The 40,418-nt window shown below is 72.9% G+C and carries 42 protein-coding genes and 1 pseudogene; 22 read left to right on the top strand and 21 right to left on the bottom strand.

Annotation, left to right across the window (positions count from 1 at the left end; translation table 11 throughout):
- Window positions 1-418 (bottom strand): annotated as a pseudogene (locus ACZ4FH_RS35935) (hypothetical protein); the annotation flags it as partial.
- A gap of 394 nt (window positions 419-812) precedes the next feature.
- Between ACZ4FH_RS35935 and ACZ4FH_RS35940 the strand changes: the two are divergent.
- A complete protein-coding gene (locus ACZ4FH_RS35940) occupies window positions 813-2,834 on the top strand; it encodes a GTP-binding protein (RefSeq protein ID WP_467310218.1) in 2,022 nt (673 codons plus the stop codon).
- Between the two features lie 23 nt (window positions 2,835-2,857).
- Here the strand turns inward: ACZ4FH_RS35940 and ACZ4FH_RS35945 are convergent, their stop codons facing one another.
- Together ACZ4FH_RS35945 and ACZ4FH_RS35950 are read right to left on the bottom strand one after the other, a co-directional pair.
- Complete coding sequence (locus tag ACZ4FH_RS35945) at window positions 2,858-3,697, bottom strand: transglutaminase-like and tetratricopeptide repeat-containing protein (RefSeq protein ID WP_467310220.1); 840 nt, start codon at window positions 3,695-3,697, stop codon at window positions 2,858-2,860.
- 2 nt (window positions 3,698-3,699) lie between these two features.
- Window positions 3,700-4,701, bottom strand: a complete 1,002-nt coding sequence (locus ACZ4FH_RS35950) for a GNAT family N-acetyltransferase (protein ID WP_467310222.1) — start codon at window positions 4,699-4,701, stop codon at window positions 3,700-3,702.
- A gap of 117 nt (window positions 4,702-4,818) precedes the next feature.
- Between ACZ4FH_RS35950 and fdxA the strand changes: the two genes are divergently transcribed.
- Both fdxA and ACZ4FH_RS35960 read left to right on the top strand, forming a co-directional pair.
- A complete protein-coding gene (gene fdxA / locus ACZ4FH_RS35955; protein WP_018956287.1) occupies window positions 4,819-5,139 on the top strand; it encodes a ferredoxin in 321 nt (106 codons plus the stop codon).
- Between the two features lie 118 nt (window positions 5,140-5,257).
- Window positions 5,258-6,352, top strand: coding sequence for a bifunctional succinyldiaminopimelate transaminase/glutamate-prephenate aminotransferase (locus ACZ4FH_RS35960; RefSeq protein ID WP_467310224.1), 1,095 nt, complete (start codon window positions 5,258-5,260; stop codon window positions 6,350-6,352).
- A 55-nt stretch (window positions 6,353-6,407) separates the two neighbouring features.
- Here ACZ4FH_RS35960 and ACZ4FH_RS35965 read toward each other — a convergent pair whose 3' ends face one another.
- Together ACZ4FH_RS35965 and ACZ4FH_RS35970 are read right to left on the bottom strand one after the other, a co-directional pair.
- Window positions 6,408-6,794: an ATP-binding protein gene (locus ACZ4FH_RS35965; protein WP_467310227.1), complete on the bottom strand. Its 387-nt coding sequence runs from the start codon at window positions 6,792-6,794 to the stop codon at window positions 6,408-6,410.
- Between the two features lie 445 nt (window positions 6,795-7,239).
- Window positions 7,240-8,196, bottom strand: a complete 957-nt coding sequence (locus ACZ4FH_RS35970) for a VldE C-terminal domain-containing protein (RefSeq protein WP_467310229.1) — start codon at window positions 8,194-8,196, stop codon at window positions 7,240-7,242.
- A gap of 96 nt (window positions 8,197-8,292) precedes the next feature.
- On the opposite strand from ACZ4FH_RS35970, the gene dapE reads away from it, so the two are divergent.
- Window positions 8,293-9,372 (top strand): succinyl-diaminopimelate desuccinylase, encoded by a 1,080-nt coding sequence (gene dapE, locus ACZ4FH_RS35975; RefSeq protein ID WP_467310231.1) that lies wholly within the window; start codon window positions 8,293-8,295, stop codon window positions 9,370-9,372.
- 97 nt (window positions 9,373-9,469) lie between these two features.
- Window positions 9,470-10,255 (top strand): LOG family protein, encoded by a 786-nt coding sequence (locus ACZ4FH_RS35980; RefSeq protein ID WP_383634647.1) that lies wholly within the window; start codon window positions 9,470-9,472, stop codon window positions 10,253-10,255.
- A 64-nt stretch (window positions 10,256-10,319) separates the two neighbouring features.
- On the opposite strand, the gene folP is transcribed toward ACZ4FH_RS35980, so the two are convergent.
- Window positions 10,320-11,192: a dihydropteroate synthase gene (folP, locus tag ACZ4FH_RS35985; RefSeq protein WP_467310233.1), complete on the bottom strand. Its 873-nt coding sequence runs from the start codon at window positions 11,190-11,192 to the stop codon at window positions 10,320-10,322.
- A gap of 119 nt (window positions 11,193-11,311) precedes the next feature.
- On the opposite strand from folP, the gene ACZ4FH_RS35990 reads away from it, so the two are divergent.
- The gene (locus ACZ4FH_RS35990; RefSeq protein ID WP_467310235.1) at window positions 11,312-11,734 is read left to right on the top strand and encodes a hypothetical protein; all 423 of its coding nucleotides are present in this window, start codon (window positions 11,312-11,314) and stop codon (window positions 11,732-11,734) included.
- Window positions 11,731-12,324 carry a DNA-3-methyladenine glycosylase I gene (locus tag ACZ4FH_RS35995; protein ID WP_467310236.1) on the top strand — a complete coding sequence of 198 codons (594 nt, stop codon included), beginning with the start codon at window positions 11,731-11,733 and terminating at the stop codon, window positions 12,322-12,324. The genes ACZ4FH_RS35990 and ACZ4FH_RS35995 overlap by 4 nt, the downstream gene beginning before the upstream one ends.
- On the opposite strand, the gene chcB is transcribed toward ACZ4FH_RS35995, so the two are convergent.
- Window positions 12,321-13,136 (bottom strand): 2-cyclohexenylcarbonyl CoA isomerase, encoded by an 816-nt coding sequence (gene chcB / locus ACZ4FH_RS36000; RefSeq protein WP_467310238.1) that lies wholly within the window; start codon window positions 13,134-13,136, stop codon window positions 12,321-12,323. The genes ACZ4FH_RS35995 and chcB overlap by 4 nt on opposite strands.
- Before the next feature lie 326 nt (window positions 13,137-13,462).
- Between chcB and ACZ4FH_RS36005 the strand changes: the two genes are divergently transcribed.
- Complete coding sequence (locus tag ACZ4FH_RS36005) at window positions 13,463-13,630, top strand: DUF3117 domain-containing protein (protein ID WP_003966491.1); 168 nt, start codon at window positions 13,463-13,465, stop codon at window positions 13,628-13,630.
- 91 nt (window positions 13,631-13,721) lie between these two features.
- Here ACZ4FH_RS36005 and ACZ4FH_RS36010 read toward each other — a convergent pair whose 3' ends face one another.
- Complete coding sequence (locus ACZ4FH_RS36010) at window positions 13,722-14,387, bottom strand: O-methyltransferase (RefSeq protein WP_383634657.1); 666 nt, start codon at window positions 14,385-14,387, stop codon at window positions 13,722-13,724.
- 178 nt (window positions 14,388-14,565) lie between these two features.
- Here ACZ4FH_RS36010 and sigE point away from each other — a divergent pair, with 178 nt between their 5' ends.
- The 5 genes from sigE (at window position 14,566) to ACZ4FH_RS36035 (ending at window position 19,567) form a co-directional block, all read left to right on the top strand.
- Complete coding sequence (gene sigE / locus ACZ4FH_RS36015) at window positions 14,566-15,327, top strand: RNA polymerase sigma factor SigE (protein WP_383634659.1); 762 nt, start codon at window positions 14,566-14,568, stop codon at window positions 15,325-15,327.
- Entirely contained in the window at window positions 15,324-16,283 is a 960-nt protein-coding gene (locus ACZ4FH_RS36020) for a zf-HC2 domain-containing protein (protein WP_467310242.1), read from the top strand. The genes sigE and ACZ4FH_RS36020 overlap by 4 nt, the downstream gene beginning before the upstream one ends.
- Window positions 16,284-16,408: 125 nt before the next feature.
- Window positions 16,409-18,211: a S1C family serine protease gene (locus ACZ4FH_RS36025; RefSeq protein WP_467310244.1), complete on the top strand. Its 1,803-nt coding sequence runs from the start codon at window positions 16,409-16,411 to the stop codon at window positions 18,209-18,211.
- A gap of 99 nt (window positions 18,212-18,310) precedes the next feature.
- A complete protein-coding gene (locus ACZ4FH_RS36030; RefSeq protein WP_467310245.1) occupies window positions 18,311-18,793 on the top strand; it encodes a sec-independent translocase in 483 nt (160 codons plus the stop codon).
- 117 nt (window positions 18,794-18,910) lie between these two features.
- Window positions 18,911-19,567 carry a hypothetical protein gene (locus ACZ4FH_RS36035; RefSeq protein WP_383634667.1) on the top strand — a complete coding sequence of 219 codons (657 nt, stop codon included), beginning with the start codon at window positions 18,911-18,913 and terminating at the stop codon, window positions 19,565-19,567.
- A gap of 79 nt (window positions 19,568-19,646) precedes the next feature.
- Here ACZ4FH_RS36035 and ACZ4FH_RS36040 read toward each other — a convergent pair whose 3' ends face one another.
- From ACZ4FH_RS36040 to ACZ4FH_RS36050, 3 genes are read right to left on the bottom strand one after another with little or no spacing between them, the layout of a single operon-like run.
- Complete coding sequence (locus tag ACZ4FH_RS36040; RefSeq protein WP_467310248.1) at window positions 19,647-20,780, bottom strand: Mrp/NBP35 family ATP-binding protein; 1,134 nt, start codon at window positions 20,778-20,780, stop codon at window positions 19,647-19,649.
- 44 nt (window positions 20,781-20,824) lie between these two features.
- Window positions 20,825-21,379: a DUF1003 domain-containing protein gene (locus ACZ4FH_RS36045; protein WP_467310249.1), complete on the bottom strand. Its 555-nt coding sequence runs from the start codon at window positions 21,377-21,379 to the stop codon at window positions 20,825-20,827.
- Entirely contained in the window at window positions 21,369-22,643 is a 1,275-nt protein-coding gene (locus tag ACZ4FH_RS36050; RefSeq protein WP_383634673.1) for a magnesium transporter MgtE N-terminal domain-containing protein, read from the bottom strand. The genes ACZ4FH_RS36045 and ACZ4FH_RS36050 overlap by 11 nt, the downstream gene beginning before the upstream one ends.
- A gap of 211 nt (window positions 22,644-22,854) precedes the next feature.
- On the opposite strand from ACZ4FH_RS36050, the gene ACZ4FH_RS36055 reads away from it, so the two are divergent.
- Complete coding sequence (locus tag ACZ4FH_RS36055; protein ID WP_467310252.1) at window positions 22,855-23,637, top strand: hypothetical protein; 783 nt, start codon at window positions 22,855-22,857, stop codon at window positions 23,635-23,637.
- A gap of 48 nt (window positions 23,638-23,685) precedes the next feature.
- Here ACZ4FH_RS36055 and ACZ4FH_RS36060 read toward each other — a convergent pair whose 3' ends face one another.
- A complete protein-coding gene (locus ACZ4FH_RS36060) occupies window positions 23,686-24,204 on the bottom strand; it encodes a hypothetical protein (protein ID WP_467310254.1) in 519 nt (172 codons plus the stop codon).
- 84 nt (window positions 24,205-24,288) lie between these two features.
- Complete coding sequence (locus ACZ4FH_RS36065) at window positions 24,289-25,410, bottom strand: magnesium and cobalt transport protein CorA (protein ID WP_467310256.1); 1,122 nt, start codon at window positions 25,408-25,410, stop codon at window positions 24,289-24,291.
- 408 nt (window positions 25,411-25,818) lie between these two features.
- On the opposite strand from ACZ4FH_RS36065, the gene ACZ4FH_RS36070 reads away from it, so the two are divergent.
- Window positions 25,819-26,403: a suppressor of fused domain protein gene (locus tag ACZ4FH_RS36070; RefSeq protein ID WP_467310258.1), complete on the top strand. Its 585-nt coding sequence runs from the start codon at window positions 25,819-25,821 to the stop codon at window positions 26,401-26,403.
- A gap of 126 nt (window positions 26,404-26,529) precedes the next feature.
- On the opposite strand, the gene ACZ4FH_RS36075 is transcribed toward ACZ4FH_RS36070, so the two are convergent.
- Window positions 26,530-27,762 (bottom strand): MFS transporter, encoded by a 1,233-nt coding sequence (locus tag ACZ4FH_RS36075; protein ID WP_467310260.1) that lies wholly within the window; start codon window positions 27,760-27,762, stop codon window positions 26,530-26,532.
- 156 nt (window positions 27,763-27,918) lie between these two features.
- On the opposite strand from ACZ4FH_RS36075, the gene ACZ4FH_RS36080 reads away from it, so the two are divergent.
- From ACZ4FH_RS36080 to ACZ4FH_RS36090, 3 genes are all read left to right on the top strand, one after another.
- Window positions 27,919-28,563: a DUF6758 family protein gene (locus tag ACZ4FH_RS36080; RefSeq protein WP_383634685.1), complete on the top strand. Its 645-nt coding sequence runs from the start codon at window positions 27,919-27,921 to the stop codon at window positions 28,561-28,563.
- A 75-nt stretch (window positions 28,564-28,638) separates the two neighbouring features.
- The gene (locus ACZ4FH_RS36085; protein WP_467310263.1) at window positions 28,639-29,505 is read left to right on the top strand and encodes a PHP domain-containing protein; all 867 of its coding nucleotides are present in this window, start codon (window positions 28,639-28,641) and stop codon (window positions 29,503-29,505) included.
- A gap of 151 nt (window positions 29,506-29,656) precedes the next feature.
- Window positions 29,657-30,262, top strand: a complete 606-nt coding sequence (locus ACZ4FH_RS36090; RefSeq protein ID WP_467310265.1) for a MarC family protein — start codon at window positions 29,657-29,659, stop codon at window positions 30,260-30,262.
- 74 nt (window positions 30,263-30,336) lie between these two features.
- Here the strand turns inward: ACZ4FH_RS36090 and ACZ4FH_RS36095 are convergent, their stop codons facing one another.
- Window positions 30,337-30,489 carry a hypothetical protein gene (locus ACZ4FH_RS36095; RefSeq protein ID WP_383634691.1) on the bottom strand — a complete coding sequence of 51 codons (153 nt, stop codon included), beginning with the start codon at window positions 30,487-30,489 and terminating at the stop codon, window positions 30,337-30,339.
- Window positions 30,490-30,709: 220 nt separating this feature from the next.
- Here ACZ4FH_RS36095 and ACZ4FH_RS36100 point away from each other — a divergent pair, with 220 nt between their 5' ends.
- Window positions 30,710-31,597 (top strand): NYN domain-containing protein, encoded by an 888-nt coding sequence (locus ACZ4FH_RS36100; RefSeq protein ID WP_383634693.1) that lies wholly within the window; start codon window positions 30,710-30,712, stop codon window positions 31,595-31,597.
- 25 nt (window positions 31,598-31,622) lie between these two features.
- Here the strand turns inward: ACZ4FH_RS36100 and ACZ4FH_RS36105 are convergent, their stop codons facing one another.
- A complete protein-coding gene (locus ACZ4FH_RS36105; RefSeq protein ID WP_467310268.1) occupies window positions 31,623-32,465 on the bottom strand; it encodes an alpha/beta fold hydrolase in 843 nt (280 codons plus the stop codon).
- Window positions 32,466-32,631: 166 nt separating this feature from the next.
- Window positions 32,632-34,578 (bottom strand): DEAD/DEAH box helicase, encoded by a 1,947-nt coding sequence (locus ACZ4FH_RS36110; protein ID WP_467310277.1) that lies wholly within the window; start codon window positions 34,576-34,578, stop codon window positions 32,632-32,634.
- A gap of 444 nt (window positions 34,579-35,022) precedes the next feature.
- Between ACZ4FH_RS36110 and ACZ4FH_RS36115 the strand changes: the two genes are divergently transcribed.
- Complete coding sequence (locus ACZ4FH_RS36115) at window positions 35,023-35,757, top strand: ferritin-like fold-containing protein (protein WP_383634696.1); 735 nt, start codon at window positions 35,023-35,025, stop codon at window positions 35,755-35,757.
- Between the two features lie 56 nt (window positions 35,758-35,813).
- Here the strand turns inward: ACZ4FH_RS36115 and ACZ4FH_RS36120 are convergent, their stop codons facing one another.
- The 4 genes from ACZ4FH_RS36120 to ACZ4FH_RS36135 form a co-directional block, all read right to left on the bottom strand.
- On the bottom strand, window positions 35,814-36,083 hold the full coding sequence (locus ACZ4FH_RS36120; RefSeq protein ID WP_383634698.1) for a hypothetical protein: 270 nt from the start codon (window positions 36,081-36,083) through the stop codon (window positions 35,814-35,816).
- Between the two features lie 251 nt (window positions 36,084-36,334).
- Window positions 36,335-36,562 carry a DUF3107 domain-containing protein gene (locus tag ACZ4FH_RS36125; RefSeq protein WP_383634700.1) on the bottom strand — a complete coding sequence of 76 codons (228 nt, stop codon included), beginning with the start codon at window positions 36,560-36,562 and terminating at the stop codon, window positions 36,335-36,337.
- 130 nt (window positions 36,563-36,692) lie between these two features.
- Window positions 36,693-37,334 (bottom strand): TetR/AcrR family transcriptional regulator, encoded by a 642-nt coding sequence (locus ACZ4FH_RS36130; protein WP_383634702.1) that lies wholly within the window; start codon window positions 37,332-37,334, stop codon window positions 36,693-36,695.
- Window positions 37,335-37,502: 168 nt separating this feature from the next.
- Entirely contained in the window at window positions 37,503-37,718 is a 216-nt protein-coding gene (locus ACZ4FH_RS36135; RefSeq protein ID WP_467310271.1) for a hypothetical protein, read from the bottom strand.
- 180 nt (window positions 37,719-37,898) lie between these two features.
- Here ACZ4FH_RS36135 and ACZ4FH_RS36140 point away from each other — a divergent pair, with 180 nt between their 5' ends.
- Window positions 37,899-38,864, top strand: a complete 966-nt coding sequence (locus ACZ4FH_RS36140; RefSeq protein ID WP_467310273.1) for an alpha/beta fold hydrolase — start codon at window positions 37,899-37,901, stop codon at window positions 38,862-38,864.
- A complete protein-coding gene (locus ACZ4FH_RS36145) occupies window positions 38,849-40,204 on the top strand; it encodes a DUF3152 domain-containing protein (protein WP_467310275.1) in 1,356 nt (451 codons plus the stop codon). The genes ACZ4FH_RS36140 and ACZ4FH_RS36145 overlap by 16 nt, the downstream gene beginning before the upstream one ends.
- Window positions 40,205-40,418: the final 214 nt, after the last annotated feature.

The following is a 40,418-nucleotide window of genomic DNA, read 5'->3' on the forward strand; positions in this document are numbered from 1 at the left end:
CGTCGTTCCCGGGCTGCCATTCGGTGACGGTCTTGGCGAGGGCGCCGCCGCCGGTGTGGACGCCGCCGCTGGGCTTGTCCTTGTACTTGCCGCCCTCGTCGTTCCCGGGCTGCCATTCGGTGACGGTCTTGGCGAGGGCGCCGCCGCCGGTGTGGACGCCGCCGCTGGGCTTGTCCTTGTACTTGCCGCCCTCGTCCTTGCCGGGCTGCCACTCCGTGACGGCCTTCGCGAGGGCGCCGCCGCCGGTGTGGACACCGCCGCTCGGCTTGTCCTTCTTCCAGCCGCCGTCCTCGCTGCTGGAGGACGAACCGCTGTCGTGCTCCCAGTCGCCGGCCGCGAGGGCGTAGGCGGAGGGAGCGGAGAGAGTCAGTACGGCCGAGACGGCGGCCGTGGCGAACAGTGTGCGGGCAGAGCGCATCTGAACACGTGTCCTTTCGTGGCGACTGCGGAGCGTGACGGGGTGTCAGCCCAGAGGGACGCAGCGGCTACGTGATCCACCGTCAGCCCGGATCCCGGGGCGCGCCATCGGAGAGCTCCGCATTGGAGCGACGGCATGGGCCCATCGAGTGGCCGGGCCCGGATAATCACCCGTTGGACGGCACGCCGCGCCGGGCGGAGGTTTGGCGGGACCCGTGTCCCCCGTTCGCTGACGGCGCCTCACCGCCGTACCGGGCGCGGAAAAGGGTTTGCACGCCGCTCCGGCCCGCTGCTGTACTCGGCGGACCAGCCACAGAACCGGGAGACGCCCATGCGCCGAGCTCACATGTTCACCACGACGGGAATCCACACCACCGCCGAGAACATGGAGTTCTGTGCACACGCTGAATCTGGGCATCCTGGCGCACGTCGACGCCGGTAAGACCAGCCTGACCGAGCGGCTGCTCCACACCGCCGGAATCATCGACGAGATCGGCCGCGTCGACGACGGGAACACCCGGACCGACTCCCTCGCCCTCGAACGGCGGCGCGGGATCACCATCAAGTCCGCGGTCGTCTCGTTCCCCCTCGACGACGTCACCGTCAACCTGATCGACACCCCCGGTCACCCGGACTTCATCGCCGAGGTGGAACGGGTCCTCGGTGTGCTCGACGGAGCCGTGCTGGTGGTCTCCGCCGTCGAGGGCGTCCAGGCGCAGACCCGCGTCCTGATGCGCACGCTCCAGCGGCTCCGCATCCCCACGCTGATCTTCGTCAACAAGACCGACCGGGCCGGAGCCCGCTACGCGCCCGTCCTGCGCGAGATCGCCGACCGGCTCACGCCCCGCGCGGTCGCCATGGGTCCCGCTCCCACCGGACTCGGCACCCGTGCCGCGCACGGCCCGGCCCACGCCGACGACGACCCCGTCCTCACCGCCCGCCTGACCGACCTGCTCACCCGGCACGACGACGCCCTGCTCGCCGCGTACGTGGAGGGCGACGGGTACCTCGCCCCCGGACGGCTCCGCCGCGCCCTGGCCGAGCAGACCGGACGGGCCCTGGTCCACCCGGTCTACGCCGGTTCGGCGTTCACCGGGGCCGGGACCGACGACCTGGTCCGGGGCATCAGGGAGCTGCTGCCCGGGGCGCAGGGCGATCCCGAAGGGGAGGTCTCCGGCACGGTGTTCAAGGTCGAACGCGGCCGGTCCGGCGAGAAGCTCGCCTGGGTGCGGATGTTCTCCGGCACCGTGCGCACCCGCGACCGGCTGCCCTTCGGGCCGGGCCCCGGCGCCCTCTCGGAGGACCGGGTCACCGGCATCCGGGTCTTCGACGGCGGGACCGACACCCCCGCCGGATCCGTCGGCCCGGGACGGATCGCGAAGCTCACCGGGCTCGGCGCCGTCCGCATCGGCGACACCCTCGGCACCACCGGGACGGCCGGCCCCGCCCACCACTTCGCCCCGCCCACCCTGGAGTCCGTCGTCGTCCCCGCCGCCCCGGCCGGCCGCGGCGATCTGCACGCCGCGCTCGCCCAGCTCGCCGAACAGGACCCGCTGATCGGCCTGCGCCAGGACGACGTCCGCGAGGAGATCTCGGTCTCCCTCTACGGCGAGGTGCAGAAGGAGGTCGTCCAGGCCACGCTCGCCGAGGAGTACGGCATCGGCGTCACCTTCCGCGCGACCACCACCATCTGCCTGGAACGGCCCACCGGCTCCGGAGCCGCGTACGAGATCATCGACACGGGCGACAACCCCTTCCTGGCCACGGTCGGTCTGCGCGTCGACCCCCTCCCGCCCGGCAGCGGGGTGCGCTACGGACGGGAGGTAGAGCTGGGCTCCATGCCGTACTCCCTGATGCGGGCCGTCGAGGACACCGTCGTCGAGACGCTCGCCCAGGGGCTGTACGGCTGGCGCGTCACCGACTGCGCGGTCACGATGACGCACTCCGGCTACTGGCCCCGCCAGAGCCACGCGCACGGCACCTTCGACAAGTCCATGTCGAGCACCGCCGGGGACTTCCGCCTGCTGACCCCGCTGGTCCTGATGGACGCGCTGAGAAGGGCCGGAACCACGGTGTACGAACCGGTGCACCGCTTCCGCGCCGAGATCCCCGCCGACGCCCTCGGGCCGCTGCTGCCCGTCCTCGCCCGGCTGCGGGCCGTCCCCGGCCCGCCGTCCCCCGACGGCACGGTCTGCGTCCTGGAGGGCGAGATCCCCGCCGACCGGGTCCACGACCTGCAGCAGCGGCTGCCCGGACTGACCCGGGGCGAAGGCGTCCTGGAGACCGCCTTCCACACCCACCGCCCCGTCACCGGCACCCCGCCGCACCGCTCCCGCACCGACCACAACCCCCTCGACCGCAAGGAGTACCTGATCCACACCGTCCGCCGCACCGGCACCGGAGGCGGTCCGGGCTGACCCGGACCGGAGCCCGCGCCCCGTCAGTTCAGCAGCGCCCGCGCCGCCCTGGCCTGGTGGCGCACCGACTCCGCGGCGGCCGGATCGACCGCCGCGACCACCTCCGCGTACGCGTCCATCTCCGCCGCCCCGCGCCCGAACTCCCCGGACTGCACCAGCAGCCGGGCGCGTTCCAGGCGCAGGGCGGCGGGATGCGAGGGCAGCAGCAGCGACAGCTCCACCGCCCACAGCCCCACGTCCGTGCGCTCCGGCCGGGCCGCCGCCCAGGCCCGGATGTTGTTCAGGATCCGCAGCACGATCTCCAGCGGCCGGGCCGGCTCCCGCACGGCCGCGTCGAGCCGTTCCCCGGTCGCCCCCGTCACCAGCAGCTCCGCGTCCTGCTCCGACAGCGGCCGGCCCCCGGCGAACGGATCGGCCAGCACCCCCTCGGCCGGATCGCCGAAGCCGACGACGAAATGGCCCGGCAGCGCCACCCCGTACACCGGCGCCCCGGCCCGCCGCGCGACCTCGATCCACACCACCGACAGCAGGATCGGCAGCCCGCGCCGGCGCCGCAGCACCTCGTGCAGCAGCGAGGACTCCAGCCGCCGGTAGTCCGCCGCCGCACCCTCGAAACCATGGCGCTCACCCAGCAGTTCGGCCAGCGCCGACGCCCAGGCGCGCCCGCCGCGCAGCCCGTACGGAAGCTGCCCGGCGAGCGCGTCCAGCTCGATCTGCGCCGCGTCCATGGCGGCCGCGTCCAGTGCGGGATCGGCCTCCGCCGCCAGCAGCAGACAGAGCAGCGCCAGATCCGGCCGCTCCGCCCGCGCCTCCTCGGCGAACCTGCGGCGCCGCGCCTGACGGCCGTCCTCCTCCCCGGCCACGGCTACGCCGCCCGGAAGTGGTGGTACAGGTGGTGCGTCACGAAGCCCATCCCGTCGTACAGCGACCGCGCGCCGTCGTTGTCCGTCTCGACCTGGAGCCAGGCGGCCGAGGCGCCCTCGTCCGCCGCCTGCCGGGCGAGCGCGGTCATCACGGCGGTGGCCAGCCCCTGTCTGCGGTGCTCGGGAGCCACCTCGACGGCCATGAAACCGGCCCACCGCCCGTCCACCACACAGCGCCCGATCGCGGCCGGCGCGGTGTCGCCGCCGGTCCCGGGCACGGTCGCGAACCACACCGAGGGCCCGCTGTCCAGCACGGCGGTCACCTCGGGCCCGGGGGCGGTGGAGCGCTGGTAGCGGGAGAGCCAGGCGTCGTCCACCGCGCGGCTCAGCCGCACCCGGCCCACCTCGGCCGGCAGATCGCCGATCGGGGCGAGCGCCGCGATCCGCACCTGCGCCGACACCTCGCGCCGCCAGCCGTGCTCCTCCAGCCCCGCGCACAGCCGCTCCTGGGTGTCCCCGCCGCCCGTCGCCGCCTGCACATAGGCGGGCAGGCCACGCGCCGCGTACCACTGCCGGACCCGTTCCAGCGCCTCCGGCAGCGGCAGACCCGGATCCCCGAGCGGCAGGGCGGAGTTGGCGCGCCGGGTGAATCCGGCGGCGGCGCGCAGCCGCCACTCGCCCAGCGGCTCGCTCTCCACCGGCTGCCAGGCGCGGGCGTACACGGGGGCGAGTTCGGCGAAGGAGGCGGCGGGGCCGCGACGCCGCGCGGGGGCGGCCGGCACGACCTTCCCCGCGACCAGAGCGGACTCCTCGATGCGGACCGACACGCCGTCCTTGGGTGTGACGGAGAGCACACCGTCGTTCCAGGATGTGAGAACTCCGACCGTATCGGTGAATTTCGCGCCCCCGGGGCCGTCTTCGGTCAGGCGTCGGACCGATACCCGTTTACCCACGTCAGCCGGTGCAATTCGGACCTCCAGCCGTCCGCCCATGGTGAATTCCACAGCTCTGTCCGCCCCTCCTGTTCGGATCGTGCCCGGGAACGGAGATACTAGGTGCGGGCATCGACGACGCCGCGCTCCCGCGCGAGAGCCAACGCCCTACCGAGGAGGAACGACAGCGTGACCTACGTCATCGCGCAGCCTTGTGTCGACGTCAAGGACAAGGCCTGCATCGAAGAGTGCCCCGTCGACTGCATCTACGAGGGCCAGCGGTCCTTGTACATCCACCCGGACGAGTGCGTCGACTGTGGAGCCTGTGAGCCGGTCTGCCCGGTCGAGGCGATCTTCTACGAGGACGACACCCCGGAGGAGTGGAAGGACTACTACAAGGCGAACGTCGAGTTCTTCGACGACCTCGGGTCGCCCGGTGGTGCCTCCAAGCTGGGCCTGATCGAGCGCGACCACGCGTTCATCGCCGCCCTGCCGCCGCAGAACCAGTAGCAGCGTCCCGGCGCGTGCGTCACCCCGGTCCCGTACGGCTCGCTCCGTACGGGACCGCGGTGTTTCCCCGTCGTCCCGTGTCACCCCGTGTGCACCCCGTACGAGAAAGCAGAGATCCGTGTCCGCAGTCTCCTCCCGTCTCCCCGTCTTCCCGTGGGACCGGCTCGCGCCCTACAAGTCGACGGCGGAGAGCCACCCGGACGGCATCGTCGACCTGTCCGTCGGCACGCCCGTCGACCCGGTGCCCGAGCTGATCCGTGAGGCGCTGGTCGCCGCCGCGGACAGCCCCGGCTATCCGACGGTGTGGGGGACGGCCGCGCTGCGGGACGCCCTCACCGGCTGGGTGGAGCGACGCCTGGGCGCCGCGGGCGTCACCCACGAGAACGTGCTGCCGGTCGTCGGCTCCAAGGAACTGGTGGCCTGGCTGCCGACCCAGCTGGGCCTGGGCCCCGGCGACCGGGTCGCCTACCCGCGCCTGGCCTACCCGACGTACGAGGTCGGCGCCCGGCTCTGCGGCGCCGAGCCGGTGGTCTACGACGACCCGACCGAGCTGGACCCGGCCGGCCTCAAGCTGCTCTGGCTCAACTCGCCGTCCAACCCGACCGGCCGGGTCCTCGCCAAGGACGAGCTGATCCGCATCGTCGCCTGGGCGCGCGAGCACGGGGTGCTGGTCTTCAGCGACGAGTGCTACCTGGAGCTGGGCTGGGAGGCCGAGCCGGTCTCCGTGCTCCACCCGGACGTCTGCGGCGGTACGTACGAGGGCCTCGTCGCCGTGCACTCGCTGTCGAAGCGGTCCAACCTGGCCGGCTACCGCGCCGCGTTCGTCGCGGGCGACGCGGCCGTGCTGAGCGAACTGCTGCTGATCCGCAAGCACGGCGGCATGATGACGCCCGCGCCCGTCCAGGCGGCGACCGTCGCGGCGCTCGGCGACGACGCGCACGTGGCCGAGCAGCGCCGCCGCTACGCGGACCGCCGCGCGGCCCTGCGCACCGCCCTGGAGTCCCACGGCTTCCGGATCGAGCACAGCGAGGCGAGCCTCTACCTGTGGGCCACCCGCGACGAGCCCTGCTGGGACACCGTGGCCCATCTGGCCGAGCTGGGCATCCTGGTGGCACCCGGCGACTTCTACGGACCGGCGGGCGACCGCTTCGTCCGCGTGGCCTTCACCGCCACCGACGAGCGCGTCGCCGCCGCCGTCAAGCGGCTGGGCTGACCACGGCGAAGGGCCCCGGGAGCGGATGCTCCCGGGGCCCTTCGCCGTGTGCGGGTCAGCCGCCGATCGGCAGACCGCCCATGAGCTGACCGCCGGCCGGGGCGCCCTTGGCCGCGCCGCCGAGCGCGTCGGTCGCCCCGCCCTGGACGGTCTTGCCGACGCCGGCGGCGGCCGGGGCGGCCTGCTTGCCGGCCTCGCCGAGGGTCTTGCCCGCCACCGGCAGCGCCGTGTCGACGACCTTGGCGCCGGCCGGTCCGGCGACGTCGCCGGCCGCGCCGTCCACCGCCTGGCCGAGCCCGGCACCCTCGACGCTGGTGAGGCCGCCGAGGTCCGGGGCCAGCTCCGCGGCACCCGCGGCTCCGGCCGCACCGACCACGGGTGCCGCACCCGCCGCGAGCAGCAGCGCGGTGCGGGCGATCCGGCGGGTCAGGGGGAGGGACATGATGCTCCTTCGACGGGGAGGGGAAAGTCGTGGTGTCCGTGGACCGGACGCCATGACAACCGCCCCGGGGCAGGGGGAGGTTGCGGTGCCCCCGGGTAAAGACTGGGTAACGCGTCACATAATCCGCAGCGGAGGAACCCGGGCGGACCCGGCATTCCGCAGCCTCGCGCCGAACCGTCACTTCCCATACGCCCCAAGGGAAACAGCCGATACGCGAGAAGCCGCGCGCGCGACCGCCCGGCACACGTCGGCGCACCCACCGGATCCCCCGTGCGGGCGATGTCTCGTACGGGGGTTCACGGGGCGGATCGGGGGACGGGGGGCTGCGCGGTCGCCGCGCGCGCCCGGGAAGGTCTGTGTCCGGGAGGGCGCCGGGACCGTCCGCCGGGCGCCCGGGGACGTCCCGCCGGTCCCCGGCCGGGGCCGCACGGCTGGCCGGCGGGCGCTACCGCAGCAGGCGCATCCGGACCGTCGCGCTGTCGGACGCCTTGCCGTCCTTCGCGCGCTCCGTCCGCCAGCCCGACTCCGACGTCCACCGCCGGCCCGCGTACGCGACCTCGTCGATGCCGAGCGCCTCGGACTGCGCCACCGCCCAGTGCGCCAGCTCCCAGCCGTGCTGCGGGGCGCCGTCCTTCGCGGAGCGGCGGGCCCGGTCCACCGGCACCGAGAGCGCCGCGTCCGCCTTCGCCCCGGCGGCCCCGGACGTCCCGTCCGCCGCGTCCCCCGCCGGGAGGACGTCCTTGCCGAAGGAACGGACGAGCGCGGTCCGCAGCTTCTCCGGGCGGCCCGTGCCGGCCGTGCTCCGCGGCGGCTCGCAGTTCAGCGCGGCGGGCGTGCGGCCGGTCAGCGCGGCGGCCAGCAGCGCGGCGTCCGGCTCGTGCTTCGCGTACGCCTGCGGGAAGCCGCTGCGCTGGACGCGCTGCGCGGCGACGGTGAGCGGCAGCCGCGAATAGCCCGGCACCTCGGCCAGATGCGCGTAGAACTTCCCGGCCGAGTACACCGGGTCCAGGATCTGCGCCTCCGTGCCCCAGCCCTGCGAGGGGCGCTGCTGGAAGAGGCCCAGCGAGTCCCGGTCGCCGTGCTCGATGTTGCGCAGCCCGGACTCCTGCATCGCCGTCGCCAGTGCGATCGTCACGGCCCGCTCCGGCATGCCGCGCGTGGTGCCCACCGCGGAGATCGTCGCGGCGTTCGCCGCCTGCTCGGCCGTCAGCCGGTACGTCCGCGACCCGCCCGCGGAGCCGTCGGCCGACTCCACCGTGCACTGCTCCGAGCCCCGGCTGCCGGTCAGATACTGGGCGGTCAGATAACCGGCCACGGCGACGAGCACGGCGAAGGCCGCCGTGAGGCGCAGACGGCGGCTGCGGGCGGTGTGTCGGCGGGCGGGAGAAACGGTCCGGGGCACGGGGCCACCGTACGCGAGCCGTCTGTGGGTGTCCGGGGCCGCGTTCGCTTATGTACCGCGCGAGGGGGCGTGCGGCAACGTACTAGGGTCATGGCCATGGCCGACAGCACCCTTGACCTCACCCTGGACGGGCCCGCGCTCACCGCGCGGCTCGTCGACTTCCCCTCCGTCAGCGGAGGGGAGAAGGACCTCGCCGACGCCATCGAGGCGGCGCTGCGCCCCCTGGGACACCTGACCGTCGACCGGCACGGCAACAACATCGTCGCCAGGACCGATCTGGGCCGCGCCGAACGCGTCGTCCTGGCCGGCCACATCGACACCGTGCCGATCGCGGACAACGTGCCCTCCCGGCTCGACGAGAACGGGCTGCTCTGGGGCTGCGGCAGCTCCGACATGAAGTCGGGCGTCGCCGTCCAGCTGAGGATCGCCGCGACCGTGCCCGAGCCCAACCGCGACCTCACCTTCGTCTTCTACGACAACGAGGAGGTCGCCGCCCACCTCAACGGACTCGGCCACATCGCCGAGGCCCACCCCGACTGGCTGGCGGCGGACTTCGCCGTCCTCCTGGAGGGCTCCGACGCCGAGGTCGAGGGCGGCTGCCAGGGCACCCTGCGCGTCTTCCTGCGCCTGGAGGGGGAGCGGGCCCACTCCGCGCGCAGCTGGATGGGGTCCAACGCGATCCACGCCGCCACCCCCGTGCTCGCCCGGCTGGCCGCGTACGAACCGCGCCGGCCGGTGATCGACGGCCTCGAATACCACGAGGGCCTCAACGCCGTCCGCATCGAGGGCGGCGTCGCCACCAACGTCATCCCCGACGCCTGCACCGTCGTCGTGAACTACCGCTACGCCCCGGACCTCTCCGAGGAGCAGGCCCTGGCCCACGTCCACGAGGTCTTCGAGGGCTGCGGCGTCGCCGAGTTCGTCGTCGACGACCACTCGGGCGCGGCCATGCCCGGCCTCTCGCACCCGGCGGCCAAGGCGTTCATGGAGGCCGTCGGCGGCACCGCCCGGCCCAAGTTCGGTTGGACGGACGTCGCGCGCTTCGGCTCGCTGGGCGTCCCCGCGGTGAACTACGGCCCCGGCGACCCGATCCTCGCCCACAAGCGCGAGGAGCACGTCCGGACCGACCGGATCGTGCACTGCGAGGAACGCCTCCGCTCCTGGCTCACCGGCTGACCCACGGCATTCCCCTGCCCGTAACCTCCGGCGATCTACGCTGGGCCTGAGACGGGGCGTCGCAGGACGCCCCCGACGTCGGCGGAGGGAGCAGGTCATGGGCAACCCCGAGGATGCGCGGATCCCCGAAGGTGCGGAGATCCCCGAGGGTGCGGTCAGGCCGGAGGAACAGCGACTCGGCCCGGTGCTGCGCCGCAGGGACCAGGTGCAGCCCGGCACCACCGATCAGCGGCTGCTGGACTCCGAGGGCGACTCGGAGTGGGTGCACACCGACCCCTGGCGGGTGATGCGCATCCAGTCGGAGTTCGTCGAGGGCTTCGGCGCGCTCGCCGAGCTGCCGAGCGCGATCAGCGTCTTCGGCTCGGCGCGCACCGCCGCGGGAACCCCGGAGTACGAGGCGGGCGTGCGGATCGGCCGGGCGCTGGTCGACGCGGGCTTCGCGGTGATCACCGGCGGCGGCCCCGGTGCCATGGAGGCGGCGAACCGGGGCGCCCGGGAGGCCAGTGGCATCTCGGTGGGCCTCGGCATCGAGCTGCCGTTCGAGTCGGGGCTCAACCCGCACGTCGACATCGGGGTGAACTTCCGCTACTTCTTCGTCCGGAAGACGATGTTCGTGAAGTACGCCCAGGGCTTCGTCGTGCTCCCCGGCGGCCTCGGCACCCTCGACGAGCTGTTCGAGGCGCTCACCCTCGTCCAGACCGGCAAGGTCACCCGCTTCCCGATCGTGCTGTTCGGTACGGAGTACTGGGGCGGCCTGGTCGACTGGCTCCGGGACACCGTGGTCGCCCAGGGCAAGGCGTCGGACAAGGACCTGCTGCTCTTCCACGTCACGGACGACGTGGACGAGGCGGTCAACCTGGTGACCAAGGAGGTCGGTCGCTAGGCCCCTGGGCCGCGTACACCGCGTACGGCGGGGGCGGGCCTCCCGTCCCCGTCCGTCGTGCCCGTCACGCCAGTCCGCGCCGGGCGACGGCGGGCGGGCGGTGGCCGGCGAGGGACGCCACCATGTCCAGGACGTCGCGGGTCTCGGCCACCTCGTGCACCCGGTAGACCCGCGCCCCCAGCCACGCCGAGACCGCCGTCGTCGCCAGCGTGCCGAGCAGCCGCTCCTTGACCGGGCGGTCCAGCGTCTCGCCGACGAAGTCCTTGTTGGAGAGCGAGACGAGCACCGGCCACCCCGTCTCCGTCATCTCGCCGAGGCGGCGGGTGGCCTCCAGGGAGTGCCGGGTGTTCTTCCCGAAGTCGTGACCGGGGTCGATCATGATCCCGTCGGGCCGGACGCCCAGCGCCACGGCCCGTTCGGCCAGCCCCGTGGTCACCCGCAGGATGTCCTCCATCACGTCCGCGTACCCCGTCCGGTGCGGCCGCGTCCGGGGCTCGGCGCCGCCCGCGTGGGTGCACACCAGCCCCGCCCCGTACCGGGCCGCGACCTCCGCGAGTTTCGGGTCGACCCCGCCCCAGGCGTCGTTCAGCAGGTCCGCGCCCGCCTCGCAGACCGCCGCGCCCACGTCGTGGCGCCAGGTGTCGACGCTGATCACCACGTCCGGGTGGCGCCGGCGCACCTCCGCGACGAAACCGACCGTGCGGCGGGCCTCCTCCTCGGCGGTGACCTCATCGCCGGGACCGGCCTTCACCCCGCCGATGTCGATGATCGCGGCGCCGTCGGACACCGCCCGCCCGACCCGCTCCAGCGCGGGCTCGTCGTCGAAGGTGGCGCCCTGGTCGTAGAAGGAGTCGGGGGTGCGGTTGACGATCGCCATGATCACCGGTTCGTGCGCGCCGAACTCGCGCCGGCCCAGCCTGAGCACACCGCTTCGCATCCCGTGTCTCTCCCTCGAATCCGCCCGGAAGATCGCTCCCGGGACCGACTGCGACCCTAACTGTCGGTGCTGCATGGCACGATCGGACCCGGACGAATTCCGCTCCCGGGGAGATACGCGTGTTCTGGTTCTTGCTGCTCGCGATGGTGGTGGTCGTGGCCGCGGTCACGCTGGCGGTGGTCGGGGGAGGGAGGAGCGCCATTCTTCAGGACGTGGCGCCCGAACTGCTGACGGACCCGCTGCCCGAGAACCGGCCGGTCGGCCGGGCGGACGTGGAGGCGCTCCGGCTGCCCGTCGCCCCGCGCGGTTACCGGATGGCGGACGTGGACGACGCCCTGAGCCGGCTCGGCGCCGAGCTGGCCGAGCGCGACGCCCGGATCGCGGAGCTGGAATCGGCCCTCGCCGGCGCCCAGGCCGTACGGTCCGGCGGACCCGACCTCCTCAAGGAGACGGACGAGCGCCCCAGGGCCCCCTGGGAGGCCCCGGAGCGGCCCCCGATGCCCCCGGCCGTTCCCCCGGCCGACGAGGAGGACGGCCGATGAGCGGCGGGACCGAACCGGCGGCCGACGGCCGTCCGCGCTGCCCGTGGGGCCTGTCCACCGAGGACTACCTCACGTACCACGACACCGAATGGGGCCGCCCGGTCCACGGCGACGACGCCCTGTTCGAGCGGCTCTGCCTGGAGGCCTTCCAGTCCGGCCTCTCCTGGCTGACGATCCTGCGCCGCCGCGAGGGCTTCCGCTCCGCCTTCGCCGGGTTCAGCATCCCGAAGGTCGCCGAGTTCACCGACACCGACCGGGAACGGCTCCTGGCCGACGAGGGCATCATCCGCAACCGGGCCAAGGTCGACGCCACCCTCGCCAACGCCCGTGAGCTGGCCGGCTGGGCCGAGGGCGAGCTGGACGAGCTGATCTGGTCCTACGCCCCCGACGCCGCGGACCGCCCCGCCCCGCGCACCCTCGCCGACGTGCCGGCCGTCACCCCGGAGTCCACGGCACTGGCGAAGGACCTCAAGAAGCGCGGACTGCGCTTCATCGGCCCGACCACGGCCTACGCCCTGATGCAGGCCTGCGGCCTGGTCGACGACCACCTCGCCGACTGCGTGGCCCGGGGCGGGGGCGTCACGCCCTAGCGGCCGACGTACTTCGGGTTCCGGTCCTTGTCGAGGAAGGCCTGGACCGCGATCGCGTGGTCCTCCGAGACACCGGCCGCGGTCTGGAGCTCGTCCTCCTTCTCCAGGGCCTCGTCCAGGCTGTGGGAGGCCCCGTAGGCCAGGGACTCCTTGAGCGCGGCGTACGCCACCGTGGGCCCGGCGGCCAGGGCGCGGGCCACGGCGGTCGCCTCGGCGAGGAGGTCGGCGGCGGGCACCAGACGGTTGACGACGCCCAGGTCGTAGGCGTCCTGGGCGGAGATCGAGCGCGGGAAGAGCAGCAGGTCGGCGGCGCGGCTGTGGCCTATCAGCCGGGGAAGCGTCCAGGAGACGCCCGAGTCCGCCGTGAGGGCGACTCCGGCGAACGAGGTGTTGAACGAGGCGGTGTCGGCGGCGATCCGGTAGTCGCAGGCGAGCGCGAAACCGAAGCCCGCGCCGGCCGCTGCCCCGTTGATTCCGGCCACGACGGGCTTCCGCATCCCGGTCAGCGCCCGCACGATCGGGTTGTAGTGCTCCTGGACGGTGCTGAGCGCGTTGCCGCCCTCCGTCTCCCGGGCCTCGGCCAGCTTGCCCAGGTGCTCCTTGAGGTCCTGGCCGACGCAGAAGGCGCGTCCGCCGGCCGCCGTGAGCAGCACCGCCCGTACGGCGGTGTCGGCCTCGGCCGTCCGCAGCGCGTCACGCAGGGCGACCTTGGCCGCCGTGTTCATGGCGTTCATCGCGTCGGGGCGGTTGATCGTGATCGTCGCCAGCCCGTCGCTGACCTCGTAGAGCACGGCGTCCTCGTGATCGGCCATCTGCGGCCCCCTTCGCGTCTCGTTCACCAAGCGTGTCCAGGCAAGCATGGCCGACTTCCGCGAAGGCCGACATGTGAGCTGCGTCTAACAATTCCGCTCCGATGGTGGGCGGAAGGTGGGCGGAAGAGGGCGGAGTATCGCAGCCGGATCGCCGAATTGGGTGGTTTTGACTGAGCGCGTTGCTCAAGCGATGCAGAGCGATGTTGGTCATTGGGGCCGGTGATGCGGGATAATGGCCTGGAAGCAATGTGTTCGATGCCGGTGAGGCAGCGCCTGTCATGGGGCCGCCGGTTGCGATTGAGCTGGTTTCAGGAAGGGGAACGAGCATGGCGGCCATGAAGCCGCGGACGGGCGACGGCCCGCTCGAGGTGACAAAGGAGGGGCGGGGCATCGTCATGCGCGTTCCGCTCGAAGGCGGCGGTCGGCTTGTTGTGGAGCTGACGCCGGACGAGGCCGATGCACTCGGCGATGCCCTCAAGAAGGTCGTCGGCTAGCACCGCGTCCACACTTCACCGCTGCCCGGCACGGCATCCGTGCCGGGCAGCGGTGCGTCCGGGGACGGGAAGGGTCTCCTGGGGCGGCGGATCAGCCGCGGCGGACCGCGCAGAGCAGGCCGTCGCCGACCGGCAGCAGCGTCGCCAGCAGCTCCTGGCTCTCGCGGACCGTGCGCAGCAGCTCGCGCAGGCGCAGCACCTCGGCCGGCTGGGCGGCCGAATCGATCGTGCGGCCGTCCGCGAAGACACCCTCGAAGCAGACCAGACCGCCAGGTCGCAGCAGGCGCAACGATTCAGCGAGACAGTCCAGGCACTCCAGCCGGTCGCCGTCGCAGAACACCAGGTCGTAGCCGCCGTCCGCCAGCCGGGGAAGGACGTCCAGGGCGCGGCCGGGGATGAACCGGGCCCGGTTGGCCGCGAAGCCCGCGGCCCGGAAGGCCTCCCGGGCGAACTGCTGGCGCTCGGGTTCGGGATCGACCGTCGTCAGCACCCCGTCCGGCCGCATCCCGTGCAGCAGATAGATGCCGGACACGCCCGTCCCGGTGCCGATCTCGGCCACCGCCTTGGCGTCCGTGGAGGCAGCGAGAAGGCGCAACGCGGCGCCGGTGCCCGGTGACACCGAGCGGAGCCCTGCCTCCCGTGCCCGGTCCCGGGCCCAGCGCAGTGCTTCGTCCTCGGCGACAAAGGCGTCGGCGAACGCCCAGCTCGTCTGCCGGTTGGCGGTAATGACCCTCTCCTGTCCCCATAGTTGGCGCAACGGTGACTGTATCCGCTGCGCCCGGGAACCCGCAGATGGGACCGGGCGTTATGGGGAGAGCGGGGGAAAGCGTGTGGACCGGGCCCGCGGATCGGGCCCGGGACCGGCGGCGAGGCCCGGGGAGATCCCCGGCCCCAGCAGGAAAAAGGCTTATCCGGAGCTAACGGGCGAGGTGGCTATGGTAGGGGCTCCACTGGACACCACCAGAGCCGATAGGGGAGGTGCGGCTGCGCCTGTGGATCGGGGAGGAGTGCTGCGGCGCTTTCTCAGGTCGGCCGGCGAGCCGAAATCCGTGACCAACATTGCTGACCGTTCTTCCAACGACTCCGCAACGACCGCGACCTTCGCCTCGGATGCGGAATCCCAGGCGTGGACGCCGCCCACATGGGAAGAGATCGTCAGCACGCACAGCGGTCGGGTCTACCGCCTCGCCTACCGTCTGACGGGCAACCAGCACGACGCCGAGGACCTCACCCAGGAGGTCTTCGTCCGGGTGTTCCGCTCGCTGTCGACGTACACCCCCGGCACCTTCGAGGGCTGGCTGCACCGCATCACGACCAACCTCTTCCTGGACATGGTGCGCCGCAAGCAGCGCATCCGCTTCGACTCCCTCGGCGACGACGCCGCCGAGCGGCTGCCGAGCCGCGAGCCCTCCCCGCAGCAGGTCTTCAACGACACCCATTTCGACGCCGACGTCCAGCAGGCGCTGGACACCCTCGCGCCCGAGTTCCGTGCCGCCGTCGTGCTCTGCGACATCGAGGGACTCTCGTACGAGGAGATCGCCGCGACCCTCGGCGTGAAGCTCGGCACCGTGCGCAGCCGTATCCACCGCGGGCGCTCGCACCTGCGCAAGGCGCTGCGCCACCGTTCGCCCGAGGCCCGTGCCGAGCAGCGCTCGCTGGCCGGCGCCGTCGTGACAGGGGAGGTCGGAACGGCGTGAGTGGCACAGGTCCGACCCCCGCGGAACACCACCTGGGGGACCGCCTCGCCGCGCTGGTCGACGGGGAGCTGAAGCACGACGCCCGCGAGCGGGTGCTCGCCCATCTCGCGACCTGCGGCAAGTGCAAGGCCGAGGCGGCCGCCCAGCGGCGCCTGAAGAGTGTCTTCGCACAGTCCGCCCCGCCCTCGCCCTCCGAGGGCTTCCTCGCCCGCCTCCAGGGCCTTCCCGGCGGACCGGGGGGTGACGCCGACGGTCCGGGAAGAGCCCTGGGCGACCCCGGGCGCTTCGGCCGCGGCGTCTTCCCCGTCGCACGGCCCCCGGCCGGCCCCGGCGAGGGCCCCGGCCCCGTTGACGGTTTCGGCTACCTCCCCACGCTGCACGGCTCGACCGCCGTGCTGCCCGAGGCCGGGACGGGCTTCCGGATCCACGAGGTCGGCCGCGAGGCCGACCGCTCGCCGTGGCGCGGACGCCGGTTCGCCTTCGCCGCGGCCAGTGCCGTGTCCCTGGCCGCCATCGCGCTCGGCGGGGCCCTGCCCACCGGCTCGTCCGGCTCGGACACCACCGCGCGCGGCGGGGCGGGCCGCAGCGTGGCCCCGCTCAACGCGGACGCCCGCGCCCAGAGCGGCGGCGTCAGCCGCCGGGGCGGCGGCCACAACCTGCTGGGCACCGGCGACCACCGGGCCGGCCTCGCGGTCAACGCCGCCCCGCTGGCCTTCTCCGCGACGCCCTCCGCGGCCGGTGCCGCGTTCGGCCGCGGCCCGTTCGCCCTGCCCGTGCAGACGACCGTGTCCGCGCCCTCGCCGATACGCCCCGACGGGACGAACCCCTTGTTCGCCGCGGCCCTCGGCAGCAGGCTGTCGGTCCCGCCCTCGCCCGATCCGTCCCGTACGCCCACGTCCGCCGCCGGGCTTCCGGCCTCCTCCGACCACGGACTCCCGCTCGCGCCCCGTCGCTGACACCGGTTCCGGCGCACGGGGCCGCGCAGGCCAACCGCAAACCTGGTTGAATTCCGGCAGGATTTCCGGAGGGGCGCTCCGCAGGGGGCGTGCAGAGGCCGGTTCGCGGCGGTTGCGGGGAGAGCATGGACGACGGGAAGACCACCGAGCCCAGGGCGAAGTGGTGGAGCCGGCCCTCGACGGGGCGCGGCACGCACACGGCGCCTCAGGACCCGTCGTCCGTCGAGGACACGGTGGAGCCGGTGGACACCCCCGTGGAGCCCGGCGCCCCGCGTGACGCGGTGCCCGCCGGGCCCCCGGCGGATCCGGCACCGGCCGCCGGGCCGGACCTCCGGAAGGCGCCCGTGGCGGACGCCCCGGCCCCCGAGGCCGCGCCCGTCGCGCCGCACGCCGCACCGCCCGTCGAGCCCCCGGCCCAGGCCCCGGCCGTCTCCGGGGCCGCGCCGGTTCCGGGCCCCGACCCGGCCGTCGCGCCGCAGACCGCGCAGCCGCTGCACGAGCCGGACCAGTACAGCACCCCGCCCTACGGCGGCCCCGGCCCCTGGGCCCCCGCACCCCCGGTGCAGCGGCCGACCCCGGCGCACGGCACTCCGGTGCCCCCGCCGTACGCGGGTACCAACGGGGCGGGCCTGGCGATGCCGCCCGGCACCACGCCCCCGTACGGCACCACACCCCCGCCGCACCCGCAGCCCGGCCCCGTACCGCCGCATCCGCAGCCCCCGTCGCCGCAGTGGGGCCAGTACGACCCCTGGGGTGCGCCCCGGCAGCCGCTCGTCACGCAGCCGGGCCCGCCGCTCGGGAGCGACCGCGGACCCCGGCGCAGGGGACGCGGGACCGTGCTCGTCGGCGCCCTGCTCCTCGCCCTGGTGGCGGGCGGCATAGGCGGCGGCATAGGCGCCTACATCGAGCGCAACGGCGGCTTCACCCGGATCGAACTGCCCCAGGACGACGCCGACGCGGGCGGCCGCGCCCCCGACAGCGTCGCCGGCATAGCGGCCAGCGCCCTGCCCAGCGTCGTCACCTTGCACGTCAGCGGCAGCAGCGAATCGGGCACCGGCACCGGCTTCGTCCTCGACGACCGGGGCCACATCCTCACCAACAACCACGTGGTCGCCCCCGCCGGTTCGTCCGGCCGGATCACCGTGACGTTCAGCGGCGGCGAGACCGCCGAGGCCGAGATCGTCGGCAAGGACAGCGGCTACGACCTCGCCGTCGTCAAGGTCGACGGGGTCTCCGGGCTGAAGCCGCTGCCCCTGGGCAACTCCGACAACGTCCGGGTCGGCGACCCGGTGGTGGCGATCGGCGCCCCGTTCGACCTGTCCAACACCGTCACCTCCGGGATCATCAGCGCCAAGGACCGGCCGATCACCGCCGGCGGGGAGAAGGGCGACGGCAGCGACATCAGCTACGTCGACGCCCTCCAGACCGACGCCCCGATCAACCCGGGCAACTCCGGCGGCCCGCTGGTGGACACCCACGCCCACGTCATCGGCATCAACAGCGCCATCCGCGCCGCCGACAGCGGCTCCGCCACCGAGGGCGGCCAGGCCGGTTCCATCGGGCTCGGCTTCGCCATCCCGATCAACCAGGGCAAGCGGGTCGCCGAGGAGCTGATCAACACCGGACGCGCCACCCACCCGGTGATCGGTGTGACTCTCGACATGAAGTACACCGGTGACGGCGCCAAGGTCGGGCCCAAGGGCGCGGACGGCACGTCCTCCGTGACCGGGGGCGGTCCGGGGGCCAAGGCCGGCATCCGGCCGGGCGACGTCATCACCGCCGTGGACGGCAAGCGCGTGCACAACGGGGAGGAGCTGATCGTGAAGATCCGGGCCCACCGTCCGGGCGACCGGCTGAAGCTCACGGTGAGCCGCGGTGGTAAAGACCTGTCCATGACTGTGACGCTCGGCTCGGCAACCGGCGCGTGACGGCCATGTGGAGCTACCGCGCGGACAGTTTCGCCGGGTACCGTGTGGCGTGTCCGGACCTCATCCGACCTGGTCGCGGAGAACACGAGGAGCCGCAAGGTGTTCAATGACATAGGCGCACTTGAGCTGGTCACGCTCGCCGTCATCGGCGTGCTCATCTTCGGCCCGGACAAGCTCCCCAAGGTCATCCAGGACGCCTCGCGCTTCATCCGCAAGATCCGTGAGTTCTCGGAGAGCGCCAAGGAGGACATCCGCACGGAGCTCGGGCCGGAGTTCAAGGACTTCGAGTTCGAGGACCTCAATCCCAAGACGTTCGTCCGCAAGCAGCTCATGGACGGCAACGACGACCTGGGGCTGAAGGAGATCCGGGAGAGCTTCGACCTCCGCAAGGAGATCACCGAGGTCACCGACGCGGTGAACGGGCGGGAGACCGCGTCCGTCGAGGCGAAGAGCGGCGTGTCGGGCGCGGGCGCGGCGGCGGTCACGGCGGCCAACGGCTCCCCGGGCGCCCCCGACCTGCTGAAGAAGCGCGAGCAGCCGGCCAAGGACGACCACCCGCCGTTCGACGCCGACGCCACCTGACCCCGGTCAATCCCGGCTCGTCCGGACGCTGTCGCTATTCTCCATCTGTCCGGTGGTGAGGACGCCCGCGGGGGGCGGGCCGCTCCGGACCTGACGATCGAGGAGGCGGCCGGGCAGATGGAGACGACGAGTCGGGTGGGCGCGGAGGACGCGCCGGACACAGCCACGGCGGAAGGGGTGCCGGAGGCCCGGCTCGCGGTCGACGGCTATCTGCGGGCACCGTTCCCCTGGTACGGACTGGACGAGGCCTTCACCGGCCCCCGCTGGCTGATGCAGGTCGGCACCGCCGCGGACGGCACGGTGCAGCACGGCTCCACCGGCCACGGCGAGGAGCCCTCCGTGCGCGGCGAGGCCGGCGCGGACAAGCAGCGCTTCGCGGCGGTCGTGACGGTCGCCAGCAGCCCCGTGCGGCGCAGCGGCGACGGCACCGGGGTCCTGGAGGCCACCACGGTCTCCTCCGCGGCCTGGCTGGCCGGCTCCGGACTGCTGGCCTACACCTGGCCCCCGCAGCTGGACCACAGCCTGCGCGACGACTGGCTGGCGCAGCAGACCGAGACGGCGTTCGAGCTCGCCGACGATCTGGAGGGCCCGGCCTGGTCGGTGCTCTCCCTGCCGGTCGACGGGGTGCCGGTGCCCTTCCACTACCGCGAGTCCGAGTTCGGCTGGGTGCTCGCCGGTTCCGCGCAGGGCGTGCACATCGGCGCCTACGGGCGCGGCATGAGCGCCTACGGGCTGGGCTTCTCGGTGGTCCAGGACATCACCTCGTACGCGTAGCGCCACCGCCGTACGCGCGAGAGGCCGGAGCCCGCGGGCTCCGGCCTCTCGTGTCCGCGCGCCCCGGAGGGCGCCCGGCTCAGAACTTGTTGCGCGGGGTGAGGCCCAGCGACATGCCGGACAGGCCGCGCTGACGGCCGCCCAGCTTCTGCGCGATGGTGCGCAGGGCCTTGCCGGCCGGGGAGTCGGGGTCGGACAGGACGACGGGCTTGCCCTCGTCGCCGCCCTCGCGGAGCCGTACGTCGATCGGGATCGCGCCGAGCACCGGCACCTCGGCGCCGACGGTCCGCGTCAGCCCCTCGGCGACCTTCGCGCCGCCGCCCGAGCCGAAGACGTCGACCATCTCGTCGCAGTGCGGGCACGGCATGCCCGACATGTTCTCGACGACACCGGCGATCTTCTGGTGCGTCTGCACCGCGATCGAACCGGCCCGCTCGGCCACCTCGGCCGCGGCCTGCTGCGGGGTCGTGACGACCAGGATCTCCGCGTTCGGCACGAGCTGGGCGACGGAGATCGCGATGTCACCGGTGCCCGGCGGCAGGTCCAGCAGCAGGACGTCCAGATCGCCCCAGAACACATCGGCGAGGAACTGCTGGAGCGCGCGGTGGAGCATCGGGCCGCGCCAGACCACCGGGGCGTTGCCCGGGGTGAACATGCCGATGGAGATGACCTTCACGCCGTGCGAGGACGGCGGCATGATCATGTTCTCGACCTGGGTGGGCTTCCCGTCCACGCCGAGCATCCGGGGCACGCTGTGCCCGTAGATGTCCGCGTCCACGACGCCGACCTTGAGGCCGTCGGCGGCCATCGCGGCCGCCAGGTTCACCGTCACCGAGGACTTGCCGACGCCGCCCTTGCCGGAGGCGACCGCGTACACCCGGGTCAGCGAACCGGGCTTGGCGAACGGCACCTCGCGCTCGGCGGTGCCGCCGCGCAGCGAGGCCGCCAGCTCCTTGCGCTGGTCGTCGCTCATCACGTCGAGCGTGACCTCGACCCGGGAGACGCCCTCGACGCGGGCCACCGCCTCCGTCACGTTCGACGTGATCGTCTCGCGCATCGGACAGCCGGAGACGGTCAGGTACACCGTGACAGCGACCACACCGTCAGGATCGATATCGACCGATTTCACCATGCCCAGCTCGGTGATCGGGCGGTGGATCTCCGGGTCGTTCACTGTCGCCAGTGCCTCAAGCACCGCGTCTTCCGTAGCCATACGGACGATGGTACGGCGCCCGGCGCTACGCGCGGGTAGCCCGGTCAGCGGTCTTCGTCACTCTCGGCGGAGACCAGGGAGCGCCGCTCCTCCAGCTCCCTCATCAGGTCCTCCAGCTCGGACCGGATCCAGTCGCGGGTGGCCACCTCGCCCAGGCCCATCCGCAGCGCGGCGATCTCCCTGGTCAGGTACTCGGTGTCGGCGATGGAGCGCTCGTTCTGCTTGCGGTCCTGCTCGTGGGTGACCCGGTCGCGGTCGTCCTGGCGGTTCTGCGCCAGCAGGATCAGCGGGGCCGCGTACGAGGCCTGGAGCGAGAGCATCAGCGTCAGGAAGATGAAGGGGTACTCGTCGAAGCGCAGTTCCGTGGGCGCGAAGATGTTCCACACCACCCACACGATGATGATCAGCGTCATCCAGACGATGAACCGCCCGGTGCCCAGGAAGCGCGCGATCCGCTCCGAGAACCGGCCGAACGCCTCGGGGTCGTACTCCGGCAGCAGTCTGCGGCGGGGCGCCTTCGGCTGGTCGAGCCGGTACCTGGGGGCGCGGGTCAGGGCCGTCGAGCCGTTCGACGCCCTGGAGCGGTCCTCACCGGCCATGGAGCACCCCCTCGCGGCCGTGGAAGTCCGTCTCCCGCCAGTCGTCGGGCAGCAGGTGGTCCAGGACGTCGTCGACCGTCACGGCGCCGAGCAGCGAACCGCTCTCGTCCACCACCGGCACCGAGACCAGGTTGTACGCGGCGAGATAACTGGTCACCACCGACAGCGGCGTCTCGGGGGTCAGCGCCACCAGATCGCTGTCGACGATCGAGCTGACCAGGGTGAACGGCGGATCGCGCAGCAGCCGCTGGAAGTGCACCGTGCCGAGGTACTTGCCGGTGGGCGTCTCGTCGGGCGACCGGCACACGTAGACCTGCGCGGCCAGCGACGGCGACAGGTCCGACTGGCGGACCCGGGCCAGCGCGTCGGCCACCGTCGCGTCCGGGCGCAGGATGATCGGCTCGGTCGTCATCAGACCGCCCGCGGTCCGCTCCTCGTACGACATCAGGCGCCGCACATCGGCCGCGTCGTCCGGGCGCATCAGCGTCAGCAGCCGCTCCTTGTCCGCCTCGGGCAGTCCGGAGAGCAGATCGGCCGCGTCGTCGGGGTCCATGGCCTCCAGGACGTCGGCGGCGCGCTCCTCCTTCAGCTTGCCGATGATCTCCACCTGGTCGTCCTCGGGCAGCTCCTCCAGGACGTCGGCGAGACGGTCGTCGTCCAGGGCGGCGGCGACCTCGGCCCGGCGCTTGGGGGAGAGGTGGTGCAGGGCGTTGGCCACGTCGGTGGGGCGCAGCTTCTCGAACGTGGCGACCAGCGACTCCGCTCCCTGCCCGTGCTCCTCCAGGGAGAAGCCGCGCACCGCCGACCACTCGACGGTCAGCGTCTCGCCCTTGCGGCGCAGCGCCCCGCCCCGGCCCTTGCGGACGAAGTACTTGTCGATCTCCCAGTCGCGGCGGGCCGGCAGCTGCTGGATGGCCACGTCCAGGATGGTGACCTCCTCGCCGGTCTCCACCAGCTGGACCCGCCGGTCGAGGAACTCGCCGAGCACCAGACGTTCGGTGGGCCGCTGTTCGAAGCGGCGCATGTTGACCACACCGGTGGTGATGACCTGGCCCGACTCGACGCCGGTCACCCGGGTCATCGGCAGGAAGATCCGCCGCCGGCTCACCACCTCGACCACCATGCCGAGCAGCCGCGGCGGCCGGCCGCCGACGCGGAGCATCGCCACCAGATCGCGGACGCGCCCCACCTGGTCGCCGTTGGGGTCGAAGACCGGAACGCCGGACAGATGGGAGACGAAGACCCGGGGCGTGCCTGGTGCCATGGGTGCGCCTCCTCGTTCACCGCCCGGCCGCGGGCGGCGGCTCCGGGCCGCGGTCCGGCCGTTCCCGCACGTGTACGACGTGATCAGGCTAGCCCGTACCGCCGCGGGCCGCCCCGGCGAGCGGTCCGTACGGCTCTGCGCGGGCACCCGGGGCGGCCCGGGTACGCTGCCGTCTGCCACCCCCGCCACGCAGATGAGAGGCAGTGCGCCTGTGACCTCTTCCGTCCGGCCCGTCCGGGCCCGCCGCCGGACCGCCGTCCTCGCCGTGCTGCTCTGCGGGGGGCTGTCCACGGCCCTGACCGCGTGCGCGGGCGAGGACCCGGACAAGGGGACCAACGGCGTCGCCAAGCTGACCGGACCGCAGATCGAGGAGAAGGCGCGCACCGCCGCGGACGCCGCGGACACCGTGCGGCTGGCCGGGACGCTGGTCAGCAAGGGCGGCACGTACAAGATCGACATGCGGCTCAAGAACAAGGGCGGCACCGGCTCCGTCACCTCGAAGAACAGCACCTTCGAGCTGCTGCGGATCGGCGACGAGCTCTATCTGAAGGCCGGCGCGGGCTTCTGGAACCACGAGGACGACGGCAAGACCAGCGACGCGGGGGGCGCCGCCGCGGGCAAGCTGGAGGGCAAGTACGTCAAGGTCCCCGAGGACGACCCCACGTACAAGCAGCTGCGCGGTTTCACCGACAAGAAGGTGCTGCTCGACGGGATGCTCACGCTGCACGGCACGGTCGGCAAGGGGGACCGGGGCACGGTCGGCGAGATGCGCACCATCCGGATCCTGGGCGGCAAGGGCGAGGGCGGGGCGCTCGACGTCTCCCTGGAGGGCACGCCGTACCCGCTGAGTTTCGCCCGGGGCGGCGGCGGGGGCGTGGTCACCCTGGCCGACTGGGGCAAGGACTTCCCGCTCGCGGCCCCGGCCGAGGACGACACCGTCGACTACGGCAAGCAGCTGCCCAAGACGTCCTCCCAGGGCGTGTCCGGAAAGTAGCGCCGTCCGCCCATTCCCGTCTGCCGGGCGACGCCGTGCACGCCCGGGTCACCGGCGGCGCAGCGACCGCTTCAGCAGGCGCGGCAGACCGGCCGGGACCGGCAGCCGGGTGGTCGCGGGGCTCGGCAGCGGGGCCGCGGCCCCGGAGTCCGCGGACAGCTCCGTGCGCGCGTCCAGCGGTGCGAGCCGGACGATCCGGCACTCGCGCGCCCAGCGCTCCGGCATCCGCTCCGCGTCCGGTGCGTTGAGCCGCTTGCCCTTCAGCTCGTCGACGGCCGCCCGCCACTCCTCGGAGTCCGGCACGAGCTGGGTCACCGAGGCGGACCAGGCGACCAGGCGGCCGCCCTTGTCCTTGGAGCGGACGGTCACCTCGGCGGTGGCGCCGTCGGTGAGCCCGGCCGGGAAGGGCTGCTCACCGGGGCCGTCGCCGACCAGATGGGCGGCCCCCTCGTGCCACACGTGCCACAGGGCGCGCGCGGGACCGGTGCCGCGCACCCAGATGAGGCCCGACTTCTTGGTGGCCTCCTCGACGAGGGCCGGTCCCAGCAGCGCGTCAGCAGCAGTCATGGGGCAGAGCTTAGGCCCTGGGCCGGTACGGGGGGCCTGGGACAATGCCTAGGCCGAACGTCCCGGCCCGGGGCGCGCGGTGCGTCAGAGCCAGCCGTTGCGCTTGAGCATCCGGTGGATGGAGAAACAGACCACCCCGATGAAGCCCATGACCATCAGATAGCCGTACTTCCACTCCAGCTCGGGCATGTGCTTGAAGTTCATCCCGTAGACGCCGCAGATCATCGTCGGCACGGCGACGATCGCCGCCCAGGAGGTGATCTTGCGCATGTCCTCGTTCTGCGCGACCGTCGCCTGCGCCAGATTGGCCTGGAGGATCGAGTTCAGCAGTTCGTCGAAGCCGATGACCTCCTCCTGCACCCGGACCAGGTGGTCGGCGACGTCCCGGAAGTACTTCTGGATGTCCGGGTCGATGAGCCGCATCGGCCGCTCGCTCAGCAGCTGCATGGGGCGCAGCAGCGGGGACACGGCCCGCTTGAACTCCAGCACCTCGCGCTTGAGCTGGTAGATCCGCCCCGCGTCGGAGCCGCGCGGGCTGCCCTTGTCCGGGGTGGAGAAGACCTCGATCTCCACCTCGTCGATGTCGTCCTGGACGGCGGAGGCCACCGCGATGTACCCGTCGACGACGTGGTCGGCGATGGAGTGCAGCACCGCGGAGGGGCCCTTGGCGAGCAGTTCGGGGTCGTCCTGGAGCCGGTGGCGCAGCGCGCGCAGCGATCCGTGGCCGCCGTGCCGGACGGTGATGACGAAGTCCCGGCCGGTGAAGCACATCACCTCGCCGGTCTCCACGACCTCGCTGGTCGCGGTGAGTTCGGCGTGCTCGACGTAGTGGATCGTCTTGAAGACGGTGAACAGGGTGTCGTCGTAGCGCTCCAGCTTCGGCCGCTGGTGGGCGTGGACGGCGTCCTCGACGGCGAGCGGGTGCAGCCCGAACTCCCGGGCGATGCCCGCGAATTCCTCCTCGGTCGGCTCGTGCAGACCGATCCAGGCGAAGCCGCCGTGCTCCCGGACGCGGAGCATCGCCTCGTGCGGGGTGCGGCAGGTGCCGTCCCCGTCGGTGAGGCGGCGTCCGTCGCGGTAGACCGCGCAGTCGACGACGGCGCTGGAGGCGGACGGGTCGCGGGTGGTGTCGTAGGCGTTGTGCAGGGTGGCGGGCTTGCGCAGGGACGGGCGCACCACGGCGCGAAGGTCACGGATCATCGACATGGCTGACTCCTTCACGGAGGGCCGTCGGGCAGGCCTGGCACAGCCCGGAATGGGGACGTGGGCTCACGTCCGCAAAGCGGGCGGCACCGTGCGGGCACGACGACGGCGTTCGCTACAGACAGGCAAAAGGGGTGTGCTCTTCCGTCGCGCGACAAGCCGGAGGTCTGGACCGGAAAGGCGTCAGATCACAGAAGAAGAGTGCCGAGCGGAAGAGCGGCTGGTACTGCACGGTCGACTTGGATCCACCGCAGCCCCACCTCCTCCGGTCGGTCCCCCGTGGGGGATGACGTTGTGCCGGGACTGAGAGCGACGCTTCTGCGTGCTGTCCCGACCGGCACCCCAGGCTAGCAGCCGCTCCAGGGTCAATCCCTTACTTTGCCCGTTCCATACGCGACCTATGCTCGCCGCATGGCAGAAATTCTTGCGCTGGTCGAGGCACGTCTGCGGACGGCCCTGGGTGAACCGGACGCACGTGCGGCAGTGACGTTTCTCGGGACGGACCGGATCGAGGTTCTCCGCTTCATCGACGGGGACGTGGTGAGATACGCCACCCTCGGCATGTCCGCCCAGCCGATGGCCGATCCGACGTCCGTGGTCGCCGATCCGGTCGAGGGGCCGCGCGCGGAGCTGGTCCTCTCGGTGCGGCTCGGCCTCGCCGACACCGACCAGGTGCTGCGCAAGCTCGCGGTGCTGGCCGCCTCGCCCCAGGTGGAGGGGCTGGTCGTGGCCCCCGGCGCCTCCCTGGACGTGGGCGAACCTCTGTGGCCCGGCGCGCCGTTCACCTCCGTGCTCGTCGCGGAGCCGGGCGGGCTGGTGGAGGACCTGGAGCCGGGCGGCGGGATGGACCCGGTCCACTTCCTGCCGCTGCTGCCGATGACGCCCAACGAGGCCGCCTGGAAGCGGGTGCACGGCGCCCAGGAGCTCCAGGAGCGCTGGCTCTCGCACGGCACGGACCTGCGGGACCCGCTGCGGGGTTCGGTGGCGCTGGACTGACGGGGGTACGGAGGCGGTACGGCGACGGGGCGGGCCCCGGCCGTACGCGAAAGCCCCGCCGCGCGGCCAGGAGGGGGAGCCGCGGGCGGGGCGGTGCGGGGGCGGCCGGTGGCCGTCCGGGCCGCGTCAGTCGGCGAAGACCGTGACGCCGTCCTCGGTGGCGTGCTTCGGCTCCAGTTCCTCCGCCTCGTGGGTCAGGGCCGACCGGCGGACCCAGACGACGGCCGCGCCGACGAGCGCCGCCGCGGCGGCGACCACGAACGGGATGTGGATGTCGCTCCACTCCTCGATCTTCGGGGCGAGGTAGGGCGCGGCGGCGGCCGCGAACCAGCGGACGAAGTTGTAGCCCGCGCTGGCCACCGGGCGCGGGGCGTCGGAGACCCCGAGCGCCAGCTCCGTGTAGACGGTGTTGTTCATGCCGATGAAGGCGCCGGAGACGATGGTGCAGACGATCGCCGTGGTGTGGTCGCCGTACCCGAGGACCACCAGGTCCGCGGCGAGCAGTACCAGCGAGGCGCCGAGCACCTTGAGCGAGCCGAACCGCTCCTGGAGCCGGGGCGCGACGAGCACCGAGAAGACCGCGAGCAGCAGGCCCCAGGCGAAGAACACGGCACCGGACTTGTACGGCGTCATGTTCAGCACGAACGGGGTGAAGGCCAGGATCGTGAAGAACGCGTAGTTGTAGAAGAACGCGGAGGCCGCGACGGAGGCGAGCCCGCGGTGGCCGAGCGCCCTGACGGGGTCGAGCAGGGACGTCTTGCGGGCCGGCCTGGGCTGTTCCTTCAGGAACGCCGTGATGCAGATGAAGCCGATCGCCATCAGCGCGGCCGTCCCGAAGAACGGGTAGCGCCAGCTGGCGTCGCCGAGGAGCGCGCCGAGCAGCGGTCCGCAGGCCATGCCGAGGCCGAGCGCCGACTCGTACAGCAGGATCGCCGCCGAGCTGCCGCCGGCCGCCGCGCCCACGATCACGGCGAGGGCCGTCGAGACGAACAGCGCGTTGCCGAGCCCCCAGCCCGCCCGGAAGCCGACGAGTTCGGCGACGGAGGAGGAGGTGCCGGAGAGCGCGGCGAAGACCACGACCAGCGCGAGACCGGCGAGCAGCGTCTTGCGGCCGCCGATGCGGCTGGAGACGAAGCCGGTCACCAGCATCGCGAAGGCGGTGATCAGGAAGTAGGAGGTGAAGAGCAGCGACACCTGGCTCGGCGTCGCGTCCAGGCCCTTCGCGATGGACGGCAGGATCGGGTCCACCAGGCCGATGCCCATGAACGCGACGACGGATGCGCCCGCTGTGGCCCAGACGGCCTTCGGCTGGCGCAGGATGCCGGCCGTTCCCTGTTCGAAGGGATCCTCTCCCCGCATGGACTTCTCGCTCTCCACTAGATCGATGTGTTATGCACAGAATAAGTTAGAGCGCCTAATGGATGCAAACTACATCTAAATCTGCAGGTGGGAGCCACGCTGCGGAAGGGTGATCGTCCTTGACGCGGCGACGGCCGGGGAGGACCGTGGGTCGCTATGAGGGGCGAACCCAGTTGCCCGAAGTGCGGAGGCCGGGTCAGGGCGCCCGGTCTCTTTGCCGACACCTGGCAGTGCGACGAGCACGGCAGCGTGCATCCGTTGCAGCCGGTGATCCCGCCCAGCGTCGAAGGGCTCGGCGTCGTCGTGCACCGTGCCCGGGTGCCGGTGTGGATGCCCTGGCCGCTGCCCGTGGGCTGGCTCTTCACCGGCGTGGCCTGCGCGGGCGACGACCGCAGCGGCGGCCGCGCCACCGCCGTCGCCTGCTCCGGACCCGGACCGCTCGGCGGTGTCGGGGAGCTGCTGCTCGTCGCCGAGGAGCTGGGGGTCGGACTCGGGGCGCGGTACGCGGGCGTCGAGGGCCCCGACCCCGGGCCGGGCCTGGCCGTCGACGGACCGCCCGATGTGAAGGTGCTCGCCGCCGGCCGGCCGTCCCCGCTCTGGCATGTGAAGGACGCCCCCGCCGACCGGGCGGTCTTCGCCGGTGAGGCACGCGGACTCTGGCTCTGGGCGATCGTCTGGCCCGAGCAGTCGGGACTCCTGATGTACGACGAACTCGTGCTGACCGATCTGCGCGACGCCGGGGGAGAGGTCGACCTGGTGCCGTGCGGCGCGCTCACGCCCCGGCTGCTGACCGGACCCTGACCGTCCGGAAGGGGTCCGGCCGCCGGTTATCCTTGAGCGTCCCCCAACCGGCCCGCGAGCACTGGAGTCCGCGTCGTGCGCATCGACCTGCACACCCACTCCACCGCGTCCGACGGCACGGACACCCCCGCCGGCCTGGTGCGCAACGCGGCGGCCGCCGGCCTCGACGTCGTCGCCCTCACCGACCACGACACGGTCCGCGGGCACGCCGAGGCCCTGGCCGCCCTCCCCGAGGGGCTCACCCTCGTCACCGGCGCCGAGCTCTCCTGCCGCCTCGACGGCGTCGGACTGCACATGCTGGCCTACCTCTTCGACCCGGACGAGCCCGAACTGGCCCGCGAGCGCGAGCTGGTGCGCGACGACCGGGTGCCGCGCGCCCGCACCATGGTCCGCAGGCTCCAGGAGCTGGGCGTCCCCGTCACCTGGGAGCAGGTCGCCCGGATCGCCGGTGACGGCTCCGTCGGCCGGCCGCACATCGCCACCGCCCTCGTCGAACTCGGCGTCGTCGAGACCGTCTCCGACGCCTTCACGCCCCAGTGGCTCGCCGACGGCGGACGCGCGTACGCCGAGAAGCACGAACTCGACCCCTTCGACGCGATCCGGCTGGTCAAGGCCGCCGGCGGCGTCACCGTCTTCGCCCACCCGGGCGCCGTCAAGCGCGGCGCCGTCGTCCCCGAGTCCGCGATCGCCGAACTGGCCGCGGCCGGACTCGACGGCATCGAGGTGGACCACACCGACCACGACGAGCCCACCCGGGCCCGGCTGCGCGGCCTCGCCCGCGAGCTGAACCTGCTGACCACCGGGTCGAGCGACTACCACGGCAGCCGCAAGACCGTGACGCTCGGCGCCTGCACCACCGACCCGGAGATCTACGGCGAGATCACCCGGCGCGCCACGGGAGCCTTCCCGGTGCCGGGCGCCGGCGGACCCGTCACCGCGTAACCGCACCCGCTCCGCTCCGTACCGCCCCGTCCGCGTCACCGCACGACGGCCGGGCGGTACCTCCCGGCGCGCCCCGTCACCGCCTCCCGCGATCTCCGGGAGGCTGTCGGCGCGCCACCCCACCCCCCGCTCTCTCCTCGCAAGGCTCACCGTGTTCGACGTCGCTGTCTTCGGATCCCTTTTTCTCACCCTTTTTGTGATTATGGATCCACCCGGGATCACCCCGATCTTCCTCGCCCTCACCGCCGGCCGGCCCGCCCGGATCCAGCGCAGGATGGCGCTCCAGGCCGTCGCCGTCGCCTTCGGCGTGATCGCCGTCTTCGGTGTGCTCGGCCAGCAGATCCTGGACTATCTCCATGTCTCCGTCCCCGCCCTGATGATCGCGGGCGGGCTGCTCCTGCTGCTCATCGCGCTCGACCTGCTGACCGGCAAGACCGACGAGCCGACCCAGACCAAGGACGTCAACGTCGCGCTCGTCCCGCTCGGCATGCCGCTGCTCGCCGGACCCGGCGCGATCGTCTCGGTGATCCTCGCGGTGCAGCACGCCGACGGCGTGTCCGGTCAGATCTCCGTCTGGACCGCGATCATCGCCATGCACGTCGTGCTCTGGCTGACCATGCGCTACTCGCTGCTGATCATCCGGGTCATCAAGGACGGCGGCGTCGTCCTGGTCACCCGACTCGCCGGCATGATGCTGTCCGCCATCGCCGTCCAGCAGATCATCAACGGCGTCACCCAGGTCATCCAGGACGCCTGACCGGCCCCGCACAGCACGGCGCCCCCGCACGGACCTTCCGTACGGGGGCGCTTCGTCTTTACTTCACTACCGTGTTACGAAGCCGGGCTTTCGGCCGGGCGGATGTAGATGCGCTGGCCCATGGAGGCGGCCTGCTGCACGATCCGCTTGACGGAGGCGGCGTCCACGACGGTGCTGTCCACGGCGGTACCGTCGACATCGTCGAGTCGCATGATCTCGAAGCGCATACGGCTTCCCTTCGTCTGATCCTCCTGATGGAGAACTGCTGGGAGGACGGATGAACCGTCCGCAAGGATGTGGGGCGCGGGCAAGGCTCTCTCGCGTCCCATGGGGTGACAACGACTTGTCTCCTGCAATCATTCCCTACGCTAAGGAAAAGTTTTGGATGTCTAAGTACCAGCGAGTAACCGGCCGTGCGCGGACGACGACATCCACGGCGGGGCCCGTATGAACGAGGACGGGATCGCCGAGCGCCTGGACCTCGCCAACGCCCTGCTCCAGCGGATGCTCGCCGAGGTGTCGAAGACCCCCTCGACCCATGCGATCTTCGTGGACGCCGGCTATGTCTACGCCGCGGCCGGGCTGCTCGTCACCGGCACCGAGGACCGGCGCTCCTTCGACCTCGACGCCGAAGGACTGATCGAGGCCTTCATCGACAAGGCCCGCACCATCTTCGCCGACAGCCGGCTGCTGCGCGTGTACTGGTACGACGGCGCCCGGCGGCGGATCCACACGCCCGAGCAGCAGTCCATCGCCGAACTCCCCGACGTCAAGGTCCGGCTGGGCAACCTCAACGCCAACAACCAGCAGAAGGGCGTCGACTCCCTCATCCGCACCGACCTCGAATCCCTCGCCCGCCACCGCGCCATCAGCGACGCCGCCCTCGTCGGCGGGGACGAGGACCTGGTGTCGGCCGTCGAGGCCGCGCAGGGGTACGGGGCCCGTGTCCATCTCTGGGGCATCGAGGCCGGGGAGGGCCGCAACCAGGCCGAACCGCTGCTCTGGGAGGTCGACAGCCAGCGCACCTTCGACCTCGACTTCTGCCGCCCCTACGTGACCAGACGGCCCGTCACCACCTTCGAGGAGGACACCCCCGCGCCCTCGCGCGAGAACGTCCGCTTCGTCGGCGCCCAGATCGCCGCGGAATGGCTCGCCACCCGGGGCCGGGCCGCCCTCGCCGATCTGCTGCCGGGCCACCCCTATCTGCCGGGCTCGGTCGACCAGGACCTCCTCGTCGAGGCCGAACGGCGCCTCCAGCACTCACTGCGCGGCCACGCCCCGCTGCGCCGCGCGCTGCGCGACGGCTTCTGGCAGCACCTCCAGGGACAGTACTGACGGGTGCGGGCGGGCCCCTCGCCGCCTACAGACCGTCCCAGAAGGCGACGAGCGCGGCGGCGGTCGGTCCGGGGCGGCCGGTGTTGGGGGAGTGCTCGGCGCCCGCGATCCGGGTCCGGTGCGCGCCGAGGCGCCCGGCCATCGCGTCCAGCAGCGGCACCGGCCACACGTCGTCGCTCTCGCCGGAGATCACATGGACGGGCAGCCCGGTGGCGGCCAGCTCGGCCACCCGGTCCGGCTCGGTCGCCAGCTGCCGTCCGGTGGCGATCAGCTGTTCGGGACGGTTGCGCAGCCAGCGCCGCCGCAGCTCCTCGCCGCCGGTCTCCGCCTCGGCCGGCGGGTCGAAGGCGCGCATCGCCGCCCACACGTCGTCCATGGTCATGGTGGCCAGCGCGTCGCCCAGGATCTTCACCTTGATCTGCTGCGCCTCGACGACCTCGGCCGGCCCGGACGACATCAGGGTGAGCGAACGGAAGGGGCCGCGGTCCAGCAGGACGGCCGCCCGCGCGATCTGCCCGCCCAGCGAATGGCCGAGCAGGTCCACCCCGCCCGCCGTGCCGAGCGCGGCCGTCTGGGCCAGCACGTCCCGGGCCAGTTCCTCCTGCGCGTACGTCTCCGGGCGGTCCGTCCCCTCCGTCTCGTACTGGCCGCGGCCGTCGACGCTCACCGCCCGGTACCCGGCCGCGGTGAGCGGCTCCAGGAGGGCGATGAAGTCCTCCTTGCTGCCGGTGTACCCGGGCAGCAGCAGTACGGTGCCGCGCGGGTCCCGGTCCGGTACGGCGTCCAGGACGGCGAAGTCCCCGCGCGCGGTGCGCAGGGTGCGGGGGCGGGCGCAGGGGGGCGGGACGAAGGTCGGTGGCCGGCTCATGGCACGAGGGTAGAACGCCTGCCGCCGGGCCGCGTCCGGGGTGCGGCAGGGGCGGTGCGCGTACGGGGCCGCGCCGTGCGGGTGCGGCCGTCGTGGGGCCGAAAACGCCGGACGGGCCCGGGGGAATCGATCCCCGGGCCCGTCCGGCGTTTCACGCGTGGTGCGCTCAGCCCTCGGCCTTCGCCGCGGTGGTGCGCGGCGAGCGGCGGCGGCGCGGCTTGGCCTCGCCCTCGGCGGCGGCCGGGGCCTCCGCCACGGTCTCCGTCTTCGGCTTGGCGGCCGCACGGGTGCGGCGGCGCGTCCGGGACTCCGGCTCCGGCTCCGAGATCGGCGCGATCTGGAAGTCGACCTCGTCCTCGGCGGGCTTGATCACCCGGCGGCGGCGCGGCTTGGTCACCGTCGGCGCCTCGGCCACGGGCTCGGACACCGGCGCGATCTGGAAGTCCACCTCGTCGGCGGCCGGCTTGACCGTCCGGGTGCGGCGGCGGCGCGGCTTGGCCTCGGCCACCGTCTCCGCCTCGGTGTCGATGACGACCTCGGGCTTGGCGGCCCGGCTGCGGGTCCGCTTCCTCGGCGCGGCCTCCGCCTCGGGCTCGGCCACCACGACCGGCGCCTCGGCCACGGCCACCGCGCTCTCGGCGGCGCCCTCCGCGACCTCGGCGACGTCCGCGACGGACACCCGGCCGCGCCGGCGGCGGCGCGGGGTGCGCGGCTCGGCCGGTGCGTCGGCGGCGGGGGTCTCCACGGCCTCGGCGGCCGGTGCGGGCACCGTCGCGGCGCCCTCGCCCTCACCCACGGCGCTGCCGCCCCGGGTGCGCCGGCGCTGGCGCGGGGTGCGCGGGGGGCGCTCCTCGCGGGTCGCGGGCGCCGGGGCCGAGCGGCGGCCCCGGCCGCCCGTCTCGCCCAGGTCCTCGATCTCCTCGGCCTTCAGACCGGCACGGGTCCGCTCGGCACGGGGCAGGACGCCCTTGGTGCCGGCCGGGATGTCCAGGTCCTCGTAGAGGTGCGGGGAGGTGGAGTACGTCTCGGCCGGGTCCGGGAAGTTCAGGTCCAGGGCCTTGTTGATCAGCTGCCAGCGCGGGATGTCGTCCCAGTCGACCAGCGTGATCGCGATGCCCTTGGCACCCGCGCGGCCGGTGCGGCCGATCCGGTGCAGATAGGTCTTCTCGTCCTCGGGGGACTGGTAGTTGATGACGTGCGTCACGCCCTCGACGTCGATACCGCGGGCGGCGACGTCGGTGCAGACGAGCACGTCGACCTTGCCGTTGCGGAAGGCGCGCAGCGCCTGCTCGCGGGCGCCCTGGCCGAGGTCGCCGTGGACGGCGCCGGAGGCGAAGCCGCGCTTCTCCAGCTGCTCGGCGATGTCCGCCGCGGTGCGCTTGGTGCGGCAGAAGATCATCGCGAGTCCGCGGCCCTTGGCCTGCAGGATGCGCGAGACCATCTCGGGCTTGTCCATCGAGTGGGCGCGGTAGACGTACTGCGCCGTGTTCTTGACGGTCGTGCCCTCGTCGTCGGGCGAGGTGGCGTTGATGTGCGTCGGCTGCGACATGTAGCGGCGGGCCAGCGAGATGACCGCGCCCGGCATGGTCGCCGAGAACAGCATCGTCTGGCGCTTCGCCGGCAGCATCGTGATGATGCGCTCGACGTCGGGCAGGAAGCCCAGGTCCAGCATCTCGTCGGCCTCGTCGAGGACGAGCGCGCGGACCTTGGAGAGGTCCAGCTTGCGCTGGCCCGCGAGGTCGAGGAGCCGGCCCGGGGTGCCGACGATCACGTCGACGCCCTTCTTCAGGGCCTCGACCTGCGGCTCGTACGCCCGGCCGCCGTAGATCGCCAGCACGCGGACGTTGCGCACCTTGCCGGCGGTCAGCAGGTCGTTGGTGACCTGCTGGCACAGCTCACGGGTGGGAACGACGATCAGTGCCTGGGGGGAGTCCGTCAGCTCCTCCGGCTTCGCGCGGCCCGCCTCGACATCGGCGAGGACGGTGACGCGCTCCAGCAGCGGAAGGCCGAAGCCGAGCGTCTTGCCGGTGCCGGTCTTGGCCTGGCCGATGACGTCGGAGCCGGAGAGGGCGACGGGGAGCGTGAGCTCCTGGATGGGGAAGGGGGACGTGATGCCGACGGCCTCAAGGGCCTCGGCCGTCTCGGAAAGAATCCCGAGGTCTCGGAACGTAGTCAGGGTGCTGCCTCTTCTGTGAAACGCGGTCCGAGGCGAACGAAGGGGGTCGTACCGTGCCGGGGTTGGTCATCCGGCCGTGGGGCCGGGTGGCGCGGGACCACTGCCGTCGCTCGAGCGTCGTGCCGCTGAGGGGGCCCCTCATCTGCGGCCGTGCGTGTCGCACGCACCGCGTGGAGGGCTGTCGGGTCGGAGCCGATCGGGCCACCGACCGGGCATCCTCATTCAATTTCGCGCAACGAGCAGCTGCAAAATGCTCAGTAAGCGCATTACCACTGTACCCCGGATTCGCGCATCTGTGTTGGGTGAATTCATCGGCACCGTGTGACGTGGGCCGGCGGCCGGACCCTTCGGCCCCTGGCGGGGCGGGCTATTCTGCGGTGCATGGAGACGCCTGACAACGCCACTGACGCACCCGCATCCACCCGAGTCGCCGACCAGGACTGGGCCACCGCGTCCGCGGAGCCGCAGTACCGGGCCGCCGTCGTCGATCTGCTGGGCGCCCTCGCCTACGGGGAGCTGGCGGCCTTCGAGCGGCTCGCGGAGGACGCGAAGCTGGCGCCGACCCTGGCCGACAAGGCGGCCCTGGCGAAGATGGCGTCCGCGGAGTTCCACCACTTCGAGCGGCTCACCGACCGGCTGACCGCCATCGAGGTCGAGCCCACCGGCGCCATGGAGCCGTTCGCCAGGGCCCTCGACGACTTCCACCGCCAGACCGCGCCCTCGGACTGGCTGGAGGGCCTGGTCAAGGCGTACGTGGGCGACTCGATCGCCAGCGACTTCTACCGCGAGGTCGCCGTCCGGCTCGACTCGGACACCCGCTCGCTCGTCCTCGCCGTGCTCGACGACACCGGCCACGGCAACTTCGCCGTCGAGAAGGTCCGCGCCGCGATCGAGGAGGACCCGAGGGTCGGCGGCCGGCTCGCGCTCTGGGCCCGGCGGCTGATGGGCGAGGCGCTCTCCCAGGCGCAGCGCGTGGTCGCCGACCGCGACGCGCTCTCCACCATGCTGGTGGGCGGGGTGGCCGACGGCTTCGACCTCGCCGAGGTCGGCCGGATGTTCTCCCGGATCACCGAGGCGCACACCAAGCGGATGGCCGCCCTGGGGCTGGCCGCGTAGGGAGAGAAGGGGGAGGGGGCCCGCGCCCCCTCGGACCGCTCGGCGGTGCGTCAGAGTCAGACCGCCGCCGACCGGCCCAGCCGGCCGCTGCGCGGCCTGAGCAGCAGCGACAGCGTCACCGCGGAGATCAGCACCGAACCCACCAGGGTCGCCGCCGTGTGCCCCGGGCCGAGCACCGAGTGCGTGAGATACGCGCCGAACAGGGCCCCCAGCGCACCGGTCGGCAGCACGGCGCGACGGGAGGGCAGCCGCGGCGAGAAGCCGCGCAGCGCCGCCCAGGACAGGACGAGCCCGAGCACGACGGAGCCCAGGGTTTCCAGGATCACGGACGATCACCTCGCAGACGCGGGCCGGGCAAATCGGTCGAGGCCGTCCTACCCCCGGGCGGCGGAACGCAACCCTCCCGCGGACAGCCTTCGCCCAGCCGACGCACAGGAATGGGGAAATCCCTCGGACCCCGTACCGGCGTGTTTCGGACATCCGCGCCGCGGGGCGAGGGAAACGGGGCGCGGGAAACGGAGAGCGGCCCGGTGGGAATCCCACCGGGCCGCTCCCGCGGTCTTCGCGTCCGGACGCGCTACAGCGTGCCGAACCCCACCCGTCGGGCGCTGGGCTCGCCGATCTCCACATAGGCGATCCGGTCGGCCGGCACCAGGACCTTCCGGCCCTTCTCGTCCGTGAGGCTGAGCAGCTGCGCCTTGCCGGTCAGCGCCTCGGAAACCGCGCTCTCGACCTCTGCGGCGGAAAGCCCGCTCTCCAGAACGATCTCCCGGGGCGTGTGCTGCACCCCGATCTTGACCTCCACGGCTATGTCCCTCCGACGGTCAGTCCCTGCGCGGTGAGCCGCGCCGTACGCAGGACACATTAGCCCGCTGAGGGGACGGGACCGGGCCCGGCGGGCCACGCCCGCAGCGAACACCCGCGCCGGGATCGGGTCAGTGCTGCTCGATGCCGTGCAGCGGGAAGCCCGCGATGCCCCGCCAGGCCAGCGAGGTCAGCAGCTGGACCGCGGTGTCGCGCGGGATCGCCGACCGGCTGGAGAGCCAGTAGCGGGCGACCACCTGGGAGACCCCGCCGAGACCGACCGCGAGGAGCATGGACTCGTCCTTGGACAGCCCGGTGTCACCGGCGATCACGTCCGAGATCGCCTCGGCGCACTGGAGGGAGACCCGGTCGACCCGCTCGCGCACGGCCGGCTCGTTGGTCAGGTCCGACTCGAAGACCAGCCGGAACGCCCCGCCCTCGTCCTCCACGTACGCGAAGTAGGCGTCCATCGTCGCGGCGACGCGCAGCTTGTTGTCCGTGGTCGAGGCCAGCGCCGTGCGCACGGCGTGGAGCAGGGACTCGCAGTGCTGGTCGAGCAGGGCCAGATAGAGCTCCAGCTTGCCCGGGAAGTGCTGGTAGAGGACCGGCTTGCTGACCCCGGCCCGTTCCGCGATGTCGTCCATGGCCGCGGAGTGGTAGCCCTGCGCGACGAAGACCTCCTGCGCGGCGCCCAGCAGCTGGTTGCGTCGCGCGCGGCGGGGCAGGCGGGTGCCCCTCGGGCGCGCGGCCTCGGTCTGCTCGATGGCTGTCACGCCGCCTCCCAGAATTGTGTTCGGACCCAGCAGTTCGGTGCACGCTGCGCCATACCGTCATCGTACTTTTGGGTAACCCTGGTATGCGCGGCGCGGACGCAGAATTTCACGGACCGGACGACTGCGGTAGCCACAGATTCACCGGCCTCCGCCGCATAGCGGGACGTTTCAGCGGTAATCGTCCTCATCCTGTGTGACGACCCGGGCCTGCTCCGCCGCGTCCGCCTCGTCGGCGTCGTCCCGGCCGACGTCCGTCAGCGGTTCGTCGCGCTGCGGGCTCAGGTCCGCCCGCTGCTCGGCGGCGTCCGCCTCGGGCGTCTCCTGGTCCGGTTCGTCCGGCTGTACGTCCGCGAAGGTCTCCGGGTCGTTGGGGTCGGCCGTCATGGGGCGCTCCCTTTCCTCGGCTTCGGGTCCTCAGCTTCGAGCCTAGGCTCTGCCCGGAATTCCGGCGCGGAGGGGAGCGGAGGGGAGCGGTGCACCCGGAGCCGGGACGGTGCGCACGCGTGCGAACGTTGTGACGGCGAACACATGAACCCCGGTGTGATCGTCTCGTAACATTGCCGCATGTCTTCGACCGAGCTGCCGGGAGTCCGCGGCGCCGCCGCGGCGGTGTCCCCCACGGTGAGCACCGTCAAGGTCGCGGAGGGCGAGGCGATGCGCTCCGTCACGCTCCCCGGGCTGACGCTGGCGCTCCGTTCGCGACGGCCGGAGCGGCCCGGACTGCCTCCGGCCCTCTTCGTGCACGGCCTCGGCGGCTCCTCGCAGAACTGGTCGGCGCTGATGCCGCTGCTCCAGGACGTGCTGGACTGCGAGGCCGTCGACCTGCCCGGTTTCGGGGACTCCCCGCCGCCGGACGACGGCAACTACTCGGTCACCGGCCACGCGCGGGCGGTGATCCGGCTGCTGGACGCCGGCGGGCGCGGACCCGTCCACCTGTTCGGCAATTCGCTGGGCGGCGCGGTGGCCACCCGGGTCGCGGCCGTCCGCCCCGATCTGGTGCGCACCCTCACCCTGGTCTCGCCCGCGCTCCCCGAGATCCGCGTGCAGTGGTCGGCCGCGCCGACCGGACTGCTCGCTGTTCCGGGAGTCGTCTCCCTGTTCGCCCGGATGACCCGCGACTGGACCGCCGAGGACCGCACCCGCGGAGTCATGGCACTCTGTTACGGCGATCCGGCGCGCGTCTCCGCGGCGGGCTTCCGCGACGCGGTGGCCGAAATGGAGCGGCGGCTGGCGCTGCCGTACTTCTGGGACGCCATGGCGCGCTCGGCACGTGGCATCGTCGACGCGTACACCCTGGGCGGACAGCACGGGCTCTGGCGACAGGCGGAGCGGGTGCTGGCCCCGACCCAGCTGGTGTACGGGGGGCGGGACCGGCTCGTCTCGTACCGGATGGCACGCAGGGCGTCCGCGGCCTTCCGCGACGCGCGCCTGCTGACACTGCCCGACGCCGGGCACGTGGCGATGATGGAGTACCCGGAGGCGGTCGCCCAGGCGTTCCGGGAACTGCTCGACGAATGCGGCGGGAGCTGATCCGGGGCGTGGGACGACACAGTCGAAGGGGCCCTGCGCCCGAGGCGCCCGGCACCGGGCCCGCACCGGCGAACCCGGAAGCGGGGCCCGGCAGCGCTCCGCCCGTCGCCGGCAGCGGCCGGCGCAGACGGCCCGTCGGCACCCCTTCCGACGAGGACTTCGACCCGTTCCGGGCCGGGGCCGAGGTGCGCGGCGGCCACCCCGAGCACCGTGAACCCGGTGGCGGCTGGGGCACGGGCCCCCTCGCCCGGTACGGCGAGCGGCCCGCCCCGTCGCACGGCACGGGCTCCGGCGCGGCCGTGCGGCCCCCGGCGCCCGGCGGTGCCCGTGGCCCGCGGACGGCGGACGGCCCGGGAGGGCCGCTGATACCGGGCCCGCGCAGGGAGTTCGTCGAGGCCTTCGACAGCCCGCCGACGGTGCCCGCGCCGCGCCGGGACGCGGCGCCCCCGGCCGATCCGTACCGCTCGGTCACCGAATGGGACGAGCAGCCGCCGGAGGACGGCGGCGCCTCCGGCAAGGCGGCCAGGGGCGGGCGGGGCCGGACCTTCACGGGCATCGCGGCCGCCGCGGTGACCACCGTGCTCGCCGTCGTGGTGGCCGGCCAGGTCGCGCAGGACGGTTCCGGCGGCCGGAGCGGCGAGGCACGGGCCGCGGGCGTGGACCGGGACGAGTCCGGCGACGCCTCGCGCTCCGACACCCGCAACACCCCGGCGCCCGAGAGCGTGGCGGCCAAGCCCCTCACGTACGAGCAGAAAATGGCCAAACCGTATCCGCTGGCGGCGAAGCTGGAGGGCCCGGGGACGTTCGAGACGGTCCCCGGACGGGCGAAGGCGCCCGGCAAGGGGACGGTGCACCGCTACCGGATCGACGTCGAGAAGGGGCTCGGACTCGACCCGGCGCTCTTCGCGGACGCCGTCCAGAAGACGCTCAACGACGACCGGAGCTGGGCGCACGACGGCGCCATGACCTTCGAACGGATCTCCACCGGGGACCCGGACTTCGTCATCACGCTCGCCAGCCCCGGCACCACCGCGGACTGGTGCCGCAAATCGGGGCTCGACACCACCGAGGACAACGTCTCCTGCGACTCGGCGGCCACCGAGCGCGTGATGATCAACGCCTATCGCTGGGCCCAGGGTTCGTCCACCTTCGGACCGGACAAGCTCTTCGCCTACCGCCAGATGCTGATCAATCACGAGGTGGGCCACCGGCTCGGCCACAACCATGTGAGCTGCCGGACGCCGGGCAGCCTCGCACCGGTGATGCAGCAGCAGACCAAATCGCTCGACATCGACGGCATCGAGTGCCATCCCAACCCCTGGGTGTACCCGCGGGACTGACGCGCCCCGGGCCCGCTCGGCGGACCCGCCCGCGTGTGACCGGCTCCCTCCCTAGCGCGTCTAAACGCCATCAGGGCAGGAAAGTTACGCCGGTTCACCCCTTTCGGTGGTGGGGGGGGGGCCCCCCCCGCGCCCCCCCCCCCGGCGCCCCGGGGGGGGGTTGGGAGAGGGGGGGGGGGGGGGAGAGGGGTGTATTGGGTTTGTTGTTTTTTGG

It is taken from the genome of Streptomyces sp. NPDC024555 (assembly GCF_055559335.1).

What these genes read in the sequence shown, in the direction of transcription:
- ACZ4FH_RS36070 (WP_467310258.1), top strand. Translation starts at nt 25,819, where the DNA reads ATGGCAGAAATTCTTGCGCTGGTCGAGGCACGTCTGCGGACGGCCCTG.
- ACZ4FH_RS36050 (WP_383634673.1), bottom strand. Translation starts at nt 22,643, where the DNA reads ATGGCACCAGGCACGCCCCGGGTCTTCGTCTCCCATCTGTCCGGCGTT.
- ACZ4FH_RS36075 (WP_467310260.1), bottom strand. Translation starts at nt 27,762, where the DNA reads ATGCGGGGAGAGGATCCCTTCGAACAGGGAACGGCCGGCATCCTGCGC.
- ACZ4FH_RS35980 (WP_383634647.1), top strand. Translation starts at nt 9,470, where the DNA reads ATGGGCAACCCCGAGGATGCGCGGATCCCCGAAGGTGCGGAGATCCCC.
- ACZ4FH_RS36145 (WP_467310275.1), top strand. Translation starts at nt 38,849, where the DNA reads ATGCGGCGGGAGCTGATCCGGGGCGTGGGACGACACAGTCGAAGGGGC.
- ACZ4FH_RS36045 (WP_467310249.1), bottom strand. Translation starts at nt 21,379, where the DNA reads ATGGCCGGTGAGGACCGCTCCAGGGCGTCGAACGGCTCGACGGCCCTG.
- folP (WP_467310233.1), bottom strand. Translation starts at nt 11,192, where the DNA reads ATGCGAAGCGGTGTGCTCAGGCTGGGCCGGCGCGAGTTCGGCGCGCAC.
- ACZ4FH_RS36005 (WP_003966491.1), top strand. Translation starts at nt 13,463, where the DNA reads ATGGCGGCCATGAAGCCGCGGACGGGCGACGGCCCGCTCGAGGTGACA.
- ACZ4FH_RS36035 (WP_383634667.1), top strand. Translation starts at nt 18,911, where the DNA reads ATGGAGACGACGAGTCGGGTGGGCGCGGAGGACGCGCCGGACACAGCC.
- chcB (WP_467310238.1), bottom strand. Translation starts at nt 13,136, where the DNA reads ATGGCCGATCACGAGGACGCCGTGCTCTACGAGGTCAGCGACGGGCTG.
- ACZ4FH_RS35995 (WP_467310236.1), top strand. Translation starts at nt 11,731, where the DNA reads ATGAGCGGCGGGACCGAACCGGCGGCCGACGGCCGTCCGCGCTGCCCG.
- dapE (WP_467310231.1), top strand. Translation starts at nt 8,293, where the DNA reads ATGGCCGACAGCACCCTTGACCTCACCCTGGACGGGCCCGCGCTCACC.
- ACZ4FH_RS36105 (WP_467310268.1), bottom strand. Translation starts at nt 32,465, where the DNA reads ATGAGCCGGCCACCGACCTTCGTCCCGCCCCCCTGCGCCCGCCCCCGC.
- ACZ4FH_RS36095 (WP_383634691.1), bottom strand. Translation starts at nt 30,489, where the DNA reads ATGCGCTTCGAGATCATGCGACTCGACGATGTCGACGGTACCGCCGTG.
- ACZ4FH_RS36040 (WP_467310248.1), bottom strand. Translation starts at nt 20,780, where the DNA reads ATGGCTACGGAAGACGCGGTGCTTGAGGCACTGGCGACAGTGAACGAC.
- ACZ4FH_RS36025 (WP_467310244.1), top strand. Translation starts at nt 16,409, where the DNA reads ATGGACGACGGGAAGACCACCGAGCCCAGGGCGAAGTGGTGGAGCCGG.
- ACZ4FH_RS36135 (WP_467310271.1), bottom strand. Translation starts at nt 37,718, where the DNA reads ATGACGGCCGACCCCAACGACCCGGAGACCTTCGCGGACGTACAGCCG.
- ACZ4FH_RS36115 (WP_383634696.1), top strand. Translation starts at nt 35,023, where the DNA reads ATGGAGACGCCTGACAACGCCACTGACGCACCCGCATCCACCCGAGTC.
- ACZ4FH_RS36060 (WP_467310254.1), bottom strand. Translation starts at nt 24,204, where the DNA reads ATGACTGCTGCTGACGCGCTGCTGGGACCGGCCCTCGTCGAGGAGGCC.
- ACZ4FH_RS36065 (WP_467310256.1), bottom strand. Translation starts at nt 25,410, where the DNA reads ATGTCGATGATCCGTGACCTTCGCGCCGTGGTGCGCCCGTCCCTGCGC.
- ACZ4FH_RS36080 (WP_383634685.1), top strand. Translation starts at nt 27,919, where the DNA reads ATGAGGGGCGAACCCAGTTGCCCGAAGTGCGGAGGCCGGGTCAGGGCG.
- ACZ4FH_RS36140 (WP_467310273.1), top strand. Translation starts at nt 37,899, where the DNA reads ATGTCTTCGACCGAGCTGCCGGGAGTCCGCGGCGCCGCCGCGGCGGTG.
- sigE (WP_383634659.1), top strand. Translation starts at nt 14,566, where the DNA reads ATGGTAGGGGCTCCACTGGACACCACCAGAGCCGATAGGGGAGGTGCG.
- ACZ4FH_RS35965 (WP_467310227.1), bottom strand. Translation starts at nt 6,794, where the DNA reads ATGTCCCTCCCCCTGACCCGCCGGATCGCCCGCACCGCGCTGCTGCTC.
- ACZ4FH_RS36100 (WP_383634693.1), top strand. Translation starts at nt 30,710, where the DNA reads ATGAACGAGGACGGGATCGCCGAGCGCCTGGACCTCGCCAACGCCCTG.